The sequence below is a fragment of the Methanospirillum stamsii genome, from assembly GCF_003173335.1.
Classification (GTDB): Archaea; Halobacteriota; Methanomicrobia; order Methanomicrobiales; family Methanospirillaceae; genus Methanospirillum; species Methanospirillum stamsii.
In genome coordinates this window covers 1-57,671 of record NZ_QGMZ01000005.1, presented here as the reverse complement: position 1 = coordinate 57,671, position 57,671 = coordinate 1, and the positions used below count along the sequence as shown (strand labels likewise).

Sequence of the window (57,671 nt, the reverse complement as noted above, 5' to 3'; positions counted from 1 at the left end):
ATACCAATAAGAAGACCAGCTGCAGTGCCCTGGTGAAAATCAATGCACCGGTCAAACCAGTCAATAAGTGTTGTATCACTACCTTTCTTTTTCAAAAGAGAGAGAATTTCTTCCTTTGAATATTCGTCTCCGAGTTTAGGCATACAAATTACATTTGACTTCATGACATATACAAATTGATATATTTACCTTTCAAATGAAACAGGGGTTCAAAATTTTTTCCGGAATTAAAAATATACAACCATCATTGCAAACCACAAGGAATTATTAACTAAAAGTATTGAATAATCCTCCCCCACATTCACCAATATTCTTCATGAAATGCGGCACCAGAAATCAAGTAAGCCTGCTAAACAACTATTGTCAACAAAATTTTGTTTATTCATATCAACAATTAACACACATGATTGCCATATCACGCATGACACACTATCAATTAAAAAAATTCAATATTAAAATTTATTAACTATTTTTAGTTGATTTGATCTAATTTTTATCACTCATTTTCTCCAACAATCAGAGATGAACCGATACCGTTAAACCATACAAATTTCCACCATGTATTGTCCGGCATATTACCACCGGGCACATGTTTAACGTGATAGAGGCAGAATCAACCCGAATTCGTGAAGGATTTTCCCGAGTTCTTCCTTCATGAATGATCCTGTCTCATAATAATATGAGAGGGGTGCAATAATTATTTGAGATTAACCCCACCATCAATAGAATGATTATCATTAACACAAGGCAGTAATTCTATTTTTATAAAATTTGATGGAATCTTTCACCGATAATCATCAATATGCGCGAGAACAAACAAAAGTCTTTTAATAAGGTTCAGACCTGTTAAATAAATAATATTTACAACCATTAAAAATCCCTGATATGAGATGTACATTAATAAGCGGATCGTAAAGATCAATAATAATTAACATACTCATTTTTTAGTCAATATATATTGATAAAATTACCCCTCTCCCCGATAAATAATCAATTTATTTCACCCAATACGATAAATTAATATATTGAAAGATGAAGATTTCTGTTATCACGGGACTCACTGGATACATCATGTCCTCTTGTTCCGGGACAGACACCCTGTGACCGGTAATTGTCCGGTCACATCCCAGTTCATCGGCGATATTCTTCGTTTCGAGGAGCACTATGAGCACAATAACTATCAATCTGATTTCCGGACGCACTATTCAACAGGGCGTCTCTATGGAAGGCGGAAAAGAAACCGACAAGTACATGAAAGCTTGTGGGATCATCGAGATCGATGAGTCTGATTTTAAGCGTCTTGGCATTATGAAAAACACCAATGTCAAGGTAAAAAGCCAACATGGCGAGGTTATAGTAAAAGCAATAGAAGCTACCCAGGGACCACACCCAGGGGTGGCCTTTATACCAATGGGACCCTGGGCAAATAGTGTCACCAGTCCTGAAACCTACAGCACAGGTATGCCCACTTTTAAGGGGGTTCCAATTACCATCGAACCGGCAGACAGAGAAAAAGTTTTAAATTCAATCGAACTTGTCCGGTCTAAATGCTGGGGTGATGAATAATGTCAAAAACAGTAACCGATGTAATCTGTCCGTTTTGTGGAACACTCTGTGATGATCTCGTTGTTGTCACAGATGATGAAGGTAAAAAAATCCTCAGCGTAGAAAACGCCTGTGCAATCGGTGCAGAAAAATTCCTCCACTCTTCTGACCATTCCCACCGGGTAACCCGTCCCCGGAAACTCCAGGAAGACGGATCATTTAAAGAGATAACCTACGAGGAAGCAATTGAATATACCGCACAAATGCTGGTCAATGCAAAGAAGCCCTCAATGTACGGGTGGTCTTCTACCAACTGTGAATCCCAGAGTGTCGGGCATGAAATTGCTGAACTCTGTGGTGCACTTGTTGACAACACCGCAGCAGTCTGTCACGGAACCACACTTGTTGCCGTTCAGAATGTGGGGATTCCAAGCTGTACTCTTGGAGAAGTCAAGAACCGTGCAGATCGTATTATCTTCTGGGGATCTAACCCGGCACATGGACATCCCCGGCACATGTCCCGATATTCAATCTTCCCCCGTGGATACTTTACCGGAAAGGGCCAGAAACAGAGAAAGATCATTGTAGTAGACCCCCGGTGCACTGACACATCAAGTCTTGCTGATGTTCATCTCCAGGTCGAACAGGGATATGACTATGAATTGCTCCAGGCCCTTCGTGCAGCTGTCCGTGGACAGGAACTAACCGGAGATATCATCGCAGGTGTTCCAAAAGAGAAAGTATATGAAGCTGCAGAAATGCTCAAATCCGGGCGTTTCGGAGTTATCTTCTTCGGAATGGGTGTAACCCAGTCTCTTGGAAAAGATCATAACATCGATGCGGCCATCATGCTGACCAAAGACCTTAACGACTATACCAAGTTCTCCATCATAGCAATGCGGGGACATTATAATGTGACAGGTTCAGGTCAGGTTCTCGGCTGGCAGTTTGGATTCCCTTATTCTGTCGATCTTTCAAGAGGATTTGCCCGGTACAACCCTGGTGAGACCGGTACCATTGAAGTCCTGAAAAGAAAGGAGATTGATGCCATGTTTGTCCTTGGCAGCGATCCGGGAGCACATTTCCCAATGCAGTGTGTCAAGGAGATCTCAAAACTCCCGTCAGTAGCAATTGACCCGCATATCACACCGACTACCTCCATTTGTAAAGTCCACGTTCCGGTAGCCTTTGTTGGTGTAGAAGTCGGAGGAAACTGTTATCGTATGGACAACGTCCCGATTGAGTCAAGAAAGGTTGTCGAACCTCCGGAAGGAATGCTCACCGATCAGCAGTTCCTCGAGGGAGTTTTAAAGAGGGTCAGAGAACTGAAGGCAAACTAAGGAGTTGAAAATTATGAGCGAATATATCATAAAAAACGGAAAAGTCTACGACCCGAAGACCGGAATAAAGGGAGATGTCGCCGATGTCTGTATCAAGGATGGTAAGATTGCAGACAAGGTCTCCTCTAAGGCAAAGGTAATTGATGCAAAGGGTAAGACCGTCATGGCCGGTGCAGTGGATATTCATGCACACGTTGCCGGTCCGAAAGTCAATGAAGGAAGAAACTACCGTCCGGAGGACAAACTTTTCACCTATAAACCAACCGGAAAGAACACACGGATGTCTGGGGGTTTCTCAATCCCGACTACCTTTAAGACCGGATACGAATATGCCCGGATGGGATACACCACCGTCATGGAAGCAGCAATGCCTCCCCTTTATGCACGACACGTCCATGAAGAGATAAAGGATACACCAATTATTGACGAGGGTGCATTACCAGTCTTTGGAAATAACTGGTTCGTTTTTGAGTACCTGAAAAACAACGAGATGGATAATGTCTGTGCATATATTGCCTGGCTCCTGAAGACAACCAAGGGGTATGGAATCAAGATTGTAAACCCCGGCGGTTCAGAGGCATGGGGTTGGGGAGAAAACTGTACAACCGTGGATGATCCGGTTCCGTACTTTGATATTACTCCGGCAGAGATTGTAAAAGGACTCCTTACCGCCAACGAACAACTGGGTCTTCCGCATTCCATTCATATCCATTCAAACAATCTTGGAAACCCTGGCAACTACGAAACAACCCTTGCAACCTTAAAAATTGCTGAGGGAGTGAAGGCAAAGAACAAGTTCGGTCGTGAGCAGGTTCTTCACCACACCCATGTCCAGTTCCATTCATATGGTGGAGACAGCTGGGTAAATTTTGAATCAAAAGCAAAGGAAGTTGCAGAATATTTCAACAAGAACAAAAACATGACCATGGATTTAGGTTGTGTCACACTTGATGAAACCACCACGATGACCGCAGACGGTCCGTTCGAACACCACCTCACTTCACTCAACCACCTCAAGTGGGCAAATGTGGATGTTGAACTTGAGACCAGTTCTGGTATCGTTCCCTATGTCTACGACCCGAACATCAAGGTTTGTGCCATCCAGTGGGCAATTGGTCTTGAATTAGGTCTCTACGCAAAGGATCCATTGAGAACGTTCATCACAACTGACCACCCGAATGCAGGACCATTCACCCGTTACCCCCGTGTCATCAAGTGGCTTATGTCTGACAAGTCACGCCAGGAGATGCTCAAGGGCTTTAAACATTCAGAAAAGGTTATTGCAGCAACGAACCTTGCATCCCTAGACCGTGAACTGAGCATGTTCGAGATCGTTCAGATGACAAGGGCCGGACCTGCAAAAGCATTAGGTCTTGAAAATGTCTTTGGTGGTCTTGCTCCGGGTATGGATGCAGATGTTGTTGTATACAACCTGAACGAAGATAAAATCAAAAATCCGGAAGAGATTGAAACAGCATTTAGTGCTGCAGATTGCGTCTTCAAGAGCGGTACAATGGTTGTTGAGAACCGTGAAGTTATCAGCAATGGAAACAAGCGGACGCTCTGGGTAGATGCAAAGGTACCGGAGAACAAGCAGGTAGAACGCGATGTCCAGATGAAGTTCCTCAAGTTCTACAGTATGACCATAAACAACTACGAGGTTTCGAACCACTACGTACCAAATCCCTACGTGATTGAGGTAGATTCCAATTAAGGAGTGAAAAGGAATGGATATTGTAAAACTTACCCTTACAAAGGTACCGGATCTCTATCTGGAAGCAGAGAATGTCACTCCTGACCATTTTGCAGGAAAAACAGCCCAGCAAATAGGAGAACTTCATGTTCATCTTGGAAACCAGACTGCAAAAATAAGCGATTACTTCTCTGTTGAAGGAAAAGGAGGAGAAACTGCTGCAGACACGAAGATAGTCATTGCCGGTCCGACTGACAAGGTCAAGTACATCGGAATGAAAATGACCGCCGGGGAGATCGAGGTTCAGGGAAACACCGACATGTACACTGCAGCGTGGATGGCAGGTGGAAAGATCCATGTCAAAGGCAATGTTGACTCGTTTTGTGCCATCGGGATGACCGGTGGAGAATTCATTGTTGATGGGAACGCAAAGAACTACCTTGCTGCATCCTACCGGGGAGACTGGCGGGGCATGCAGGGAGGTAAAGTTACCGTGAAGGGCAATGCCGGATCAGACACTGCAACCTTCATGATTGGCGGAACCATCGATATCGGAGGCAATGTCGATGTTCATCTTGGTACCCATGCAGAAGGTGGAAAGATAATCATCCGTGGCAATGCAAAAGGCCGGGTTGGAGGCCAGATGGTCAAGGGAGATATCTTTGTCCTTGGACAGGTTGAGCGGATGATGCCATCCTACATCCTGAAAGGCGAGGAAGAGGTCGAACTGGACGGAAAGAAACAGATGTTTCAGGTCTGGATCGGTGACATGGGCGAGCGTCATGCAAAGCGGAAAGGCGAGGTTATCTATGGAAAAATATACGTCCCGACCGGTGCAGGAGAAACAGCAGCTCCGGCAATCCATACAGAAAAGAGAAAAAAGCTGACCGATAAGCAAATTGAGCACCTGAAAGAAGCATTTAAAGATCAAGAGCCAACTGTTCAGCAGGTCAGAACATATATATATGATACCTTTGATGTTGATATGAAACCAATGCAGGTCTCACGTCTTATTGATGGAATCAAGAGATAATTCCTTTTTTTCCCGTACCATTTTCATCAGGGAATACCGTTACTGCAGATGCTTTAAAGGTAATATACACCACATCGCCATCATCAATCTCTAATTCAAACAGGCTTTGAACGGTAAGCACCCCGGTCAGGCAGATACCACAATCCACCATTACCCAGGCCAGGGAGCCCATAATCCGAATCTTTGTTACAGTTGCTTTTAGGACATTTCTCGCACTGGATTTCAGGATTTCTCGTGAAAATATCAGATCTTCAGACCTGATACCAAAAAAAACCGGACCGGTGAGAGGAGTGATAGCATGGATCCTGACAGTTCCAACCCTGATTATCTTCCCTTCGTGACTTTCCCTGGCAATACCGGAGAACAGGTTCTCCATTCCGGTAAAGGCGGCAACGAAAGGAGTCTGAGGATTTTGGAATATTTCATCCGGATTTCCTACCTGTATAACGGATCCTTCATCCATAACCGCAGACCGGTGTCCAAGTGATATCAGATCTTCTGCATGATGAGTAATATGAATAACAGATACTCCGGTGAGGGATGGAAGACGGGATAATTCAGTTCTCATCTTTCTCCGGGTGATTGCATCAAGAGCAGAAAGGGGTTCATCCAGAAGAAGTACCCGTGGCCGGATGATCAGTGCCCGGGCGATGGCAACACGCTGCTGCTCCCCACCGGAGAGTGTCTCCGGGTTTCTCTCCAAAAGATGTTTTATCCCAAGAAGAGCGGATATTTCTTCTACTGCATTCCTGATTATTTCTCCAGGTTCACCTAATTGTTTCAGACCAAAACCGATGTTTTTTTCCACATTAAGATGAGGAAATAGCATGTAATCCTGGTAAACCATACCAATATGACGGTGCCGAGCAGGGGTATCGGTAATATCGGTTCCGTCAAGGAAAATTCTCCCAGTATCCGGACGATGAATACCGGCGATTGTTTCAAGCAGGATCGTCTTACCTGCTCCGGATTGTCCAAGGATTATAAAATATTCACTGTCCTTGATGGTCAGGCTTACATTCCGGAGTTGAAAATCACCTAATGTTTTTGATAAAGACCGGATTTCAAGTGGCATCAGAGTATCCTCCGTGAACCAAAGAAGTATTCAAAAATCACCAGTGTTCCAACAGATATTGCAAGGAGAATGGTGGCAGATGCAATTGCCATGTCAAGATCTCCGGTGGAGATATTCAGATAGAGAGCAATAGGCAATGTCTCAGTTTTCATCTTTGTTGCCCCTGCCAGCATTAAAACTGCACCAAATTCTCCCATTGCTTTTGACCATGTAATTGTAAGACCTGCAAGAAGAGCCTGCTTTGACATGGGAAGACTCACCTGGAAGAATACTCCCGGCTCACTTGCTCCAAGTGTCCGGGCAACATATTCATACCTTGGATTTACCGAGTCAAACGCAGATCGCATCACCCGGATGAGGTATGGAACATTCACAAAAAACTGTGCGATTATAATGGCTGAAGTGGTGTAGACGATATCAATTCCGGTTGCTTGGATTAACTGGCCGAATACTGACGGGCCAAAGAAGATCAGGAGGGCGATACCTGCCACAAGGGGAGGAAGAGATAATGGGAGGCTTATTATCAGACCCATCAGACGGGATGACACAAACTGATACCGGGAGAGAGCATATGCAACAGGAAGGGCGATCGCGGCACAGAGCATGGTTGAGATGAGTGAAGTAATCAGTGAGAGTTCAATTGCGAATCGTATCTCTTCAGATGCCAATGCTTCGAATAATGCCCGGGGCTCTGGCCAGAGTATCAATCCGGCAAATACCAGACAGAAAAAGAATATTAACGCTCCGGAGAGAAAAATCAGAGAGCCCTTAAACCAGGAGAAAGAAAGAACCCTGAATATCCGTTTCATGTGTACTGAACAAAGAATGTTGATTTCATTATGTTCTGGCGGAATGATACCGGAAAAACACATCCGGGTGAAACATCAGGAATAAGACCTGGTGCCCGGAGAAGAAAACACCGCTTGGCATATATCAAACACAGTTTTTGAAACAAAATCCTTAAAAAGCCAAAAAAAGGAGTTGTGAGAACCCTTGGGGGTTCGATTCTTAGAGGTGAGGTACTCATAGTTTCACATCAGCATAGGCCGGATCCGGATAAATAGGATGCCCATGCTTTTTGAATATTGCTTTTCCTTCATCTGATGATACAAAGTCCACAAATTGTTGTGCAGAATCCTTCTGCGTTGTAAAGGTAGTCAGTCCGATTGGAACAACAAGTGCTATGCTTTCATCACCAACAAGGGGTACTGCCTCTATTTCATCTCCTTTTATCTGATCAATGGTGATAAGGCTTGCATCAACCTGCTTCAGTTTTAACGCTGTTACCACTTCATTAATAGTCGGTGCACGCAGAACGACATTCTTTTCAATCTCATCTGCAATGCCGAGTTTATCAAAGAGTTTCTGGCCCTGTCTTCCAATGGCTGTTGCATTCACATCACCAAGGGCAAGTTTGAGTCCCTCTTTGGTAAAGTCCTGAACAGATTCAATCCCCTGTGGGTTTCCAGGCAGAACACCAATTACCGGAACATGGTATGCAACATACACCGGATCGGTTACAAGACTCTTATTTTGTGCAATTGCATAGTCAGGAGTACCACCAGGAATAAAAGCATCCCCTTTTTTTGAGATTTCCATCTGACTAATGAGAGTTCCGGATCCGGCAAAATTAAATTCCACAGGTATTCCGGTTTTTTCTTCGAACGCTTCTCCGATTTCAGTCATCGGCCCCTTAAGACCGGCACCGGAATAAACAAAGAGTGACTCCGGGGCATTATCTGCAGCACATACCTGCGCAGGTAAGAAAACAACTAACAGGCAGATGAAAAAACATGCCAGAGAACTTAACGAGTAGTTCATAATTAGTAGTTAGACGAGGGATGAAATAAAATATTTTCGATATACGTCTGAAATAAAAACATGCAGGAACAGTGTTATGGATAATGACCAAAAACGAAAATACACACAAATTTTTTAATTTCATTTCTTTTCCGTGGAAAATTATTTTGTAACTTCAGAATGAAATGACAGTGAGTTTATTTTACATGCAGGTTCACTATTTAATATTACCCATATGGGCCTCAAAACTCGTAAAGCATATTTTATAGAGAGAATCATATGTATTCTCCAGCAACCAAAACAATGAACATTCATTATCAAACACATCCTGTGATTCATCCAGAACCTTCAATAATGCCAGGCTCATTACCTTCAGATATTCAGGATAAAGATAAATCCCCTATTTATTCGGCTTCAGTAAAAGATGCAATTACTCTTATCAGATCTATTGCTCCGGAGACCTTAGTTGAGACCAGGTTTATTGATGATGCTGACGGGTACACCCTTGCAGCGCCGGTTATTTGCCGTGAGGATATGCCCGGATATGATAGATCATGGAAAGACGGGTTTGCAGTAAACTCCCGGGATGTCAAAGGAGCCAAACCTGAAAATCCTGCAATTCTTACATATACTGGTGAAATCAGGTCAGGCTATTCAGAGAAGAAACAAATAAAAAATGGAGAATGTGCAGCGATTATCACCGGAGGCCCCCTTCCGGAGGGTGCTGACGCTGTTGTTATGCATGAATATGCAATTCTCAAAGGACACTCTGTCGAAATAACCTGCCCGGTTATCCTGGGTGAGAATGTCATCAGAAAAGATGAGGATGCAAAAGCAGGAGAGGTAATTTATCAGGAAGGATGGGTTTTAAGACCCCAGGATATCGGAGTTCTTGCAGGATTTGGGATCTGCACCGTCCAGGTCCGGGCCATGCCGGTTATTGGAATCCTCTCTACCGGACCTGAACTTGTTCCGGCTGATGGGCGTCCTGCAAGAGGTGAAATCCGTGAGACAAATTCATATCTCATATCTGCGTTATGCCGGAAGTTAGGCGCCATTCCAAAGCGGTATGGAATTGCATGGGAAGGTTCTGCAGATCTTTCTCATTTATTAAAGACTGCCGTAAAAGAATGTGACGCTGTAATTATCAGTGGCGGGAGTGCTCATGATGAACGGGACCGTACTGCGGAAGTGATATCCGGCCAGGGTAAATTGTTACTATCAGGTCTCTCGATATCTCCACGAAAAAAAATGGTTATTGGAGAAATTGGAGGAAAGCCCATAATAGGGCTTCCCGGACACCCGGCATCAGTATACCTCCTGTTACTGCTTGTGGTAACAAACCTGATTCAGGCCATGAAAGGGGCTGATGCCCATGGGCTATTAAAAGAACAGGTTATTGCAGGCGTTGATATTAAATCTCATCCGGACAGGGAGTATCATATTCCCATTCGTATTTCCGGGGACAGGGCATATCCGCTGGGAAGAAAGGCCGGCATGGTGAGTATTCTTTCTCAATGTGACGGTATCATCCATATTCCCCAAGGTAGTACCGGGATTAAAAAAGGAGATGTTGTTGAGATTATGGATCTTACATGCATTCGATCACCAGTCTCCTTTCCGGGTATCCAATAAAAGCCCATATTCAGTAAAAAATTCGTAACCAATTGCTAACCAGAAAAAGCTAATTTTTTCCGAAAATTTAAAAAATCAGCAGACTTAAATATTTACGTCTTTCACTATTATATGCTGACAATAGTCAGCAAAACTCGGTACGGTCATCAGGACTACTTGAGATCCAGTAATACCGATCGTGCTATTTAGCACCTGATCCGGTTCCTGATGACCATTTATAACATGCACTCTGCCTCTATCACAACTCTTTTTATTTTCTTCAATACGGAATTGTAATTGTTAATTATTCGAAAGAATAAGTACCTAATGATGAACACACTCGGGAAGATCACCTCCACTCATACCCGGATGACTGATCGGGTTCAGTCAGATTCCGGATTTCCAAAAGAAGAGGACTCAGGTGGTTTTAAAAAAACAGGGTCAGACACCTTTTCATCAGATACTCCTGAGCCCTTTTTTGAAGTTGTCACCATTGACGAAGCAGTGAGAACAGTCAGAAGTATTGCAAAGCAGACCGGCACTGAAACTATTGCCATTGATGAGGCAGATGGTCGTGTCCTTGCCGAATCAATCATAACATATGAAGATATTCCTGGATTTGACCGATCATGGAAGGACGGATTCGCAGTTCTGGCTTCTGATACCTATACAGCATCAGAGAATAATCCGGTAATACTCTCTCTCAATGGCTCAATAGCCATGGGAAAAACTGAGTTGGGACAAATTCAACCGGGAGAATGCATGTATATCCCAACCGGAGGTCAGATGCCCCGCGGAGCGGATGCTGTGGTCATGATTGAATACGCACAGCAGGCAGGGTCAAAAGTACTCATTCGTCAGCCGGTGGTTGTCCGTGAAAATGTAATTGCCAAAGATGAGGACTTTGGTGCTGGAAAGATCATTTATCCGGCAGGGTTCACCCTCAGACCACAGGATATTGGTGTTCTCGCTGCAATCGGGAAGACACGGATATCTGTCAGAAAAAACCCCAGAATTGGGATTATCTCAACCGGTGTTGAACTTGTTCCTGCTGAAGCGATTCCCCGGGTCGGAGAGGTAAGAGAAGTTAATTCTCACCTCATATCAGTCTTCCTTAAAAGGCAGGGAGCATTTACGGTCAGGTATGGCATTATACGCGATAATTTGCAGGAACTTGTAAAAACCATTGAGACGGCATCAAGGGAATGTGATGCCATTATTGTCAGTGGAGGGAGCTCAAAAGATCGCAATGATATCACATTCCGGGCAATTGCATCTGTGGGCAAGGTATTTATCCATGGCATTTCCATTGCGCCAGGAAAACCAACAATAATTGGCAAATGTGAGGACGTTCCGGTAATCGGTCTCCCGGGTCATCCGGTTTCAACCTTCATGGTTCTGACTCTGGTAGTGGTGCATTTAATCCAGGCCATGAAAGGAGCACCATGTCAGCATATTTACAAAAAGACCATAAAAATGGCGACCGATCTTCGTTCAGAGGGAGGCAGAGAACAATATATCCGGGTGAAAATTGAAAACGAAACCGCCACTCCGGTCCTTGGTAAATCCGGACTACTCAATACCCTGCTCCACAGTGATGGTATCATTCATATTCCCTCCGGTAAAGAGGGACTTTTAAAAGGTGAAGAGATAGAGGTGAGACTCTGGTGAGCCGGTACCTGACTCTCATTCCTTACCTGGCTGCACAAAAAATTCTCAAAAATTCTGCAAAACCCAAATATCAGGTAAAAACTATTTTAGTAACTGAAAGTTCAGGGCTTGTGACTTATGAACCAGTATTTTCCCGATTAACGGTTCCTCCGGGCGCTATCTCACAGCGGGACGGGTATGCTGCGAATTGTTCAGAAACACTTGAGGCAACCGACAAAAACCCAGTGCGTCTTGAAAAATATTCCTGGGTTCATACGGGTTCCCCTCTCCCAGACGGCTATGACTGCGTGATTATGCAGGAGGATACAAGAACAGATAATTCCGGAGTCATTTCCATTATTAAACCTGCACGACCAGGTCAGCACATTCAGAAAAAGGGATCTGAAATTCATACCGGGAAGATGATACTCCCGGCCGGACACCGTATTAACCCTGAAGATATCGGGGCGATGGTAGGATATGGCATAACGTCAGTTCAGGTTAAAAGCATGGTTGCAGGCCTGATTCCTACCGGTGATGAATTAAAAGAACCATGTATTGCTCCCGGTCCCGGAGAGGTAATCGCAAGTAACAGCCCGATGATGGCGGCATACTTAAAAGAACTCGGTATTACATCCATTTCATACCCGATTGTGCCGGATGATCCGGAAAAGATCCGGGAGGCTATTGAAGTCGCTGTTCGCGAATGCTCTTTTGTCATTATTTCAGGGGGTTCATCAACCGGAATCCGGGATCATACATCACGTGTTCTTGGAGAGATTGGAGGGATCCTGTACCACGGGGTTGCAATCAAACCAGGAAAAAGTACCCTTGCAGCAATTGTTGATGAAATTCCTGTTTTCGGACTTCCCGGAACTCCAGGGGGAGCACTTGCTGTTCTTCGTGAACTAATCCTTCCATGGCTTTCAGATTCCGGTCATCCTGTCCCTATACCCCATTCCATTGAAGTGACACTTGCCGAATCAGTCCCAAGTGAACTCGGAACCGATGATTTTGTCCAGATGGTTGTTGGCAGGGTTCATGACCGGTATTGTGCTGCACTGGTTCCCCGGGGTGGGGGACAGATGGCATCAGTAAAATCAAACGGAATTCTGCACATACCAAGAAACTGTGAAGGATGGAAAGAGGATAAAACCGGCATTATAGAGCTTACCCGTTTATTTCCTCATCCGGACAACATCCTCCTCTTTACAGGAGAGACAGATCCAATTCTGGACTTTCTGGACCAGTTTCTCAGGTCATTTCAGATGGAACTATTTGCCAGAAAAACTTCCTGGGAAACCACCCTAATTTCCATGAAAAACAGGAAGTTTCACGGGGGTGTTGTCGCAAGACCACGTGTGAAGGGAAGGTATCTCTCCGTTGACCATTCATTGCTTTCAGAAGAGGTCAAAACGATAACCCTGGCAGAACGTGAATACATACTTGCATCAAGAGAATTATTTCATCCTGAAACAATGAAAGGAAAGAGTTGTCCGACCCTTTTGGAGAATTCATTCCTTTCAGCATTTATGCAGGAATATTTTCTGGCACACGATATCGACATAACACAGGTTTCCTCTATTACACCCGTTTGTGTCAATGAACAGGATATTGTATATAAAATCCGGAGTGGAGAGATAGAATTTGGTCCCTGCCCGGCATTTCAGGCATCAGAATATGATCTTGTTGGTCCGGTTATCGGTTGTATCAGTATTGACCTTATGATTAGAGAGGAGGATATCGCATCTGATCAAATGAAAAGGATCATAGATCTCCTCTCTTCAGATGAATGGAAAGATACTGTTTGTTTAATTCCGGGTTATTCATCTAAAAGAAGTGGACAGATAAGTTCATTTCCTTAAAAAAAGACATACAAAACAGATAGACAGAGCAGGAGAAGGAGAACTGAGGCACCATGGGAATTGGAGAAGATTTCATAACCAACACACGGTATACCGGACCTGTTGAAACGGACCAGACCAGGGGATTAAACCAGCCTCCGATGGAGGATGATTTTTCCGGAACAATAATTCCCTTACCTGACCCTGACGCAGGAACCATCGAATCACTGGACATTTCTGTTGCGATAGAGTCAAGAGAGAGTATCAGGAAGTATCTTGATACCCCCCTTACCATTGAGGAATTATCATACCTTCTCTGGTGCACTCAGGGCGTAAAATGGATACTGGAGGACTGCTCATTCAGAACTGTTCCTTCTGCAGGTGCCCGGCATGCAATTGATACATATCTCCTCATAAACAAGATAAATACCATTAAACCCGGATTATATCGGTTTCTTGCCTTTGAACACAGCCTTGGCATGATCTCCGAAGATAAGGGGATTACAGATCTGGTCTTCAGGGCCGGGATGAGCCAGCAGTGTATTCAGGAATCAGCATTGTGCTTTATCTGGGTGGCGGATTCATACCGGATGACCTGGCGGTATGGAGAACGGGGATTCAGAGATATTTTCCTTGAGGCAGGCCATATATGTCAGAACCTCTACCTCTCTGCCCAGGCAGTCGGGTGCGGGGTTTGTGCAATAGGTGCATTCATGGATAATGACCTCAATCACCTCCTGAATATCGATGGAAAGAAAAAATTTGCCCTGTACATGGCATCAGTAGGGAAAGTCCCCGGTTGTGACGAGAGATAAAAAAAAGTTAATAGCCGGTTACCATCTCTTCTTCATCTAGACCAGCAACAAGTTCCTTTTTGAATGACTCGAAATCAAGTATGTCAAGCTGATCAGGGAGAAGAGAATCACTCCATGCTTTCCGGTAAACCCACTTAACAACCAGTTCAACAACTTTTACTACCGTTTCAGGGGTTTTTACGGTGACTACATGGTATCCAACACGTGGATGTCTGCCCCGTTTACCTCCAATGGTAATATGATAGGCAGCAGGTTCTGACTTTATAATATGGAAGGGGCATGACTGAATACACATCCCACAATGGACACATTTACCTTCATCAAGAACGATTTGACCATTTTTTATGACAATAGCCTTTTCCTTACAATATTGAACACATGTCCCACACCCGGTACAGGTTCCGGGAACCCGGTACGGCCTTACAACACCAGTTATACCAATTTCATTAAGACGCTCACTAACACAGGAATTCGGACAGGAAGAGACAGCAATCCTGAACTTGACCGGCATTTCCTTACCAAAAAACTTTTCATCAAGCGTTTTTGCAAGGGATATTGAATCTACCATGGCATACCGACAACGTTCTGTTCCCGGACACGCAGTAATATTTACAATTTCTGCTTTTTCTGCCCCGATTGGAGTCCCGTTCTCTGCCAGGTCTGAAACCAGACTCTCAAGTTTTACCGGATCAACGTGAACCAGTTCCATAGTCTGCCTGGTGGTAAGATGCACGTCAGCCTGATATTTTCGTGCAATCGTTACTACACCTTCCATCTGATCAAGGGTTATCAGGCCAGCCGGGATCCGAAGCCTGACGGTGCAATATTCAGCCCCGAGTTCGCTGATTACACCACCTTTCTCATATATTGGAACCTTTCGCATACCTATATGTCAACCGGATCGGATTAATACCTATGAGTCTGATAAAATGTGAATACTAACAGGCTCATTCTATTACTTATGAGCAGTGCATGAGGCTCTATCGTGCGTTTTTTTTATAATTACCTGCAACTTATCTTCAGAAAAGAATGGCTCAACTCCTTTTTCAGACCCTGTACAGCACCACTTGAAACCCCATTTCATGCACGAGGAGTTCCTGAAATCACCGGAAGGGCATGTACCCACTGTTATCTCTGTCAGATGGTATGCCCGGCTCCTGGAGCAATTGAGGTGATAAAAACAGGAATGCCCGCAGTATGGAACCCGAAAATTTATCCGGGACATTGTATCAGATGCGGTATGTGCGTAGAAGTATGTCCGGAAGTGGTTCTTGCTTCAGGGAGGATTTTTCAGAAAACCGTTAAATCAGAGACGTGGATGCAGTTTTCCTTCCATATCCAGGTAAATCCGGTTACATGCCTTGGATGTGGAAATTGTGCTGTCGCCTGTCCGATTAACAGGCAGGTAGACAAGGTGCTGACTTCAAAGGGAACACTCACTTCAGATGAAGTTATTTTAGCAGTCGATAAGGGACTTGCAAAGGTGTTCCATGAGGAAAAATGCACTGGCTGCAGGACATGTGAGGAACATTGCCCAACTAGATCAATTCAGGTAAGCCGGACCCTGGCGATGAACCAGGGTTATATCTATGATGATGATGATGATTTCACGGAATCTTAACATAAAAACCGTGAAAATTACCCTGTTTTTTCATAACGTGAACAATATAACTTCAAATTTTTTCCAAGTTACAGACAACTAATTAGTCTCAGGCTGTCTATTATTTCGTATGACACCGGATGGACATATCTGGCATCTGCTGACGGGAATTATACTGATGGCAATGACTATCTGTGTTTTCCAGGTATTTGCAGCAGAAACCAGTGAATCAGAAATGGTGAAGATAACCTCTACTGAAGATTTGGAGGAATATCTGAAGAATGTAACACCGCAGATTCGATATGGGTACTCGAACTTTGCAGACTTTGATGCTGCCCTGACAACCGGAGGAGTAACCGAATCAGCACAAAAGGTTTATTCTGAATCAAAAGCATCTGCACCTGCTTCGATAACCTCCGGAGCAGAAGGAGCCGGAGCATCTGATTATTCCACAACCAACGTTCAGGTTGAGGGAGTTGATGAGGCAGATTTTGTAAAAAATGATGGAAAATACATCTATGTGGTGAGTGGAGATACCCTGACCATCGTTGATGCATTTCCGGCAGAACAGGGAAAAATTATAACCGAACTGCCGGTATCAGGATCGGTATCAGAATTATTCCTCTCCAAAGACCGACTGGTTGTTTTTACAGATACACAGGAAGAACACTGGTATACTCCTAAAGGAACTTCCGTTCCGGTACCGGATTATACCATGCAGACTCATGCAGTCATTTATGATATCAGCGACCGGGCACATCCAAAAGAAGTCAGGGATATTGCTGCTCCGGGAACCTATGAAAATGCCAGAATGATAGGAGATTATGTGTATTTCCTCACGTCTGGTACACCGGACTACAATAGTCCCAGGATGCCGGTTATTTATGATGGCGATGTTGCAATCGAATCATTATCTGTCTGGTGTCCCCCATTTCCGATGAATGAATACCAGATGCATACCCTAACCTCGCTTCCGGTAACCGGATCCGGAGATCCACAAGCTGAATCATTCCTGCTTGGGTACTCAAATACTCTCTATGTTTCACCGGAAAATGTCTATATTGCCTATGAAAAACAAGAGCCCTGGAGAGGATGGGATTATCTGGAAGAAAAATCTTCAGAACAAAAAGAACCTGACCAGAAATCTGTAGTTCACAGATTTGCGATTAAAAATGGAGATATAACATATAAAGCAACGGGAACCGTGCCCGGCTATCTATTGAACCAGTTCTCCCTTGATGAGAACCGGGGAAATCTCAGGGTTGCAACGACGGTATCAGACTGGAGCAGTGATGAAAAGCAGTATAGCAATGTCTATGTTCTTGATCCTGACCTGAAGACCATCGGCAGGCTAGAACACCTGGCCCCGGAAGAAAAAATTTATTCTGCCAGGTTCATAGGAGATCTCCTCTATCTGGTGACCTTTAAACAGACCGATCCACTCTTTGTGATAGATCTCTCAAATCCATATCAGCCGGGAATTCTTGGAGAACTGAAGATCCCCGGATATTCAGATTACCTTCACCCCTACGACGAAACTCACCTGATAGGTATTGGAAAAGACACCGAGGAAAATGAATGGGGAGGAATTATCCCGACCGGTGTAAAAATCGCACTCTTTGACGTGAGTGATGTTAATAACCCGAAACTTGTTGAAAGCGTGGTCATCGGTGAAAAAGGATCAGATTCAGCGGTTCTTTCAGATCACCGGGCATTCCTGCTTGATAAGGAACGAAACATCATGGCAATTCCGATAAGGGAAGTAATACATGTCCCGGTTGAGGGTAGTAAGTACGAAGGATCACACACCGAGGAGACATGGCAGGGTACCTATGTCTTCGGAGTCGATCCAGAGAGCGGATTTACCGAAAAAGGGAGGATAAAACAGGGAACCGGAACTAAAGACGATGACTGGTGGTACGGATCAACGGTACTCAGGGAAATCTTCATGGATGATGTGCTGTATACCATATCCCGTGACCGTATTGTTGGATCTGACCTTGGGGATCTTACAAAGAGGCTGATGGATATTGGAATAAAGCATGATGATCGTCCGATGTGGTACTATTAAAAAAATTCCCTCCTTTTTATAATCCTGTTTTTATAATTCAAGCAAATCAGGACATGTTTTCCATCAGGCATACCATTATCAATATGCATGATAATTTCCATTCATGACTCCGGACTTTCGGGTGACGATATTCACCCTGGTGTGTATATTGCTAATAATGGGCATCGGATCTGCTGAAAACGAAGAACTGAATAGATCTGAAGAGTCCTTTGAAAAAAACATGAGTGTTAAGGCAGGGGATATCACGATTCAGGATATGATGATGATGGCAACTGGCCCTGTTTTAACAACTGAAGCGAATGGTGAATTAGAAGGAAACTGGTTGTTCTTTTGTGATGAGAGTGGATATGACGATTATGGAGGGTATGATCCTTATGGAGATTATGATCCCTATGGATTCGGGTCCGATCCATTCGATGGCTATGATCCCTTTGATTCCGGATATGGGTCATTTGATCCTTATAATGTCGGAATTTACACGGGAAGCCCTTCCTCAATTGGATCATCCGGAGGGTCGTTTCCAGTAGGAGTGGGATCATCATCTGGTTCATATGGTGGTTCAACGGGAAGTTATACAGATATCATTGATGCTTTGGAACAACTGATAAATCAATATGGTACCACGGTGAAGACTCCTCCAGGAGCTACTCATACCTCCCCAACAAGTCAGACCTCACAACCGTCCCCAGAACTTTGTGATTGTTCTGGATGGGGTGCAGAAAAATGTGGGGGATATGTATGCTATCACCCGACACGGGGACGCATCACCTATGGAAAAACTGTAGGAACTTGTTTTGCACAGTGTTGTGGATCGTTTTCATGGAATCCGGTATACATAGAGGCACAGGCAGATTATGGCGGGGGATGTTGTCCGGGTTTTGATTGTTAGGAGGGGAAAATTTATGCATACAATATCTAAAAAAGCTGGTCAGACTCTTTGTATAATCCTGGTAATTACCATATGTCTGGTAAGTGCACAGTCAGTGATTCCTGATGAACTTCATTCGGTAATACTGAGCGCCCTCAGCCAGGCAGATAGTATCGGGATGAACCCAGATCCTGAACTCTCCCGGGAACTTATTCAGTCAGTGATTGATGATTTAAAAACGGCTGATGCATTAACCGTGAATTATACCTCTTCAGGTGAGATATCTCAGGAGATCTCTGATGTCATGCTCTCTTATATTGACAGTTGGAAAGAACTCATGGTGGTATATGGATATTTGATAGATGGAGGAGAGCAGAAAAATGAAGCATATACCGCTCTTTTGAGTAATTCATCTGACCGGTATGATATTGCTCTTGCCAAATTTACCCTTGCAAAGGATTACTATTCTAAAGCATACGAGGCTCTGGAGGGAACAGAGGAATTGCTCAAAAAGACAGATGCTGATGCTTTATCTGATATCCTTCCGGATGCATCCATACCAGATAATGAAGCCATTAACAAAATGCTCTTCAGATTAAGAGATAACACGATGATCTGCCAGGCATACATTGATTTATGTTCTGCAGGAATAGCAAAAGCATCTTCAGGTGATGCGAATTCATCAGAGGTACAGGAGCCTCTTCTCTCTGCGACCACCCTTATGAAAAAACTCATTCCTTCACCATTTGTTGGTGAGGAAGCAGCGTTATTTGTAAATATCACCTTCTCCTGATCTTTTTTCCATGACCATAGCCTGAAGTGATTCATAGTGTTTTTGCAGACCATCCCGGTACAGAGTTACAGATTGTGCTTTTGCTTCATGATTACAAAGCCTTACTATCCGGTCTGCCTGAGCTACCAGTAGTTCCATTCCTGAACCTGCAATGATAAGTGTTGAACCGAAAAGCCATTCCCGATCTTCCCTGATGAGAGTTGCAAGTGACCGGACTTTCGACGAACTCATGTAACAGGGGACCATCAGGTTCTGTGCAGCCCTATCTTCATCAATTATAATATAAGGAGAACGTTTCCGGAGAGCATCAGATATCCGTGAGGCCATTGATGCTGATCCGCTTCCCTGTCCAAATGCTGAAGAGGGATTTCCAGACATACCAGGGGGTAAATACGAAAAGAATGGTTTGAGGTCAGAACCTTTTAATTCCACCCCGGTTGCATCAGGAGCTACGCCGCCCGGAATAGTAACCAGTTCCTCTCTCCCGTCGCCAGGAGCATGATCATCTTCACCTGCCTGGATGGCCTGAAGCAGAGTGGATTTTCCTTCTGCATTTGATCCGGTTATCGCCAATATTTCCCCTTTCCTGATACCAAGACCAGTGATTGTCCGGTTAGATCCTTGTAGACAGACTTCAACCGGATCCAGTTCTTTCGGACAGGAAAACGGGATATGAACACCTTCTTTCGGCCCTGCAACCCGGAACCAGCTCCGGTGACGGGTATAGGAACGGGCAGGTCTTGTCCCGTCACCAATAAAACAGATAAGTCCCCTATTATGGAGGTCTGATCGGAGGTGCTGTTGATCTGTTGTCGCTTCCCAGTCTTTTCGTATCCGGACGGGAGGAACATGACAAACAAAATCAGCCATACTCTCAATATATGCTGAAAGAGTTGAAGAGACACTATTGATATTCTGTGTTGTAAGCGGAAGATAAGGGATTGCTCCACGGATACTTAGTCGTATTCCTTCTGGTATCACCATATTCTGATCATCTGGTCGCCAGAGGTTAGAACCAATCATGGAAGGTGAATGGGCAATCGTACAGGGTTCAATGTTGACAGAATATCTGGACATGTTGCCTGTTTCTCTACCGTAGAGATGTCCAATATTTGGAGAATTTATCGATGCTTTTTTAATGTATTCAATTATTGCATGAAGAGCACCAGGTGAAGAAGAAAGAGGGAGGGAAATTCCATCAAGTATTCCAGTCCGGATAACCAGAGGGAGGTGAAAGAGGAGATCCTGTTTGTCAGATGAGGGAACCAGATAGGTATCTGTTCCGGGCCTGTATTTATCGAATATCCGGTATTCCTTAGTGTTTAAAGAAGGTATGATTTCCAAAAGAGCTGATGTCCAAGTCTGCATGAAATAATCGCTCTGATAATTTTTAACCTTTAAGAAGAAATGGACAGTGGTTCTAACCATAAGGTTTTTATGACTAAAAAACCTCACTTTTCTAGTCATAATCATGCGGTACGAGAATTTATCTAATAATCCGGCATGAGAGAGACTTCAGGTCAGAATATGAGTTGATGATATGACAACGGTTCTTTTGGTTGATGATAATCAGGCAGATCTTGATCAGATGGATGGAATACTAACAGGTGCAGGGTATTCCACCCTGACACAGCCCGACGGAATCCATATTTTGGATTATATCGGTGAACATAAGCCTGATGTCATCATGCTTGACCTTGTTATGCCAACATATAATGGAATTGAGATATTGCGCGAAGTAAAACGTGAATATCCCGATATTCCTGTTATCATGTGCTCCGGGGCAGGACTTGAACAGGTGGTGGCACTTGCCATGAGGGTTGGTGCAGCGGGATACATCGTAAAACCATACCAGAAAGAAGAATTAATCAGCAGCATCAAAAAAGTTGAGACCTGAAATAACTCCACCAGTGCCATCTCATTTTTTCCAGATTTACAAGAATTGAAAACCGGATACTGATTTTCCACACTCTTTTACATCCCTGGTACCAAGAGAAGAAGAACTTTCTTGGATTCAGGACAAAGGTATGTTAATCATATAAAGGAGTCCCGGAATCTATGAAATACTGGCAAATTTTTTCTTGTGCTTTTCTGATTTTTTTGATTGGCTTATTTCCCCTTTCATTTGCAGATGAGATAAAAATTCATGTGATTGATGTTGGGTCCGGGGATGCAGTTCTCCTGCAGACCGACAACTCAGATATTCTCATTGATGCAGGGTCAGACAGGAATAGTACAGCATTATATTTAACCGACCAGAATGTAACCGATATAGATCTTTTTCTGGTTACTGGTTATTCCTATGATAAAACCGGAGGTATCCTTGAAGTAATGAACCGGACATCTGTTCATGAATACCGTGACTATGGTCAGAATCCATCACTTCCGGCATACCAGAGAGTGCAAAGCAGATTACTTAACGAATCAATCTTAAATTCAAAACTTGTTCCGGGAGAAAAAATAACAGCTGGTGAGAATATATTCATTGAAGTAGTTCCCGTAAATCAGACTGATGAAGATTAATACGATGAAGCATTGCTCAAAATTACCGCAGGCAATATCTCCACACTTCTCCTCAACAAAGATGCTGCACCAGAAATTCCCTCTGACGAACCAATTCAAATCCTCCGGATGGCTGACCACGGCTCTCGAAACGGATATAACGCAAAATTTATCCATGATATTCATCCGGAAGTTGCAATCATTAGTACAGGAAACACAAATGGGCCGGATCAGGCAACGGTAATGGGCCTTGAGGCAGCCGGGGCTGAAGTATTCAGGACAGATATCAGAGGAACAATCCTCATTTTAACGGATGGAGAAAAATATGACATTGCCACCAATCGAACCCTACCATCTGGAGGAAAATTGTCACTCGTGAGTGTCATTGAAACACGGCCACCAGGTTAACCATCCGGGTGTCAGAAAACCCAAGAATTACAAAAGAGAAATGAATTTTATAATAATAAAAAACAGCATGAAACCCACATTTAGAGAAAAAAAGTAATTATTTCCGTTTTTTAAGAGAAGGAGTCTTCTTTTTTATATAATTGAAACGGGGTCAGGATAACGACAGACAGGCGTCTGACCCGATTCAAACGTAATATTAAAAGACGATAATTTATCTTTCTTTAATGAAAAAACGAGTATTAAATCAATTTTATATCTATAGAAATATATGGAAATCCGGTCCTGACCTATAAGGTTTTTCTATATTTTCAAAATAATATTCCCTGCTTGTCTGACAATTTCAGGTGAACGGTCAATGCTTACTCAACAGGGAAATGGTTCTTATAGGTGTTCTATACAGAAGAAAAATTACATCAAATTAAGAGCATATTATGAATCAGAAGACGCAATGGGGGGTTTACACCAAAACCGAGATTCATGTTTTTTACCATACATCAGAGATGAAATTCCTATTCACTCAGGAACTGCATCGCCTGGTGAAATACGCCATTTACCAGGCGGCATATAAATTTCAAACCTCGTTCCAAACCCGGGTCTTCCTGTTTCAGTAATTAAAATCCCGGTCAGGGATAATATCTCCCTTGTCAGGAACAGACCAAGACCAGTATTTTTCCCAAATCCACGATCAAAAATCTTTTCTTTATCAGAAGAAGAAATCCCGATACCATCATCAGAAACTATCAGGATGCATTTATCCCCGGACATTGATACATCAAATGATATTTGATTAACTTTTCCACCATGGCGAAGGACATTTTCAATCAGATTAAAAATAACCCGGTCAAACATCGGATCAGCAAGTATCTCCAGATTTCCGGTGTTGTCTATTACTTTGCAGGAACCAGTATTCAGGGATTTTTTGGTTTCAATTATTATTTTAGAGAGATTTTGCCAGGCAGGTTTGTATACTCCTACCTCCTCGTAAATTCTTGAAAAAAGGATCATCTCATGAATATTACTGATGGCATCACGAATTAGTGAAAAATAGTGGGGCGTTTCTTCATTACGGGGAACATCATCTTCAAGGATGTCAAGACCAGATGAGACAACTGATATCTGGTTTAAAATATCATGTCTTGTAATACTGCTTAACAGGGATAACTTATAGTTGGCTGCTTTTAATGATTCTTCAGCGGATAAACGTTGATTGAGTTCCTTATCAAGCTCATTACTTTTCTGTTTTATCGAAATGATGTCTTCTTTAAGTCTTAATACCAACTTCTGAATACTGGATTCAAGTCTTCGGAATTCAAAACCCTTTGTCCGGCGAATCTGGTGATCATAATTTCCATCTGCAATCTTTTCAATATCTTCAACTATCTGATAGACGGGCCTAGTAATATACCTGGTAATAGCGACAACAATCATCAGAAATACTAAAATTACAATAACAGCAAGGAGAATGATCTTACCAAGTAATGAATTTTCTCTCTCTCTTATCTGGGTAGTGGTGTAAGTTATCTCTGCAACTTTGTCAAAAAGACCTGATGATACTGAAGAACTACTCAATTGAGGGATATAGAGATACTTGGTAATTGTCTCCGAAGAAGGATCTTCAATTAATAGGTTCTCTTTAGTATGAAAAACCTGCTTCAGATGTTCCTTACGACCCTCGACCTCGCTGAACACAGCAGGATAGACTTCAATTCCCTGAATAGATGTCCGGATATCTGGTGCAGAAAGAACAGTCCGGTCAAATATCCAGAGAGATTTTACATCATTCCTGGTTTTACTATACCACATTGCAAGCCTTGGATACTTTGAAATACCTTCTTTCCGGAAAAATTCATCCAGATTAATTCCAATCTCCAGGATATACCTATGATCCGGTGTTGGAATATATGCGTATTTACGTTCTTCACCAAGCTTTGTTCCGGTGACAATTGCATCATATGCAATGGTGTCTCCGTCCCTGATTTTTCTCAGTTTTTCACTGAACTTTGGATAAGAACTGAAATTCAGACCAATATCCGTATCAAAGGTTGAATATTCAATTGCTCCTGATGCATTTATGATATATATATCAATTGGAAGATCGAAAAAAGTGCCGATATCGTTTCTTATCTTAAAAAGATCCATCTTTTCAGCTTGCTGATGACTCTGATTATAATACTCCCTGAACCGGAGTAAGGCAAGTCGTAAGGGCTGATTATAGACATTATCGTAAAATGAAAAACTCTGATCTGCCAGTTGCACTGCATTGATAAGCGATTCTTCCCCATATTGTTGAGACAGGAGGTAATCAGACTGAATTGCATGTTTTTCCTGATAATAGAGGATGAAAAAAACCATGCTTATAAAAATCATCCCGATAACTAAAAGCACGATCATTATATGATAGGAAAGGGAATACTGACCTAAATGCAACTTTTTCCCATCAATCCCGCTCATATTATCCCCCTATTATCTAATGAGATTATTAAAAATGAACCACCAATATTAGGCACCAATCAGTATAAAGTTCACCCAGTGACAATAATGTAGTAATCCTCTTAAAAACCTAATTTACGAAAATTCTTTTTATTTAAATACCGCCTTGAATTTCATGTAAATAGAAAAATATAAACCAGAAAGAGAATAGGGCTCAATTTCATCGACAATAAATCTTAAGATTTAGGTGTCTTATATAGAAACCTGGGAATACGGTAGACCAGAGAGATAACTGCAGGCATAATGAATATTGCCCCAGCCAGTGAAAAGCCGACAGTTATGACCGTAGTAACTCCAAAGTTTGAGATGATATTAAATTCTGACAACATCAGAGCAGCAAATCCGAACACGGTTGTCAGACCTGAAACAGTAATTGCAGTCCCGATTTTTTGAACGCTTACCTGAATTGCTTCATAAAGGTCAAGTCCCCGTGACAATTCCTCATCACATCGTTCCATGATTAGAATGGTATATTCAGATGCAACCCCGATGGTCATTGAACCAAGAACCGCAGTTAACGGAGTATAATCAAGTCCGCTTATGTACATAATTGCTCCATTCCATCCGACTATTGCAATAATCGGGATGAGCGGAGTTACCGATCTGATTCGCCGGTAAACCAAAAGTAAAAAAACAAAAATTAAAGAGAAGCCCAAAAGGGTCATTGTTGTTTTGGAGCGGGAAATATCATCCATTAGAGTACTGAACATCTCAAGGGATCCGGTTATGCGGATGAAAATACCGGGAGGTGAATGAAACCAGTCCAGATCTTTTCGAATTATTTTAATAAGGTCACGTGCCTGTGAGAGTTCCAGATCTATAGTTGAAAACTCAAGTACTGCTTCGTTATTGCCATTGAGATATCGTTTTTTGTATTGTTCCGGAATTTTTTGTACTATTTCTTTTATTTCAGGGCCGGTTGAAGGGATGGTTCCATTATAATAATCCGCAATAAGGGTGGCGATGCTTGTAACCTCTGTGATTTTATCATTTTTCGTGACAACATAGTTACCAAAATCAAGAACCCACTTAATATTCGACGTCTGGAGAATATTATCTCCGGTAACCACGACAGGTATAGTGTTTGTGGATCCCATTGTCCGGGTGATTTTATTCATGTCCAGTAGTGCAGGCATATCTGACGGAACAAAGGTCTTTTCATCGGCACTTATTGGTACCTCGTTATCCAGGTTAAACCCGACTGCAGCTATTAAAAATACAAACAGGATCACGGGAATTGGATTTTTAGCGGTTTTTAATGCAATCCGACCAAGAAGATTATCATATTGTTCTATCCAGGATTCATGGCATTTATTATCTCCAGGATTTCTTTTGACAATAATTTCCTGAATTGCATCCCGCTCATTTATTTCCGTCACGTTTTTAGCCCGGTACCGGACCAGCATGGCAAAGGTTGGAACAATGATTATTGCTGCAACATAGCAGGAAATCACCCCATACGTACAGGTGATACCAAAATCACCGACCATGGGAATCGGACCAAATAGCATAGCAATAAATCCGGTTGATGTCGCCAGCATGGCAATCAGAACTGAGGGACAGGTTTTGGTAATCGTAATTGTAACCGCCCGGGACAGAGATGTTTTTTTTATCTCTTCATCAAGCCGGGAATGAATCTGAATGGCATAGTCAATTCCAATTCCAATGAGAACAGGAAATGCCCCGATTACAACCATACTGATAGGAGTTCCTGAAAGACCCATCATCCCAAATGTCAGGACCAATCCTGATGCAACCACGGCAACCGGAAGAAGGGCATACCTGACATGAGAAAAGAGAGCGAGAACTGCAAAGACCATAAGGCACATTGCGGCCATAATGAGTGATCCCATGGAGGAACTCATCTCATTCTCCATCTCATCATTAAACGCCTGTTCTCCGGAAACCGTCACCGAAACTCCGGGTGGAGGTCGTGATGTTTTAACAATTGATTTGATGATCTGCAATACCTGATTCTGACGGTCATCAGAAAGACCAGGTGTGAGGGTAATGATGCAGATCGTCATCAGATTGGAAGGCAGATTTTTTTTAATTACTTCAGGTGGAGCCGCATTGATGATTTTTTTAATATCCGCAGATGAACGTGGTAGTTCTCCTCCATTACTCCCTTTCAATAATGAGACTATTCCACTTGCCCCATCTACAAATTGCTGGTTTTGAATATGGTCAAGAAGTTCATCCATGTATTGAAGGGTATCAACCTTCGTAACATCATCCGATTCGACAATGAGAATAATGGAGTTAGATCCATAGGTATCAATGTAATGAGAAAGTAAAGCACCCCGGGGAGTATTTTTATCAAGATATGCATCATTCCCCGTTTCCATAGTGATGAGAGTTGTCCCATACAATGCAACCAGAAAAACAAAAAGAGTAACAACTGCAATTTTCCAGGGGTGGGTGGTTACCTGTTTTGCCAACCAGTTAAAAAAATATGCCATAGCAGGATGCCTGTTTTTTAAATCTCATACATGTAATCAGGTAATACATCACCAGATACCATAGAAAGGACCGGATAGGTTGTTTGACCGATTGATTCTCACTTCAATAAATATCAATCATAAACACAGTTATATGAATATTTCCATATGTCAGATTTTCTTTTCAAAAACAGAATATAATAATATAGAGACGGATAGAAACCGATGAGCAATAATGAAATATTTCAACTCATGCAATCCATCCGTCAGATTAATCCGCCGATTCTCACATCAATTCACTGCAGGCGGGTTACAATTCTTCTTAAGATATTATACCTTAAATAACTACCGGTGTTGAATGAGGACACATAGGTTTTTCACAATTTTTTTTTTATAATTCTGCCAGATACAAACGAAAAGATAAATCCCTCATATGCGAGATATTATCTTACATTTTGTGATCTGTATGACATATCCGATAATGCCAGTAGATAAGGTATCCATTACCGTCCTTGTGGATAATTTCACCGATCTTCTTCTTGTTGAAAATAACTCCCTGATTCACCGCCCGCTTCTTTCATATGGCAGGACTCTTTTTGCAGAACACGGACTATCACTTCTAATACAGGTGACATCCGCAGAAAAGGTGCATACCATACTGATGGATGCCGGTGCTTCTGAATCTGCACTAGTATCTAATGCAGAAATCCTTAAGGTAAACCTGGACGATATAGAAGAGATCGTGATCAGTCACGGACATTTTGACCACATCGGTGCATTAAAACAGGTACTTCGTTCATCATCATGCCGTCTGCCAGTACACCTTCATCCAGCAGCTTTTAACGAGCGACGAAAAAAGCGGCCTGATGGATCATATACTGAGCTGCCCGTATTACATAAAGATGAATTAACCCACACCGGAGCAATTCTCAATCTTTCAGCCGGACCATCATTCATCTGTAATCAGCAAATACTTATTACTGGAGAGGTTGAACGAACTACTTCGTTTGAAAAGGGATCCCCGGTTCTGGAGGCAAAAGAAGGAGGGAACTTTATTGTCGATCCATTCAGGGATGATCAGTCTCTTGTTTTAAACCTTAAGCATCACGGACTTATTGTGATTTCAGGATGCGCTCATGCAGGAATTATTAACTCTGTCCGGTTCGCACAAAAAATTTCAGGGATTGACAAAGTGCATGCAGTGATTGGAGGGTTCCACCTTTCAGGCCCTTACTTCAGAAATATCATAGAACCAACCATAACTGACATGCAAAAGATAGCACCAGACCATATCATCCCATTACATTGCACAGGATGGGAAGCGCAGACTCAGTTTGCAAAAGCAATGCCTGACCGGTTTGTGCTTAGTTCAGTAGGAACCAGGTTTGATTTCACGTAAATGAGAATCATCTGAAATAAAATCCTGATTTAATCATTAAATTTTATGCGGACAATCCGATGGAAAGACCATGAATTATGCTTTGAATCAATCCTTCAGGGAATGATTGCCAGTGACTCCACTATCCCTTTTGATTTTTCGTCTGCCCTTAAAAAATGCACAAAACATGACCCTCTTGCTGACCAGGAAATTCTCGGGGTTTCATCAGCTTCCATAGCATTTCTGGAATTTCTTTTTCACAAAGCAGAGGGACCATATTCTTCGGATTTTGAACAGATTGCAGCAATAATCTGTATCTTTTTTCATAAAAATCCACATCTTCAGAACCTCATTGATCTGAATTCTGCAGATGCCCTTGCAAATATGGTTTTAAATAAGCGAGGAAGACTGAAATTTCTTATATCAGATCAATTGGAACTACAGATCATTCTAAAATGGTGGAAAAAATTTGGTCTTGCTGCTGTAAGCCCTGAATTGGTATTTGACGCCATCATGTCAAAACCCACCATAAGGGATCGCCTGGATGCAGGTGATCCACTACTCATGATAAGGCTTTCAGATGTTTTTCCTGAACACACTGATGCCGTGAATCCGGATAAAATAAGCAGAGAATTACTGATTGAAATGGCTGGGGCAATCAGAGGACCTCCCTCTGAACGAAGATACCATCAGTTATATCAGAAATATGTAAAGGAAGATAAAAACATCTGGTCAGTTATCGAAGCAGAACAAAAAAGAATCCTTCCGATGCAGATGAAAAGAAACAAGTTTCTTGCATACCTGGTAAAAAAAGTTCACGGGAGTAAATGTCAAATCTGTGCCCTGACTGGAGAAGAAAGGGAAGGTCCGGTAGAAGTTCACCACATCATCCCATTATCTATGAACGGTAAAGATTTAGCCGATAATATGTTGGTTACCTGTCTTTTTCATCATAAAGCTATCCATTCAGGAAGAATATTAGTCAGCTGCGAAAATGAACTGATTACAATTATCGATTCAGACAAAAAATGGACAATCCCGGTTAATCGACCAAAAAAGATTGAATAATTCCGAACTTTTTTTAGTGAGAATCATCAGACAAGTCATCTGATTATGGTAAACAGTGATTTTTTAACTCATCACACCCATATTACCATTCTGGTGAAACATGGAAATTACCATAAACGGGTTCTGGACAACCAAAGCAGGAGATGTCGATCCACAACAGTCTATTACTACTCCGGTGAGTGATTTCAGGTTTTTTTATCAGATTCGACATGATTCAAAAAGCCGACAGAAAGTAATAACCAAGATATTTCTTGATGAGAAAGAAATTTCCCTTGTCCATGAATGGTTGAGTAATGATGGAAAAGAAACAAATTTCTTTGAAATTGAATCCAAATATAGAAAACCCGGAACCCACTCACTGAAATTTCAGATATTTGAACCAGTTTCTGCTGCTGTTGATGCAGGACCAGGAAAGATGATTTATGAAACTGATGTGTTCAACCTTATTTATACGGAGTAAGAGCCTGAAAATCTGCCAGCCCATTTATGATCAGTACGACATCATACCATACCAAAGAGAAGTTCCAAATAATCTGTTAATCAATCATATTCTATGAAGAATGTCGAGATGATTGTTGAAGGTTCAACCCTGACCATTAAGGTTGATATTTCAAAAGATTATGGAGAATCCAAATCAGGAAAATCCATAGCAATTGCATCAACAGAAGGGAATATTTCCATTCCGGACCATGAAGAGATAAAAATTGGTCTGAATATCTACCGGAAAAAATAATTATTTTTTCGTTATCAGGTAGATCTCTTTTATGCAAAAAATATTGTTTTTTTGTTAGTGATTTTGATTATTGCAACTTTCTAGATTACTGTAGCCCTTTATCATTTGAATTTTGTCCGATACAATAAAGATGATTACAGAACACAATATTATATCGGGGCATTTCATATTGAAATTCAGGATAGAGCATATGATGGGGGTCCATGATTCGTGTCCTGTTCATAGAAAGTAATCAGGAAATTTTTGAGGTTGACAGAACATTCTTTAATAATTTACCAGGTTATGAACCGGAATTTGAGACGGATGGCATTAAAGCAATAGAAAGGATTATTGACGAATCATTTGATGCCATTATTACAGATTGTGAGATATCTGGTATAGATATAATCACTTTAATCACAAAAATCCGGCAAAGAGATCCAGATATACCGATAGGTATATTCTCCGGGACGAATCAGAAGGACCTAATCATTCAGGCAATAAATGAGGGAGCCGATTTTTTCGTTTGGAAGGAAAGTAAAGAAAAAAACGGATTAGAGGAACTCTTCTTCAGGATTCGTCATGCAACAGAGAAGTATCAAAAACTGAAAACGGAAAGGCAGGACTTAGAACGCTACAGGGAATTGACGGATGAATCACCTGACATGATCCTGCAACTTGATGTTAACCAGTGTATACATTACGCAAACAAAACGTTTGCAAAGAACACCGGAAATGAACCCATTTCAATAATCGGCAAAAATTTCAGGGAGCTTCAGGATTCACCTGTTAATACCCGTATATGGGAAAAACAGGTTGGAAAGGTTCTGAAAACCGGAAAACCTTCCAGATTGGAGTACCAAAGAGCAGATGGAAAATGGTATGATCGTATTCTGGTTCCTGGATTTGATAAGGATAATAATATCCAGGTTTTAACAATTGCATCAAGAGAAATTACCGAAAAGAAGAAAATAGAAAAGGATAAAGAGAATTTTCTCCAGGAACTGGTGCGACAAAAAAGGTTCACTGATGCATTGCTGGATGCAATCCCAATTCCTGTTCACTGGAAAAATAACGTTAAACAATATGCGGGTTGTAATAAGGCTTTCGTGGATCTTACCGGAATTCCATCTAAAAAACTCATTGGAAGAACATATTTTGAAATCTGGAGTGATAAAGAAGCAGAGATATGCCATTACTATGATCAGAAACTCATAAATGACGGGTATCTCTCACCTTACCAGAGTGTGCTCATCGATACAGCAGGCAAAGCACATGAAATAATCCATTCAAAAAACCTTTTTTATGATCATCAGGGAGAGATCGCAGGAATTGTTGGTTCTTTTCAAGATATGACCGAACAGAACCAGTTATTACATGACCTGAAAAACAATGAAGAGTTATTCAGGATGATAATAACACAAAGTTCAGATATTTTTATTATTATCACCAAATCTCTCGAAATATCGTATATTAGTCCCAGAATTGAACCCACATCAGGCTTCCTTTGTGAAGAGATTCTGGGTCCCGTCAAACGGTTCTTGCACCCGGAGGATTATGACCCGGTACTAACGAAAATTATTCGACTCATAGAAAACCCAAGTTTCATCGAAGAGGCTGAATTCAGGACCAGAAAACGGGACGGAACGTTCATGAATCTGGAAGCAACTGCTATCAATTGCCTTGAAAATCCGGCAATACAGGGAATTCTGGTCACCGCGAGGGATATTACCAGCCATAAAAAGATTGAAAAACAGTTAACCAGAATAAATACGCTATTTCAAAGTATACTTGATTATTCTCCGGTAATTTTTGCCCTGCTCAATGATAATGGGACTGTTTTACTGACTAATGAGACTTTTGTTGAGAACAACATAATATTTGGAAGTGACAGTGTAGGAAAACCCATCTGGAACTTTCTACCACCTCAGCTGCGGGCTGAATGTGAAAAAATTCTTGATAACATCCGAATATTAAAAAAATCAATATTTCGTGAATTTACGTTTCAACTTGAGGACAAGGAAGTATCTCTTTCCACAATTTTTTATCCTGTTCAGGACGAAGAAGAAGAACTTATCGGATTTCTTGGAATCGATATTACAGAAAAAAGGGAACTTGTCACGAGACTGGATAAAAGTCTTTTCCAGCAGGAATTACTGGATCATATTGTAAAAGAACGAACGGAAGAGATTACATTCCTTTTGGAACTAAAAAATAACCTTATTACCGGAATTGCCCATGAACTCCGGACACCACTCACACCAATTATTGCTCTTATTCCAGTCCTGATAAATGATGAAGAGGATGAGAAAAACAAAAGATTACTAGAGATAGTGAGGGACAATGCGATGCAGATAACTTCCATCGTGGATAAAATTCTCCAGTTGGCACGGTCTGGATCGATGTATGAAATTGTCGACACATCCCCGATTAATGTCAATGTTTTTATTTCCAGGATCCTGGACATCTATGAACTTGCTGCTGCCAGAAAAAATATCACGATTACGAAAAAAATTCCACCATCACTGACATTCATTACATCACCTCCCCATATTGAATCGGTGATGGACAATATCATATCAAATGCAATAAAATATTCAAACCCCTTTGGAAACATCAGGATAACTGCTGTTGAAAACGATGACTCTATTGAAATCAGCGTCTGTGATGACGGTATCGGAATAAAAGAAGAAAATCTGATAAGAATATTCGAACCTTTTTACAAAGCAGATACATCACGCCATGACCGTTCATCACCAGGGCTTGGTCTTTCTGTTACCCGGCGGCTGGTTCAGGCTCTTGGAGGAAACATCACCATCTCAAGCAAAGGTCTTGGTATGGGGACCAGGGTTAACTGTATTTTTAAAAAGCGAGTGAGTTAACTAAATAATTGTACATAATCCCATAATCATTGCATCGTCAACAGTTGCACAAACAACGTTTTATTCCATGAAACATCATCTGTATAGGTGTCATCGCACGTTCCATCAAAACTTCCTCCCGGCCCTCTTATCTCAATCATTAACCGGGCCAGAATAATATATTTAAATGAAAAATTAAGGCAGTATAATCTATCTGCTGGACAGTTACCTGCTTTTTTATGCCTGCTCAATCATCCGGATATAACACAGGATTCAATGGCCAGGTATTTTCATCTCGACAAAGGAACCATTGCAAGAACTCTCAAAAAAATGGAAGATTCCGGATATATTACCCGGATTGTAGATCCTGAAAACCGTCGGGCATTCAGAATTTCCCTGACTGAAAAAGGATACCAGATTGCGCCAGAAATTTGCGCAATTGATCAAAAATGGGAAGAAATAGTATCGCATGGACTGACACAAGAGGAACGGACCCATTTACATTCATTTCTTCACAACGTTGCTGAAACCAGTATTTTAACCATAGAAAAGATTGAGGAAAATCTATGAAGCCCGATTACACCGGAGAAAAACAACCATCAGAACCAGTAAAACAGGAAACTGTCGGAGTATCATTGCTTCTTGGTGAGCCGGAAAAAGCAATAAGAAAACTATCCGGACCCCTCATCATCGCGATGATGCTGTACTCCACCTATAACATCGTTAATGCAATCTGGGTTGCGGGACTTGGATCAGATGCACTGGCAGCAGTAGGTTTCATATCACCTCTGTTTCTGGTTCTTATAGGTCTTGGTAATGGTCTTGGCGCCGGAACCACCTCTGCAATTGCAAGAAAAATTGGTGCTCATGACCATATTGGAGCAAATAATACTGCTGTACATGCCATCATCCTGACCGTAATAATTGCTGTGATTGCAACCATTCCACTGGTTATCTGGACAAAAGAGATAGCATTACTCTTTGGAGCAGGTGAAACTGCAACTCTTGCCACAGATTATGGGAGGATTGTATTTGCCAGCACCATTCTCCTGCTGCTTACGAGTGTGGGATCTGCAATTCTTCGGGCGGAGGGTGACACAAAACGGACGATGTATCTGATGGCTGCATCGGCAGTGATGAACATGATCCTCGATCCAATCCTGATATACCATGCAGGGATGGGTATAGCCGGAGCAGCCTGGGGTATGGTCATCTCACAGATCTTTGTTGCAATAGTGCTTCTTTATTGGTTTTTTGGTAAAAAAGACACATTTATTACTCTTTCCCGGAGAGTATTCAAATACCAGAGGAGGGATGTAATTGACATTCTGGGGGTTGGCATTCCGGCCAGTTTTGAATTTTTCCTGATGTCATTGCTTGCAATTATTATAAACATATTGCTTGTAAATACTGCAGGGACTGATGCTGTTGCGGTATATGCTGCAGGCTGGCGTGTAGTCATGTTTGCAATTATTCCTCTGGCGGCCATCGGAACTGCGGTAATATCCGTAGGAGGTGCAGCATTTGGAGGGAGAAGATACGAAAAACTACCCATAATTCTTCAATATTCAGTAAAAACCGGACTCTTAATTGCGATATTTACAAGCATTATTACCTGGCTCTTTGCAATGCCCATAGCCTCAATATTTACCTATTCGGTAGAGAGTGCTCACCTTGCACCGTCAATTGCAGCATTCCTCGGAACCATGTGTTTCTTTTATCCCTTTGTCTCACCAGGTATCATGTCATCCTCCCTGTTTCAGGGAGTGGGAAAAGGAATAACCTCACTTACTCTGAATTTATGCAGAAATCTCCTTTTTATTGCGGTTTTTGCATACTATATCGGTGTTGTGCTAGATTATGGAGAACATGGGATCTGGTGGGGCATTGTTGCAGGAGATATCCTTGGAGGGACTCTGGGATATGTCTGGGCTCGTTTATATCTCTCCCGGTTACTTAAGTATCAATAATCCCATACTCCATTCATAACTCCCTCACTTTTTCAGGGAAAATTGAGACATTTCATGATTCATTGATGAAACGGCACTATTTATCGCATCAATGACACTATTTATCTGGGCAACTACCGCAAGAGCCTCTTCACTGGTAGCAGACGAATGAGTCGCATCATCTGCAGTCTTCTTAACCAGGATACTCATCTCATTTGCACTGGCGGTAATTTCTTCAAAGGATGCAGCCTGTGATTCTATCGACTGGGCTACAAATGTCATTTTATCAGAAATTGTGCCCACCGATTGAGAGAGTTCCTTAAAAACATCAAGGGTAATTGCAAGAGCACGGTTTCCGTCTTCAACTGCTTTTACAGACATGTCAATAGCATTACCAGCTTTCTCAGATTTGGACTCCAGGGCCTGTATCATATCTGAAATTGATTCTGCCGAGGATCTGGACTCCTGGGCAAGAGCTTTCACCTCTGCAGCAACTACCGCAAAACCTCTTCCGGCTTCACCCGCTCGTGCAGCCTCAATTGCAGCATTTAATGCCAGAAGGTTTGTCTGATTTGCGATATCTGTAATGATGTTAACTATTTTTCGGATCTGGCTCATCTCATTCTGGATTTCAGAAACAATAACATCAACTTCATGAGAGGAGGATGTTATACTCTCCATTCCCTTTTCTGCATCTCCGGCTGATTCTATCCCTTTTTGTGCAAGATCGTTTGTTTCAACCGAGAGCTTTGAGGCTTCATCGGTACTTGCAGCAATTTCACTGACCATGGTTGTCAGGTCTGACATTCCCTGCAGAACCTGATCTATTCCCTCCAGAGCTTTGTCTGCATTTTGAGAGGTTTGCTCAGCATTTTTGGCAATCTCCTGAGCTCCACGGCTTACATCATCAACCCCGGTTTTTGCGTTTGATGCATTATGGGAGAGTGAATCTGCTTCTGATTTCAGATTATGAATTGCATCAGATATAGAAGTACCAATGGTATTGAGTGCATCTTTAAACCTCAAAAATTCTCCTTTTACAGGGATTTCAGGATTAAACTCTGCTGAAAAATGATATCGGGAATACTCTTCAGAAACCCGGTATGCCTCCCGGACAGGTTCCATGACACTATCAAGAACCCGGTTCATCCCCTCAACAATATGACTGAATTCTCCCTTGTGCCTCTGGATATCAGCCCGTACATCCAGTGTTCCCATGAGAGCAGAATCAGAGAGCAGATTTGCGTCCTCTATCATTATTCTGATGGAATCTATTGCATCTTTTAAACTTACATTGATTTTTTCAAAAAGTTCAAATGCATCATGAGTAAATTCATCCGGTTTTGATACCGTAAAATCCAGATCAAAAGAACCTTCAGAGAGAGATGAGAGATTTTTTGCAAGCCGGTTTACTTCTTTATGAAGAAAACCATTAAGTTGTTCCATCTCTTTTATCTGCCTTTTTTGAGTGGTAACATCAAAAATTGTTGTCTGAAGATATGTTTTATTGTCAATATTTACCCGGTTTAATCCAACATCGGCATCAAATAGAGTGCCATCTGGTCTTTTGTGTACCCACTCAAACCTTTGGGTGTTACCTTTCATCGCCTGCGAAATATAGAACATAGATTTCTGATCAGAAGGAGAACCATCGGACTGAAACTCAGGTGAAAAGAGACCTGGGGGTTTCCCAATCAAATCGGACTCTTTTGAAATTCCAAATATTTCGAACGCAGCCTTATTGCAGTAGGAAAAAACCCCCTCATGGATAAGAAGAATTGCTGCTGATGCACCGTTCAGAATATTGCGCAAATCTTCCGTCTGTCGTTTCTTATGTTCGATATCGATGATATTGGTCTGTAAAAAGACTCTCCCATTCATCATAATTCTGGCCAGTGTTACTTCAGCAAAAAAAGGCGTCCCATCCATCCGGGTATGAATCCATTCAAATTTCTGTGGATTACCATTCATTGCATCGGTAATAATTGCAATCGCTTTTTCATTTGATGACTGCCCATCTGATTGTACAGCAGGGGAGAGAATTCCTGGAGGTTTGCCAATAATCTGGTTCGGACTTGATGCTTTAAAAATCTGAACTGCCGCCTGATTACAATACACAAAGATCCCGTTCTCAATTAAAAGAACCGCAACAGGTACTTCATTGAGCATTTCAGGACACATCTGTCCAATAATTTCAATCTCACTATCAGTCATGCAAAACCCCGTATAGTGATAATAATTTACACATTATTTATAAATACCTGTGAAACCACCGATTTTAACCGGTTAGATTTTACAGATTTACCACTATATCCATCGTTATTTTCAAAAAAGGAGATAGGTATAAAATTCTGAAGGGCGTGAATGAATCGCACTTTACAAAAATAGAATTATTGGAAAACCATTTATTGCCAGGAAAGTCTGAACTAAATTTTTTACTATTTTTTAGAGATAGAAAATCGAGCAGATACCATAGAATGTCTCTTGGAATTATTCCCATCAGATCTGATAATAGTGAAACAGGGAAACGTATATAAAAAATACAGAAACAGCGATAAATCTGCACGCCTTCTTTTATAAGGCAAACAACGTCTCAAACACAGTAGTATAAAAATTTATCACCCCTTTCTTTCCACTGGAGATGCGCGATAGACAGTAAGACTCATCGTATCTCCTGAAGTCACAAAAGGTAAACACATCAAAATCAAAATCTTATGAATTATTTCTGAATTGTATGATCAATTTTTCACTTCGCCCTGATATCAGAACAATGCATTCATCGATTATTTCGAATGGAATAAATTATGAGTATCACGCATATTTCTCAAAAAAACAAACAGAGATAATAATTCGACGAGTGCATGAAGGAATTATAACGGTAGATGTTCCAATCGGAATGCAAAAACAAGAGATCGAAAATTCCATAATCAGATACCTTGAAAATATCCAAAAAGTCCAGGATGGATCTGCAAGGAATGAACCTGAAGTAGATAGGGGAGGAACAATTCATATCAGGGGATTTGATATCCCCTACACAGTTACAATCAATCGTCGAAGAAAATCTCCTTTTATATGTTCATGTGAGAATGGTGCATTCAGGATTGAATTACCCGAACCCGTATCAGAAGATAACATAAAAAGAATCCTTGAATCTGAAAAAGACTGGATATACCGTGAATACCATCGCTCACGACCAGAAAGCCCTCCGGAGGTGGAACACCATACAGTCTGGATAGAAGGAACTGATGTCCCGTATATCATCCGGAGAAATTCACGTCTGAAACGGATAACACTGAGGATACATAGAAATGGAACGATAGAGGTAGCAGCTCCCTTTGATGCAGAAACTGAACGGATAAAACAATTCGTACAGTCGCGGACTTCATGGATTGCACCAAAAATCAGCCTTAATCCACAAGCGCATCAAGAATCCGGATGCCCCCATGAAACAAAACCGGGTTTTGAGGCCGGGAGCAGTTCGGGTACAGTTGAAATCCAGGGGCATGTCATTCCATACCAGATAATTCGTAATAAACGTGCCAGAAGGGTAATTATAAAGATAGACCGGGAAAAAAATGTCCGTGTTGTCTGCCCGCTTCACGTTCGGATACCAGATATCGCAACATTCATGAACCAGAAAGCAGACTGGGTCTATGAAAATACCATTGGGAGTTCCCGTCCACTTCCTCCCAGGCGTGAATATCGGGACGGAGAAATATGGCCTTTTTTGGGCGACACCATCATAACAAGAATTTCAACCGGAGAAAAACCTTCATTTCATAAGAAAGAAAAGGAACTCTATCTCACAATTCCTTCAGATTTCACCGATTACCACAAAACAGAAGTAATAAAAGAGATGATGTCTGCTTTTTATGCAGAATCTCTCCACCAGTTTTCTCTTCCCCTTTTTCAGTCCTATGCACAGTTACTTGGCATAAAAGTCCCCCTGATTAAAATGCGTGACCAGAAAACCAAATGGGGGGCATGTACAGCACAAAGTATAACCTTAAATCTCAGGCTGTGTATGGCCCCCACGGGAATTATCGAATATGTCATTGTGCATGAATTATCACACAGGATACATCCGAACCATTCCCAATATTTTTGGAATACTGTTGAGCAGATCATGCCTGATTACCGGGATCGGAAGGATGCATTAAAAAAAGAAGGGTATTCCTGGGTTATCTGATACATATCCAAAATTTTTTTTGAAAATTTGTTACTCCGGAGATCTGACATCTCCCCTTACATATGACGTGACTATTCCTATCAGTCCGAGAACAATAAAAATCTCCAGGATTATGGTAGTACTTTTCATAAGTTCCTCATATACTGCCGGAGTTATCTCAACTGTTCCGATGATGATTGAAAAGACCATCATTGCAATGGCCAGACTGATAATCTGGCCGATATATCTCATCGTTGAAACCATCCCTGATGCCATGCCAAGGTCCCTGACATGGACTGAACTCATAATGGCATTTGTGTTGGGTGAAGAAAACAGACCATATCCAAGTCCGAGTACTGCAAGACCTGCGAGAACAAAGAGGACCGAAGATCCGGGAAGCATTATGAGTAGTATAAATAGTCCGATAGTTGTCATTCCCATACCAATGGTAGCGATGATTGCCGGTTCAACAGAATCTGATAACCGGCCGGCAAGGGGAGATACTACCATCTGAACCAGAGGTTGTGCCAGTAGAATCAGACCGGTGGTTGCCGGGTCAAACCCACGATTATACTGGAGTGATAAACTGACCAGGAAACTGACAGCAAATACTACGGCATAATTAATCATTGCTGCAATGTTGGAAAAAAGAAATGTCCGGTTTCTTTGAAAAGTCTTTAGATTTATAAGGGGGGTTTTCTGATGTAATTCCCAGCGGGTAAAGAAAAAGCCAATCAAAAGCCCGCACCCTATCCAGATAAAACCTGTGGGCGATGGGAGCTGAGTCAGACCAAACATCAGTCCGGTAAGCATACACCCATAGAGTACTGCCCCAGCTGAATCAAAACTGACCGGACCCTCATCCACCCATTCATCTTTAAGATACCATACGGTAAGGAGAACTACGAGGATAGCAAGGGGAACGTTAAGTAAAAAAATTGAAGGCCACCCAAATAACTGGGTAAGAAAACCACCCAAAACCGGACCAGAGGAGAGACCAGCATATACCGTAGCGGTGATGATTCCAATTGCTTTTCCCCGTTCCCCCGGAGGAAAAACTACCGTTACAATAGCCATGGATGTTGAAAAGACCATTGCTCCACCCAGGCCCTGGATTATCCTGGCAAGAATGATGACTGTCCCGGACCATGAAACGGCTGCGAGAAGAGATCCGATGGCAAACAGAACATTGCCAAGAATAAAAACACGTTTTCTTCCATATATGTCTGCAAATCGTCCGAACGGGAGCATGCAGACTGCAGCAACAAGAAGATAGGCAGTAGTAACCCAACCGAGAGTTACCGCATCAAGAGAAAATTCAGAACCAATTGCCGGCAGAGCGATATTTATTGAGGATACCGTATATGGAACAAGAAATGATGCCAGAGACGATATAAACAGGAGGACTCTTTTTCCGGCCTGACTATACATGGGTTAAAGAATGAGACATGAAATAGTATCAAGATGTTTATCTTAATACCGGAAATCGGTTTTTTCTTATGTGCCTTCACAGTCCAAACTTCTTATGTGCTCCCAAAATAGATAGATGAGTATGGTAATAGGTCACAACTTTACTTTTTCCAGCCAGGAAGATGCAAACCAGTTACTGAAGTTTTTTAGAAAAGAAGGGATTTCAGCTCGAATTGAACCAATCCCACAGACATCCTATTCTTTCATAATCAAAGGCAGGTATGAAAGTCTCCGCAGTTATCTTTCCGATTGCATGGAGACCATCTGTAACACCGGAGAAACAACTGATAATACGAGCAATCAGGAAGCATCAGATGAAAACGGTTCAGATGTTCATGATGAAATGGACCTCTCAGCTGAAGAGAGAAAAGAATTTTCGGAAGAAATTCAGGCGATTCTGGAATTTTTACTGAAACAAAAGGATCAGGCAACACGGATACTAGAGGGAAAAAATACCGGAGATGTTGCATTTGAGCCTGCATTTTCAGAAAATGGGCAAAATGAAGAGGATATTAAAGCATATATGAGATTTCTCTTCGAAAACAAAATCCTGATGGATAATGGCTTATTTGACTTTACTGATAATCTGCTTCGGTTTAAAGAAATTAAACCGGTGGATGAACTAGAATATACCGTCGGCATCTCTCCAGGTTTATTTCCCGATGATGAGCAACTTGACAAATATGAGATTACCCGGATAAAGAAAATTAACGCTGAAATTGATTACACTGTCAGGGCAGGCCCGGAGATTATTGGAAACCTCGATTTTGAGAAATTGAAGAAAGAACTTGAGTTAATTGGAGAGGAAGAGGATTATTACATCCATGCTGCCCACTCCATTGCATTAAAAAGAGATATTGTGAATTATGTCCTTTCTGTGATGGATGATAGCGGCGCAGAAACGATTGATGATCTAGCTGAGGAACTGGATATGTGTCCAGGTGAATATGAAACCAACGAACGGTCGATCATTACCTATGATATTTCGTATGACTTTGTATCAGAGATAATCGAAGATCTGAAAAAACTTGAGATCATCAGGATTAAAGGAAATAAAATTAAATTCAGCAAAAAATAAGAGTATTATCTCTTCTCTATTTTACCCGGAGAATGGTGTATTCTCCTTTATGTAAATCCATGAGCCCTCTTTTACATGTAACATTGTAGAATCGACCGATGGGGAGCCTTCAACCAATGGAGCCGTATACTGCTGGACTGATGCATCATATCCAACAAGATATGACCAGAGTGAACCAAGCGGGCCAAGAACCGAACCTGCAGTCCGGTCGGGTGAGAGAATACCAATACAGTTCCAGCCTTTTTCCAGAGTTCGTGGAGTTATAGTCCCATTTCCTGATGTAAGGGGTATCTCCACTGGTGAGACAGAATAAATCCAGAATCCATGTAACGGATAGAAGAGATCATCGGCTTTCATGGTAACCCATGAAGAAGAACTGCCATTATAAGAAAGAACTGAGTGCCCTGAAGAATTAACACCTGAAAAGATTGCCATGGTATTATTTCCGTCAGCAAGGACATATGGGGCAGATATAAAATTCCATCCGGAAACAAGGTTTATTGAGGTAGTATTTCCAGGTGAACTGATAACAACCGGGACTGAACCGGATGATGCTTCACCGATATCTGTAAGATTCTTTGGCATGGAGGCAGCATAGAGAGTAAAAGTTCCATCACAAGGGACTGATTGTGGAACGACCCAGTTATATGCCCAGGTATCATTATCTGAAACCATAGCGGAATCAAATCCAGATGGAACATCTGATAGCACCGGAGTAAGTGGAGATCCAAGAGAACCACCGGATGCAGGGAGCCCAGTTCCCGTCATAAACAGGTAGGTTATATCAGATACACTGTTTTTTCCGGAAAGGGAGACTGAATTACCCCGGTGAAATGGCTGGGTTCCTGCTGCCATGATGTTTACCGGCATAGTTGAATCGACGGTAACTGTGCAGGTATCAGCAACATACCCGGCATCTGTTTTTCTTTCAATCGAAGGAGTGTATGAGGTACTCTTCGTTGCTGCAGAGGTATTCCAGAGTACACTCTTCTGACCGGTGCTGTCAAGTTTTACCATACCATAAAACTGAGTTCCATTATAGACTGAATCATGGGGAACATCATCACGGATGGTTTTTCCAGCCCCAGCAGAAAAGACATAATTACCAATAATAAATGGTCCGGGAGTGGCATCATGAGTGACATTCTCCTGTCCGGGAGTTATTACCGGTGGCTGATCACCAGGTTGTCCGGACATAAAGCTGGTCCCTTTCATCCAGAGATAGTACTCAGTATTGGGAGATCCGGTGATGGTAGTTACAAATGATTCTCCAGGGACAACCTGCTTCGGATTTGCATCAATTAAAACGGCATCATCAACAAGAGTAACCGTTTGAGCAATTGAGACCGTTTTATTCGTATAATCTGATCCATCCGGAGCTTTGTAATTGTCCTTCATATCATTGAGGTTGCATTCTGCACGGAATTTATACACCCCGGGTTTATAAATAAGGGTTTCATTCAGGTCTGTAGCAGAAGTATTCCATCCATCATTTATATCCGGGACAGAGTGATCATCGAGAAGACCTATCCAGTACCAAAGTGGTTTATCGACCTGTAACTGGTTCAGAGGATGAACTTTTCCGAATGATCCCACAAGAAAATCTTCTGAATCTCCGGCCGGGTCGGTCATTGTTATCTTAAACCTGCTGTCTGAAGGGAGGTAACCGGTTCTGTTTAGAGCAGGATACAGATTCGTTTCAATGACAAAAGTTCCGAAATCGTCCCTTTTGATATCTTTTCCAGTCACATCTTCATCGTTTGAGATATCCAGAATTTTAAGAGAGAGTGATGGATCATGGATTGTAAAGGCCAGAGCACCCTTCTGGTTACCAATCCACTGATACCACTCACCTGTTTTTAATACGAAAAATACTGGATCCACGAAAAACACCTGTGGAGATGATATTGGAAGAACAACATCCGGAGTAACATTTCCTTCATTACCACTCTGCCACCAGGCTATACTTCCTGCTGTTCCAAGGGCAGAACTGACATCCAGATGATTTTCTCCGATGAAAAGAGAATCCCCAGCGCTTATTTTGTTTGTTGCCCGGACTGCCGGATCAGAATTCTGTTCAGCAGTTATTGCTCCGGCATTTAGTTCATTGCTCTCCTCTCCTGCGGATGTAATCGAGAAAGAAGGGACAGAAACAAGCGGAACATTCGCATTTCCATCAGCGATTACACCAATGGAGAAAAGACACACCATCAGTATAAAAAGATAAACACTACCCCTCAGCATACAAATCATGGGGATGTTGGTTTTATAAACGTAAGAATTATTCGCACATCACAATAAAAATACCCTGACGAGGACATGCAATTTGGCTGATGATGTCTGATAGATAGGAGTCTTATCACCCATTATGGGAAAACAGAAAATAAAAAAATAAGAGATGTATTTTTAGATTACAGAGAGAAACCCGACTCATACCCGAAGGATTTCTGGAAGTTTTTGATACCTCCGGACACTGATGCCTTATCTGACCACTGATTTGTTGCGGATGGTTCATCAGAATCGCCCCTGGCTTCCATAATTGAGCCTGCAAACGAAGTTTTTACGGTTCCTTCTGCAAACCCGGATGATGATCCCGAAACCGGCGTTACCGCTATCTGATAGAATAATGCTGCCGGAACATCACTACTTGCTGCAACAGCTCTGATTCCACCTTTTGTTGAAACCTGACCACTGTTGAAGTTTATCAGTTCACTCTTCGCTTTCACCACATTACAAAACGCCGGAAGAACATCACTTTTTGCAGATGCGAATACACACCGGATGGAATCATCAGTATCGGCAAAGTTACCTGCAACATCAAGACTCCATTCTTCACTGCCAACAAGGAATGAACCGTCAATACTCTCATAAGTAAGCACTTTTTCAACCTCAAGGTTGGAGAGGCCATTCCCCTTATTCTGAGAATCAAATCCAAGATCCTTATTTAACATAAGATGACCCCCGTTGGTTCGAATAGAATCAGCGAAGGTTACAATCGCAATCGACTCTCCCGGAATCAACTTTCCATCATGTATACTACCAGTCAGAGTATCTTCACTTTCAGCATATGAAGATGAATCAAGTGAATCAAGGATGCCCCTCCAGGTCATTCCCCACCAGGGATCTGTTGACGCAATATCCGGAAGTGCAAGGTCATCCAGGAGATAATCAGGCACCGTAATAGAACTCAGGACTCCTGAATCAACCGAATAGGTAAGCCCGGAAGTTGATGATTTGGCACTGGCAAGAGCCGTCAATTGATTTGAAGTCAGATTATGTGCACCAGATAAACTACTCATTGTAGATGTTGTCACGGGTGTTTCAGAATAATCGATAGTCCACGACATGGATGAACTGTCAGATACAAATCCGACTACATCAATAATGGTTGAAATGGATATTTTCTGGTTTTCCGGTACCTGATATGGCAGTCGGTCTGCACTTACGATACCGGACAATAAAATAAAAAACAAAACCATTTCGAATACAATTTTTTTTATCAAAAATTCACTCCTTGTCTATGCCCTGGATGGTGACTGCTTTACCATGATCTTAGCACCAGATACAGGTCAGTTCATGAGTCAGGATCGGTTGAATACTATAAACAGATATCCCAAGGTCAATTCTCTCAGTACCTCATTGTCCAGTTTTTAAGTAGTTTCCTCTAGGGAAAACCAGGAGAATCACCTTTAAAATTAGGCAACCTCTGATTTTATCCTGTTAAAACTGGGTTTAAAAAAATCAGGGGGTTACTGCCCATGCAGGAAGATCAAACGATATACCAAGTGCCCACAGGACAATAGTGTACATAAACAGGGTTACCAGAAGAATACCTAGGATATTTAAACTAAACCCGGTTCGCATCAGATCCCGCATTGTCAGGTATCCGGTACTATATGCAACGGCATTTGGAGGTGTTGCAACCGGAAGCATGAATGCCAGGGATGCTGTGAGAGCAGCGGTAAGCATTAAAATCGCCGGATTTATCATGAGACTCACCGAGGTTACAGCCAGAATAGGCATCATAACAGAAGCTATTGCAGTATTGGATGTTACTTCAGTCAGGAATGAAACCAGAATGGCAACCAGAAGAACAATAAATAACACATCCAGTATGCTCAATGCAGTAAGGTGCTTTACCAGTTCATCGGCAAGTCCGGATTTTATAAAGGCCTTGGATAAACAGATACCTCCTCCAAAGAGAAGAAGAATACCCCATGGAATTTTTAAAGCGTTTTCCCAGTCCATTGTGTATTCATGGGTTCTGATATTTATTGGAAGCAGAAAGAGAAGGATTGCTCCAAACATCGCGATGGTTGAGTCATCAATGCCAGGAAACAAGATATCCAGACCTGGAATGGTGATTTCTCCGATTTTTTTGGTACTGGAGAAGATCCACATAAGAGCAGTCATCACAAAAACTATCAGGGTCCACCGCTCCCCCGTAGTAATCGGGCCGAGTTTTTTCTTCTCCTGCAAAATAATATCCCTACTCTGGGGGAGTTTAGAGGGAAGATGGCGGTATGGGCCGTAAATCAACCAGAGCCAGGTCAGAGGGATAAAAATTGCAACAAGAGGAATACCAAATAGCATCCAGTCTACAAACCCAATCGTCGGGGCATCAGGAAACAGCGTTTTAAGCTGGGCAAGAAAGATACCATTCGGGGGAGAGCCAATAATGGTGCCAAGACCACCGATGGAAGCTGCATATGCAATGGAAATGACCAGGGCTTTTGCAAAATCAAGACCCCCTTCTTCCCCACTCTCTTTTTTAAAGGCATCAACACCAATAGTCCCGATTATTGCAACGGCAATTGGAATCATCATCATTGCGGTTGCGGTATTTGAAATCCACAGGGAAAGAAAAGCAGTCGCAATCATGAATCCGAGAATAATCTGGCGCGGACTGGTCCCGGTCAGTAGTATAATGGAAAGTGCAATTCTCCTATGCAGGTTCCACTTCTGCATGGATGCTGCGATGATAAACCCACCCAGAAAAAGAAATATTGTTTTGTCAGCATAGGGTGCACAGGCTTCCGCTGGTGTAAGAACACTAAATAGGGGAAACCCCACCAGAGGAACAAGAGCAGTCACCGGGATTGGAACAGCTTCAGTTATCCACCAGATGATCATCAGTATGGTCACTGCAGCCGTAGCCTGAATTTCCCAGGATATGAAGATTGATTCGGGCATTATCATGATAAGGGCGGCTACTACCAGACCCAGAACCAGACAAAAAAAGTTCTTCATTTCCTATATGTTTGGATCATGGAGATTTAATCCGTCCGAATTATCTTTTCCGAACTGCAATATGTACATCAGTTATCAAATGAAGAAAAAATCCGATATAATAATTCAGTCAATCCATAGAAAACGTGGAAACGGGGATGATGAATACGCTAAACCTTTTTTAAAATGGGCAGGCGGAAAAAGTCAGCTGCTTTTGGAATTTGCAGAAAGACTACCTGCTGGACTTGAGCAGGGGAGCATAACCAGGTATGTTGAACCTTTTGTTGGCGGGGGAGCAATGTTCTTTTACATTGCCCAACTCTTTCCATTGAAAGAATCGGTTATTTGTGACATCAACCCTGAACTCATCCTGACCTGGCAGACGATAAAATATGATGTTGAATCTCTTATCCAATTGTTGACAGATCTCCAGATAACATATGATTCCCTGGACCAGAATAAGAGAATGGATCTTTTTTATCAGGTCCGTGACTCTTTGAATAAAGAACAGAAAAAATTTGACTACAATACATACCATAAAGAAACGATAAGAAGGGCATCTCAACTCATATTTCTCAACAGAACATGTTTTAACGGACTTTTCCGGTTAAATTCAAAGGGGGAATTCAACGTTCCTTTTGGGAAATATAAAAATCCAACCATCGTGAATGAAAAAAACCTGCGAAAAGTGTCAGCATTACTCAGCAACACCACTATTATCCAGGGAGACTTTAACCAGTGTCTTCAGTATGCAGGTCCGGGTGCATTTATATATATAGATCCCCCCTACCGGCCTCTGAATCAAACCTCAAAATTTACCGGATATTCCCAGGAAGGCTTTTTTGAAAAAGATCAGATAAGGTTGTCTGACTTTTTCACTGATGCCCATAAAACCGGGGCACAAATAATGCTGAGTAACTCAGACCCAAAAAATGAAGATCCATCTGATCATTTTTTTGACGATATATACAGGGATTATACAATTGAACGGGTCCAGGCAAAACGGATGATTAATAGTGATGCAGAAAAACGAGGATCAATAAACGAACTTATTATCCGGAATTACCAATAAAAATAAGAGATTTATCCGACAATACTCCCACTTCCTGAACTATAAAGCCAGTACCCCTGCATCGGTTTTACCATCCGGTCATCATCCTGATCACCTGATCCTCCATTGAGAATGGGTGTTTCATACTGCTGGATGGTTGAATCAAACCCGACAAGATATTTCCAGATATCCTGAATAGGGGAGAGTGCCTGTTTTGCACTGACTGATTCTTTAGAGGGAAGGCCAAAAGTATTCCACCCTGATTTCACTTCTTTTATAACCTGAACCGGTGATTTTATGTAACTCAGGGATATCGTATCTTCTTTAGTCGAATATACCCAGTATCCGGTCATGATGGAAAGGAGATCTGTTGCCTTAAGAGTAATCCAGCCATCCGGGTTTTTATACGCAAGAACGGAATGACCCCCGGAACTTACCTTTTCAAAAATAGAGGCAGTATCACTTCCTGAAGCAAGAGGTCGTGGAACTGACACAAAATTCCAGCCCTTGTGGAGTGATATTACATCTTCAACCGAGAGGGATTGTAATGCAGAAGTCAGGTTTACACGTCCGTTTGCTGCAACCCTGCCCGAAAGTGATGACACCGGATCTGAATGACTCATAAGAAGGTTTCTCACTTCCAGGGGTGATAATTTGTTATCGGTCTCAAAGATCAGGGCAGCCATTCCCGCTACCATAGCAGTTGCCTGTGAGGTCCCGTTTAAATAAGTATATCGATCACCACTACTCTGCATAAGGGAAGTACTGTAGATTTGGATACCTGGTGCAGCCAGATGGACACTGCTTCCATAGTTTGATGTCGATGAGAGGGTATCATCGGCATTGGTTCCAGCTACTCCGATAATATTGTCCAGATTGTATGAAGAGGGATAATGTGGTGTTATATCATTACTCTGCCCATTATTACCTGCAGCACATACAAAAAGTGCGGGAGATGCGGTTATCGTATCTGATAATGCCTGTGAGTATTCCGTTCCTCCAAAAGAGCAACTTACAATATCTGCCCCTACCTGTGTGGAATACTCAATTCCTTTAATAATATCTGAGGTGTATGCAGTCCCCTGTGCATCTATTGCTTTTACTGCAACAATTTTTGTTTTCCAGGAAACTCCGGAGGTTCCAATTCCATTATTGCCGACTGCACCGATTAGTCCGGCACAATGAGTTCCATGTCCGAAATCATCCATTGGATCATAATCCTGGTTGATAACATCATATCCATGTTCTCCATTTGGACCGGTCCACATATTGGAGACAAGGTCAGGATGTGTATAATCCACCCCGGTATCCAGAACTGCAACGAGTACTGTTCCGGAACCGGTCGTAATATCCCAGCCATTGACCACTCTTCCATCTGAACCGGCTTTACCCGGAATAACTCCTTCCCGGTATACCTGACCGGTATTCTCCAAACCCCACTGTCTCCAGAACTGTGGATCATCCGGCACCTTTGCAATAGTCCAGAGGTAGTCCGGTTCGGCATACAATACACCGGGTGTTTCAGATATTTTTTCTACTGCTTCATCCCTTGATATTCCGGATGTATTACACAGAGCAAGCCCGGGCATTAACGTAGATCCTAAATCTTCAACTACCTGTATACCCTCGATGGAGATATCAGAAAGGGTTGAGACATCTGAAACGTTGTACCTGACCAGTATCCGGCCTGAATTATCCTCACCAGAATAAGAAATAGCAGCTGATTCTGATGAAAGAGCGGAAGGACTATCATTCGTACCAAGAGACTGATTTGTTTGTGTTTTAACAAAAGGAACAATAGGAACCTGTGTTTCATTAATAATCTGGTTGTAATCCGGGGTATCAAAAAAAACACGTGCTGAAGGATGCCAACTTGAAACTGGTTCTGAAACTACAGAATTCATAAAAAGCAGAGCAATAATCGTCAGAAATAACCATCCTATCGGTCTTCCCATCTCACTCACTGTTGAATGATTACCGGGAGAGTAGATAAGGTTTCATACTTTACCACCGATTAAATGTTAGGGATCGAGGGAATATGAGCTACTCACTTCTTTTTGTAGATGATGATAAGGAGATCTGTACGATTGCAAAATCTTTTCTTGAAAAAACTGATTCCTTCAAAGTTGCCACCGCTGACTCCGTTAAAGAATCATTTCACCTGTTAAAGAAAAATCATTATGATGCAATCATCTCCGATTTTAATATGCCTGAAGAGGATGGAATTTCCTTTCTTCGGGAGGTAAGAAGTGAGGGCAATAAGATCCCCTTTGTCATACTCACCGGCATGGGGAAAGAAGAAGTAATAATTAATGCCCTCAACAGTGGAGCTGACCTTTACTTTGTAAAGGATGAAAGCCCGAAAGAACTGTTCGGGTTGTTATCCGAAAAACTACTCCAGGTAATTAAATCCAAGCAGGCAGAGATTGTTTTTCATGAAATATTTAACCAGTCACCGATAGCAATTTTGCTCTACAATTCTGAAGGCAAATTAGTTCAGGCAAATCCAGCCTGTATGAAGATGTTTAATGTATCAGATAAAAGCGAGATAGATCTTTTTGGGAATTCTACCGATCAGACAATACCAATGGATATGTTAACGGAGCTTAAAACCGGAGAACAGATTGATTACACCATTCCCATTACGATAAACCGGAGGGATATAAAAAATGATAGTGAGAAGTATACTTTGGAAAAACGTTTTATCAATATTCTCATCACACCAATTTCCCTGTCATATCCGGATATAACCGGCGAATTTCTGATACAACTGCAGGATCTGACCGAACAAAAACTCTCAGAATTTACCCTGAAAACCAGTGAAGAGCGATACAGGAGCTTTTTTGTAAATAGTCATTCGATTATGCTGATTATTCATCCGGAATCAGGGAAAATTATGGATGCAAATGCAGCTGCCTGTTCATATTATGGATATACCCATGATGAACTTCTCAACATGAATTTTTCCGTCCTCCATACCCATGAGATGGATGAATTTAATCATAATATGCAGCAGGCAATACAAAAAGAAAAATCAATTTTTTACCTTGAACATCGTCTTTCTTCAGGAGAAATCCGGGATGTTGAGATCCATAGCGGCTTTATCACAATTGAAAATCAGAAGGTACTCTATGTAATCATTCACGATATTACCGAAAAAAAACGTTCTGAAGAAGCCCTCATAATAGCGAATAAAAAACTGAATATGCTATCTTCCATAACCAGGCACGATATTCTCAATGTTCTTACCGCTCTTATCGGGTACCTTGAATTTGCAGGAACTGAAACTTCAATTGAAGAGACCAGAGGATTCATTTTAAAAGCACAAATGGCGTCAAGATCCATCCGTCACCATATTGAGTTTACCCGTGACTATCAGGACCTTGGAACAAAGGAACCGGTATGGCATGACATAAGGGCAATTTTAAAAAGTTCTGCAAATCTTGTCAATGCAAAACACGTTAATATTCTGTTTGATGATTCCACTCATCTGGTTGTCCTTGCAGATCCTCTTCTTCTGAAGGTAATTTATAATCTCCTGGAAAATGCAGTACGACATGGTAAAAAAGTGACAAAAATCACCAGCTCATGGCATAAGGGAGAAGATGGAACCCTCAAATGGATCATTGAAGATGACGGAATAGGGATCCCTCATTCACAAAAAACCCGGATTTTCGCCAGAGAGGTCGGGTCTAATACAGGTCTTGGTTTATTTCTTGCTCGTGAAATCCTCGCCATCACAGGGATTGCAATTGAAGAAAATGGTGATGAAGAAAAAGGAGCACGATTCACCATGACCATTCCGGATGGAAAATACCGGATTGAATAACTATTAAAATATAACCCCGTTAACGGGGACTACATAGTGAAAATGGGTGACTATCGGGAGGACTTTGCAGTCCAGTTATTCCCATCGACAGCGATTACAATGGTCCCATTTACATCGGTCCTGAATATTTGTGATCCTTGTTTTTCTATTGCATTCATGGTACCGGACCTTGGATAATCATAAGGATTGCCTGAACCAACAGAGATCACCACCGCCTCAGGTCTGACATTCGATATTGATGATATTGCATCATCAGAACCATGATCCGGAACCTTCAATATTGTAGCAGGAGTTTTCACATCCGATGCATCACCAGGCATGAGTACAGTTACATTTTGAACGGTTATCCTCAGCACAAGTGAATCTTCATCAGGATGGCCAGTCAGGGTGTATGGACTGATGATATCGATACCAGCCATCGATGTGAATGGAATCTTCATCCCTGCTTTTACAATGGAACGAACCGCCTGATCAGATATCACCAGCTCAATTACCTTTCTATATAAATCTGAATTATACGGCTCACCATTATCAATGTATGTCTTCACCTCAAATGTCTGTAGGACATCTATCATTCCTCCGATATGGTCATCGAACGGGTGAGATGCAATAACCATATCAAGGGTTGAAATATTTTGTTTTTTCAGGTAATCAACAAGTCGTGGTCCTGATGTTGAAGGCCCTGCATCGATGAGAACATTTTTTCCATCACTCTGGATAAGGGTTGCATCTCCCTGGCTGACATCAATGAAATGAAATAAAACCTCAGGCTTTTGTGTTGGAACGGGTATTGGGGTCGCGATTGGAGATGGAATTGTAACCTGAGGAATTGGGGTCTCGGTAACCAGAGGGGTTACTTCAACCACAGGAGTATTAGGAACACCAGATATTCCCTGAATCATACCATCCTGAATCGAAAAGCCTGGCACAAACCCGGACAACAATGCAAATGCAAGTAATCCTACGGTGACCAGACAGGTCAGACTTATGAGTAGTGCCCGGATTATCCGGCCGGGTCTTTTTTGTTCGGTCAGTTCCATCATTTTTGGATTTTTTCTGATGGTGGGGGGAGATTTTGCACGAATTAAATTCCGCTTATAAACTGTATTTTCAGGGTCGAGTGAGAGAGCATTTTCAAAGCAATGTATGGCACTATCTTTATGAGCAGTTTGGGAAAGTGCAACACCAAACGCATTCCAGGCTTTATGGTTTTTATCATCCTTTTCAACAAGTTCCGAAAAAATATCAATAGCTTCTTCTGTTTTTTCGTTTTTCAGGAAAGATATCCCTTTATTAAAAAGTTCCTCATCCGGATCCACAGCCATTTCCTGGTGGATATTTCGCAGATAACAACATAAACCCTCTCATCAGCGAGGGTCCGACCAGGTGATGAATTGTGAATCGATAAATCGGAATCTATTATTACTTCTTGACACCATACTGCTTGTTTTAAGATACACAATTAATCGTATGCGAGATAACTGGTGGCCGGCATGAACGAAAAGATGACAATAATCGCAGGGATTATCATATTATGTCTCATTGCTCTAATATTTGTGATGATCCAAATCAAACCGGATACATCAGAAAAAATTACACTGGAAGATAAACTGGACAGAATCAACAGCAGGGGAACACTGATAATCGCCACGGATCCGGCATCCTCGCCATTTTCAGAATTAATACCCGGGTCAGAGAGAACTGCAGATTCTAAATGTGAACCGGCAGCATATACCTCAGATGAACTTAAAGGCTTTGATGTTGCTGTAGGGAGTGAAATTGCAAAGAGAATTGGAGTGGAGCCATGTTTTGTAACTCCCATCTGGACCAGAATCGTTAATGGTGACTGGGCAGACTCATGGGACATCAGTGTTGGATCGATGTCTATTTCCAATGAACGGATGGAAAAACTTTTATTTACAAAACCATACAACTCTGCCCCCGCCCTGGTTTTTGTCCGCCAGAGTGACCAGCAATATCAGGATATAGAAGATTTGGCAGGAAAAAGAATAGGAGTTTGTGCTGGCTGTGTTCAGGAAAAGTACCTTGAAGGTAATCTGACCCTGCCAGGTGAAACAATCAGATGCAAAATACAGAATGCTGTTCCGGTGGCATATAACTATGAAACCCTTGCCTTTGCTGATCTTTCATCTAATTCCCTCCCGAAGATAGATGCAGTTATATCTGATGCCCCTATTGGAATGGCATCGATTCGTCAGGGTATGCCTCTGCGTCCATTATCTGAACCGGCATACTACAGTTTTTTCGCTGCTGCCATTGATAAAAAAAGTTCTACCAACCAATGGATCTTTTTAGAGACGGTAGATAAAATCATCCAGGAGATGCATGATGACGGAACTCTCGGAATGCTGGCTGGAAAATATCTTATAGATGATTATACCAAAGAAGCAGGACGTTTTAACATCAGTTCCCTGAAAAAGTTTGAGTAAGGATGGGAAATGACCCTGGAAAAACCCTGGGAAAAGAGTCTTGTTACAAGACTTGTCATGTCTTTTCTAATAATTTCCCTCATTGTCATCAGCCTTCTTGGTTTAACATCATACATTCAGGTAACCAATCAACTGACAGAGTCGGTATTTGATCAGCTCAATACCGTTGCAGCCCAGAAAACACAATATCTGAATACCTGGATTAACGACCAGATTCAGAATATTGTTATGATTGCCTGGTTCCCTGACTTTAGAGAACAGATATCCTGCGTTACGACAAAAAAGGCATCTGACCCTGATTGGAAATCAGCATATCAAAAACTTTCTGAAACATTACAACTGGTATTAACCCAGACCGGTGATTATGAGGAATTATTCATTGCCGGAGATGATGGAGTAGTGCTTGTATCAACCAACAAGGAACATGAAGGAATAAAAAGATTAAATGAATCTTTTTTTACCGAAGGACTCTCAAAAACCTCTCTGTTTCATATATCACCAGCAGACACTACTAAAAAACCTACTCTGATGGTCATTACTCCTGTTTTTGATTCCACAGGTTTTCGTGCGGGAATACTTGCATCACAGATTTCTCTTGCAAAAATTGAACGAATTATCCGGGAAAATGAATACCAGGGTCAAAACCGGGAAACATACCTCATTGATCCATCTCACAATGCAATCACTCTGACTCAGCCAATGAGGGATTATCAATTGATGGGTCCCTTCTTTTCAGAGGGGATCAATGCAAGCATTTCCGGGTATGATGGAAGTGGTATGTATACAAATTACCGTGGTATCCCGGTAATTGGAGTTTATCGCTGGCTGGATGATAAAAAAATCGCACTTATTACTGAAATGAATCAGGAGGAGGCATTTTTGCCTGCAAAAAAGATGGCATGGATGCTTGTTTTTATTGGTCTGCTCCTCTCTTTCATTCTGCTCCTCTGTATTTATCTCATTGCATTCCGGATAGCGCAACCAGTCCTTGCCATTACTGATGCTGCCATACGAGTATCAGGTGGAGAATTAACCGCCACTGCACCGGTTATTACCAAGGATGAAGTTGGAGTTCTGGCCGCTTCATTTAACGAAATGACAAAAAAACTGAGAGTAACAATGGAGGGACTCAGGCAATCCAGAGAAGGGCTTGAGAATCTTGTTAAAGAACGAACCAAAGAACTTGAAAATGCAAAAGAAACTGCTGAAAAAGCAAATAGATCAAAGACCCTCTTTCTTGCGAGTATGTCTCATGAGATTAAGACCCCCCTCAATGCCATTATCGGGTTTAGTTCTCTTCTGGCTGATGAAGTGACCGACATTCATGAGAAGCGGTACATCAGGTCAATTCATACCTCAGGGAAAACATTACTCATGCTTTTAAATGATCTTCTGGATCTCTCCAGAATAGAAGAAAATAAGATGATATTTCTTCTTGAACCTACTGATCTTACCAGATTATGCGAGGAGACCATACTCATTCTTGGATACCGGGCTCAGGAAAAAGGGCTTGACCTGAAATTAGAGGTAACCGAAAAATTACCAGTTGTCCTTCTTGACACTACCCGGATTCGGCAGGTAATGCTCAACCTTATCGGAAATGCAATAAAATTTACTCAATCGGGATTTGTAAAACTCTCCGTTTCAGCAAATCCCGGTGGTGACGAGAAGTATAACATCATCTTTGAAATATCAGATTCAGGTATCGGAATTCCAGAAGATGATCAGGAAAGGATATTCCATGCTTTCGAACAACAAAGTCCATTCACCGCTCGTGAATTCGGGGGAACCGGGCTTGGTCTTGCTATATGTAACACTCTTATTGAGAGAATGGGGGGAAAAATCACCGTTGAAAGTGAGCCGGAAAAGGGAAGCAGATTTATTGTCACTATTCCTTCAGTGCAGGAATATAAACATACATTTCGACAGGAAGAATCAGAATCCACACCAAATGTGTTTTTTTATCCGGCCCGGGTAATGGTATTAAATGATAATGAACCTGAAAGATCCTTACTCTGTAACATATTAAGAAAAATATTCCTTGCACCTATACCTTTTACATCTGCAAGTGAAGCGGTGGCTTTTCTGGTCCACGAACGACCTGATCTTATTATTGCTGAAATGGACAATTCAGGAATGTCAGGTGTTCAATTGTTCCATGAAATTAACAAATTATACCCGGAACAAGGTATTCCCATGATTGTAATCCGAAGTGATGAAAATATAATAGAACCGACAGAGATGTTTGATGGAATCATCACAAGACCGGTAAAATTTGAAAACCTTATCACATTACTGAAGAATTTTCTGCCATACGAGTTAGAATCATCAAAAATGCAGCTTAATGAGTCGATGCAGATGTACAATCCTGATACGAACAGGAATAATGTCAGACAAGATATCTCCGATGAAGTCAGGGATCTTTTTCTTGAGAGAATTGAGAGACTAATTACAATATTTACCGGTGAATCAGCCCGTCAGCTTGCATCTGATATGAAATCATACGGAGAAGAACATAATTTACCTGAATTATTAATTCTGGCTCATGGATTGTCTGATGCAACTGATGCCTATGACATTGGAGAAATTGAAGAAATATTAAAAATTTTTAAAAACTCTTTTTTCTGAAAACTGATACATTTAACACCTGAAATTCTACAGGTTTAAAAATCCAGATAAGAAACAACGCAATGCTTTTTTCTCACTAAGTCATATTCAGAATTTACATAAGAATTATGGTTTTGAGACAAAAGATCCATACACATCAGAGTGATCTTAAGGTATAATTGACAAAAAATTGATTACGAATTGGTGATGAAGTAACACATTTTCTGTTTTTACATAAT

At 41.8% G+C, this 57,671-nt stretch carries 43 protein-coding genes (1 of these 43 running past the window's edge); 28 read left to right on the top strand and 15 right to left on the bottom strand.

The window, feature by feature from the left end:
• Positions 1-164 carry the beginning of an FmdE family protein gene (locus DLD82_RS01755; protein ID WP_245920333.1) on the bottom strand. 496 nt of this gene lie to the left of the window's left edge, so 164 of the gene's 660 nt are visible here — the first part of the coding sequence; its start codon is at positions 162-164; the stop codon falls past the left edge of the window.
• Positions 165-1,164: 1,000 nt separating this feature from the next.
• Between DLD82_RS01755 and DLD82_RS01750 the strand changes: the two genes are divergently transcribed.
• The 4 genes from DLD82_RS01750 to DLD82_RS01735 are packed head-to-tail and all read left to right on the top strand — an operon-like array spanning position 1,165 to position 5,611.
• The gene (locus DLD82_RS01750; RefSeq protein ID WP_109939392.1) at positions 1,165-1,566 is read left to right on the top strand and encodes a molybdopterin dinucleotide binding domain-containing protein; all 402 of its coding nucleotides are present in this window, start codon (positions 1,165-1,167) and stop codon (positions 1,564-1,566) included.
• Positions 1,566-2,885: a formylmethanofuran dehydrogenase subunit B gene (locus DLD82_RS01745; protein ID WP_109939391.1), complete on the top strand. Its 1,320-nt coding sequence runs from the start codon at positions 1,566-1,568 to the stop codon at positions 2,883-2,885. The genes DLD82_RS01750 and DLD82_RS01745 overlap by 1 nt, the downstream gene beginning before the upstream one ends.
• A gap of 13 nt (positions 2,886-2,898) precedes the next feature.
• Positions 2,899-4,599: a formylmethanofuran dehydrogenase subunit A gene (locus tag DLD82_RS01740; RefSeq protein WP_109939390.1), complete on the top strand. Its 1,701-nt coding sequence runs from the start codon at positions 2,899-2,901 to the stop codon at positions 4,597-4,599.
• Between the two features lie 13 nt (positions 4,600-4,612).
• On the top strand, positions 4,613-5,611 hold the full coding sequence (locus DLD82_RS01735) for a formylmethanofuran dehydrogenase subunit C (protein WP_109939389.1): 999 nt from the start codon (positions 4,613-4,615) through the stop codon (positions 5,609-5,611).
• Here DLD82_RS01735 and DLD82_RS01730 read toward each other — a convergent pair.
• From DLD82_RS01730 to modA, 3 genes are all read right to left on the bottom strand, one after another.
• On the bottom strand, positions 5,601-6,686 hold the full coding sequence (locus DLD82_RS01730; protein WP_109939388.1) for an ATP-binding cassette domain-containing protein: 1,086 nt from the start codon (positions 6,684-6,686) through the stop codon (positions 5,601-5,603). The two genes, DLD82_RS01735 and DLD82_RS01730, sit on opposite strands and share 11 nt — an antisense overlap.
• Positions 6,686-7,495 (bottom strand): ABC transporter permease, encoded by an 810-nt coding sequence (locus tag DLD82_RS01725; protein ID WP_109939387.1) that lies wholly within the window; start codon positions 7,493-7,495, stop codon positions 6,686-6,688. The genes DLD82_RS01730 and DLD82_RS01725 overlap by 1 nt, the downstream gene beginning before the upstream one ends.
• 214 nt (positions 7,496-7,709) lie before the next feature.
• Complete coding sequence (gene modA, locus DLD82_RS01715) at positions 7,710-8,507, bottom strand: molybdate ABC transporter substrate-binding protein (protein WP_109939385.1); 798 nt, start codon at positions 8,505-8,507, stop codon at positions 7,710-7,712.
• Positions 8,508-8,840: 333 nt separating this feature from the next.
• Between modA and DLD82_RS01710 the strand changes: the two genes are divergently transcribed.
• The 4 genes from DLD82_RS01710 to DLD82_RS01695 all read left to right on the top strand — a co-directional run bounded on the left by DLD82_RS01710 (position 8,841) and on the right by DLD82_RS01695 (position 14,409).
• Positions 8,841-10,121 (top strand): molybdopterin molybdotransferase MoeA, encoded by a 1,281-nt coding sequence (locus tag DLD82_RS01710; RefSeq protein ID WP_219968287.1) that lies wholly within the window; start codon positions 8,841-8,843, stop codon positions 10,119-10,121.
• A 306-nt stretch (positions 10,122-10,427) separates the two neighbouring features.
• Complete coding sequence (locus tag DLD82_RS01705) at positions 10,428-11,771, top strand: molybdopterin molybdotransferase MoeA (protein WP_109939383.1); 1,344 nt, start codon at positions 10,428-10,430, stop codon at positions 11,769-11,771.
• Positions 11,768-13,615 carry a molybdopterin-binding protein gene (locus DLD82_RS01700; protein WP_109939382.1) on the top strand — a complete coding sequence of 616 codons (1,848 nt, stop codon included), beginning with the start codon at positions 11,768-11,770 and terminating at the stop codon, positions 13,613-13,615. Before DLD82_RS01705 ends, DLD82_RS01700 begins: the two co-directional genes overlap by 4 nt.
• 53 nt (positions 13,616-13,668) lie before the next feature.
• Positions 13,669-14,409, top strand: a complete 741-nt coding sequence (locus DLD82_RS01695; RefSeq protein WP_109939381.1) for a SagB/ThcOx family dehydrogenase — start codon at positions 13,669-13,671, stop codon at positions 14,407-14,409.
• Between the two features lie 7 nt (positions 14,410-14,416).
• Here the strand turns inward: DLD82_RS01695 and DLD82_RS01690 are convergent, their stop codons facing one another.
• Entirely contained in the window at positions 14,417-15,292 is an 876-nt protein-coding gene (locus DLD82_RS01690) for a 4Fe-4S dicluster domain-containing protein (RefSeq protein ID WP_109939380.1), read from the bottom strand.
• A 102-nt stretch (positions 15,293-15,394) separates the two neighbouring features.
• On the opposite strand from DLD82_RS01690, the gene DLD82_RS01685 reads away from it, so the two are divergent.
• The 4 genes from DLD82_RS01685 (at position 15,395) to DLD82_RS01670 (ending at position 19,741) form a co-directional block, all read left to right on the top strand.
• Positions 15,395-16,030 (top strand): 4Fe-4S binding protein, encoded by a 636-nt coding sequence (locus DLD82_RS01685; RefSeq protein WP_109939379.1) that lies wholly within the window; start codon positions 15,395-15,397, stop codon positions 16,028-16,030.
• 109 nt (positions 16,031-16,139) lie between these two features.
• A complete protein-coding gene (locus tag DLD82_RS01680) occupies positions 16,140-18,080 on the top strand; it encodes a beta-propeller domain-containing protein (protein ID WP_109939378.1) in 1,941 nt (646 codons plus the stop codon).
• Positions 18,081-18,183: 103 nt separating this feature from the next.
• Complete coding sequence (locus DLD82_RS01675; RefSeq protein WP_146199656.1) at positions 18,184-18,969, top strand: hypothetical protein; 786 nt, start codon at positions 18,184-18,186, stop codon at positions 18,967-18,969.
• 13 nt (positions 18,970-18,982) lie between these two features.
• Positions 18,983-19,741, top strand: coding sequence for a hypothetical protein (locus DLD82_RS01670; RefSeq protein WP_146199655.1), 759 nt, complete (start codon positions 18,983-18,985; stop codon positions 19,739-19,741).
• Here DLD82_RS01670 and DLD82_RS01665 read toward each other — a convergent pair.
• Complete coding sequence (locus DLD82_RS01665) at positions 19,715-21,109, bottom strand: P-loop domain-containing protein (RefSeq protein ID WP_181391196.1); 1,395 nt, start codon at positions 21,107-21,109, stop codon at positions 19,715-19,717. The genes DLD82_RS01670 and DLD82_RS01665 overlap by 27 nt on opposite strands.
• Positions 21,110-21,281: 172 nt before the next feature.
• On the opposite strand from DLD82_RS01665, the gene DLD82_RS01660 reads away from it, so the two are divergent.
• From DLD82_RS01660 to DLD82_RS01650, 3 genes are all read left to right on the top strand, one after another.
• Positions 21,282-21,638, top strand: coding sequence for a response regulator (locus tag DLD82_RS01660; protein ID WP_109939374.1), 357 nt, complete (start codon positions 21,282-21,284; stop codon positions 21,636-21,638).
• 161 nt (positions 21,639-21,799) lie between these two features.
• A complete protein-coding gene (locus DLD82_RS01655; protein WP_109939373.1) occupies positions 21,800-22,264 on the top strand; it encodes an MBL fold metallo-hydrolase in 465 nt (154 codons plus the stop codon).
• Positions 22,265-22,276: 12 nt separating this feature from the next.
• On the top strand, positions 22,277-22,651 hold the full coding sequence (locus tag DLD82_RS01650; RefSeq protein WP_109939372.1) for a ComEC/Rec2 family competence protein: 375 nt from the start codon (positions 22,277-22,279) through the stop codon (positions 22,649-22,651).
• Positions 22,652-23,164: 513 nt separating this feature from the next.
• Here DLD82_RS01650 and DLD82_RS01645 read toward each other — a convergent pair.
• Together DLD82_RS01645 and DLD82_RS01640 are read right to left on the bottom strand one after the other, a co-directional pair.
• Entirely contained in the window at positions 23,165-25,102 is a 1,938-nt protein-coding gene (locus tag DLD82_RS01645) for a sensor histidine kinase (RefSeq protein ID WP_109939371.1), read from the bottom strand.
• A gap of 215 nt (positions 25,103-25,317) precedes the next feature.
• Positions 25,318-27,603, bottom strand: coding sequence for an efflux RND transporter permease subunit (locus DLD82_RS01640; RefSeq protein WP_109939370.1), 2,286 nt, complete (start codon positions 27,601-27,603; stop codon positions 25,318-25,320).
• Positions 27,604-28,048: 445 nt separating this feature from the next.
• Between DLD82_RS01640 and DLD82_RS01635 the strand changes: the two genes are divergently transcribed.
• The 7 genes from DLD82_RS01635 (at position 28,049) to DLD82_RS01605 (ending at position 35,571) form a co-directional block, all read left to right on the top strand.
• On the top strand, positions 28,049-28,981 hold the full coding sequence (locus tag DLD82_RS01635) for an MBL fold metallo-hydrolase (RefSeq protein WP_109939403.1): 933 nt from the start codon (positions 28,049-28,051) through the stop codon (positions 28,979-28,981).
• A gap of 45 nt (positions 28,982-29,026) precedes the next feature.
• Positions 29,027-30,028, top strand: coding sequence for an HNH endonuclease signature motif containing protein (locus DLD82_RS01630; RefSeq protein WP_109939369.1), 1,002 nt, complete (start codon positions 29,027-29,029; stop codon positions 30,026-30,028).
• Between the two features lie 100 nt (positions 30,029-30,128).
• Positions 30,129-30,488, top strand: coding sequence for a hypothetical protein (locus tag DLD82_RS01625; RefSeq protein ID WP_109939368.1), 360 nt, complete (start codon positions 30,129-30,131; stop codon positions 30,486-30,488).
• 93 nt (positions 30,489-30,581) lie between these two features.
• Positions 30,582-30,761: a hypothetical protein gene (locus DLD82_RS01620; protein WP_109939367.1), complete on the top strand. Its 180-nt coding sequence runs from the start codon at positions 30,582-30,584 to the stop codon at positions 30,759-30,761.
• A 203-nt stretch (positions 30,762-30,964) separates the two neighbouring features.
• Positions 30,965-33,622: a hybrid sensor histidine kinase/response regulator gene (locus DLD82_RS01615; protein ID WP_109939366.1), complete on the top strand. Its 2,658-nt coding sequence runs from the start codon at positions 30,965-30,967 to the stop codon at positions 33,620-33,622.
• 87 nt (positions 33,623-33,709) lie between these two features.
• Positions 33,710-34,171 (top strand): MarR family winged helix-turn-helix transcriptional regulator, encoded by a 462-nt coding sequence (locus DLD82_RS01610; RefSeq protein WP_109939365.1) that lies wholly within the window; start codon positions 33,710-33,712, stop codon positions 34,169-34,171.
• Positions 34,168-35,571: an MATE family efflux transporter gene (locus tag DLD82_RS01605; protein WP_109939364.1), complete on the top strand. Its 1,404-nt coding sequence runs from the start codon at positions 34,168-34,170 to the stop codon at positions 35,569-35,571. Before DLD82_RS01610 ends, DLD82_RS01605 begins: the two co-directional genes overlap by 4 nt.
• A 24-nt stretch (positions 35,572-35,595) precedes the next feature.
• Here the strand turns inward: DLD82_RS01605 and DLD82_RS01600 are convergent, their stop codons facing one another.
• On the bottom strand, positions 35,596-37,764 hold the full coding sequence (locus tag DLD82_RS01600; protein WP_109939363.1) for a methyl-accepting chemotaxis protein: 2,169 nt from the start codon (positions 37,762-37,764) through the stop codon (positions 35,596-35,598).
• Between the two features lie 520 nt (positions 37,765-38,284).
• On the opposite strand from DLD82_RS01600, the gene DLD82_RS01595 reads away from it, so the two are divergent.
• Positions 38,285-39,739 carry a M48 family metallopeptidase gene (locus DLD82_RS01595; protein WP_109939362.1) on the top strand — a complete coding sequence of 485 codons (1,455 nt, stop codon included), beginning with the start codon at positions 38,285-38,287 and terminating at the stop codon, positions 39,737-39,739.
• Positions 39,740-39,769: 30 nt separating this feature from the next.
• Here DLD82_RS01595 and DLD82_RS01590 read toward each other — a convergent pair whose 3' ends face one another.
• Complete coding sequence (locus DLD82_RS01590) at positions 39,770-41,149, bottom strand: MFS transporter (protein WP_109939361.1); 1,380 nt, start codon at positions 41,147-41,149, stop codon at positions 39,770-39,772.
• 121 nt (positions 41,150-41,270) lie between these two features.
• Between DLD82_RS01590 and DLD82_RS01585 the strand changes: the two genes are divergently transcribed.
• Entirely contained in the window at positions 41,271-42,266 is a 996-nt protein-coding gene (locus tag DLD82_RS01585) for a hypothetical protein (RefSeq protein ID WP_109939360.1), read from the top strand.
• 21 nt (positions 42,267-42,287) lie between these two features.
• Here DLD82_RS01585 and DLD82_RS01580 read toward each other — a convergent pair whose 3' ends face one another.
• From DLD82_RS01580 to DLD82_RS01570, 3 genes are all read right to left on the bottom strand, one after another.
• Positions 42,288-44,510: a DUF3821 domain-containing protein gene (locus DLD82_RS01580; RefSeq protein WP_181391195.1), complete on the bottom strand. Its 2,223-nt coding sequence runs from the start codon at positions 44,508-44,510 to the stop codon at positions 42,288-42,290.
• Positions 44,511-44,677: 167 nt separating this feature from the next.
• Complete coding sequence (locus DLD82_RS01575; protein WP_109939358.1) at positions 44,678-45,769, bottom strand: hypothetical protein; 1,092 nt, start codon at positions 45,767-45,769, stop codon at positions 44,678-44,680.
• 238 nt (positions 45,770-46,007) lie between these two features.
• The gene (locus DLD82_RS01570) at positions 46,008-47,516 is read right to left on the bottom strand and encodes an SLC13 family permease (RefSeq protein ID WP_109939357.1); all 1,509 of its coding nucleotides are present in this window, start codon (positions 47,514-47,516) and stop codon (positions 46,008-46,010) included.
• 79 nt (positions 47,517-47,595) lie between these two features.
• Between DLD82_RS01570 and DLD82_RS01565 the strand changes: the two genes are divergently transcribed.
• The gene (locus tag DLD82_RS01565; protein WP_109939402.1) at positions 47,596-48,567 is read left to right on the top strand and encodes a DNA adenine methylase; all 972 of its coding nucleotides are present in this window, start codon (positions 47,596-47,598) and stop codon (positions 48,565-48,567) included.
• Between the two features lie 11 nt (positions 48,568-48,578).
• Here the strand turns inward: DLD82_RS01565 and DLD82_RS01560 are convergent, their stop codons facing one another.
• Entirely contained in the window at positions 48,579-50,501 is a 1,923-nt protein-coding gene (locus DLD82_RS01560) for a S8 family peptidase (RefSeq protein ID WP_109939356.1), read from the bottom strand.
• An 83-nt stretch (positions 50,502-50,584) separates the two neighbouring features.
• Between DLD82_RS01560 and DLD82_RS01555 the strand changes: the two genes are divergently transcribed.
• Positions 50,585-52,375 carry a PAS domain S-box protein gene (locus DLD82_RS01555; protein WP_109939355.1) on the top strand — a complete coding sequence of 597 codons (1,791 nt, stop codon included), beginning with the start codon at positions 50,585-50,587 and terminating at the stop codon, positions 52,373-52,375.
• A 50-nt stretch (positions 52,376-52,425) separates the two neighbouring features.
• Here DLD82_RS01555 and DLD82_RS01550 read toward each other — a convergent pair whose 3' ends face one another.
• Positions 52,426-53,694 carry an MBL fold metallo-hydrolase gene (locus DLD82_RS01550; protein WP_181391193.1) on the bottom strand — a complete coding sequence of 423 codons (1,269 nt, stop codon included), beginning with the start codon at positions 53,692-53,694 and terminating at the stop codon, positions 52,426-52,428.
• Positions 53,695-53,868: 174 nt separating this feature from the next.
• On the opposite strand from DLD82_RS01550, the gene DLD82_RS01545 reads away from it, so the two are divergent.
• Both DLD82_RS01545 and DLD82_RS01540 read left to right on the top strand, forming a co-directional pair.
• On the top strand, positions 53,869-54,825 hold the full coding sequence (locus DLD82_RS01545; RefSeq protein ID WP_109939353.1) for a transporter substrate-binding domain-containing protein: 957 nt from the start codon (positions 53,869-53,871) through the stop codon (positions 54,823-54,825).
• Between the two features lie 9 nt (positions 54,826-54,834).
• Positions 54,835-57,453 carry a hybrid sensor histidine kinase/response regulator gene (locus DLD82_RS01540; RefSeq protein ID WP_109939352.1) on the top strand — a complete coding sequence of 873 codons (2,619 nt, stop codon included), beginning with the start codon at positions 54,835-54,837 and terminating at the stop codon, positions 57,451-57,453.
• Positions 57,454-57,671: the final 218 nt, after the last annotated feature.

Excerpts from the sequence above, each read along its gene's own strand:
- DLD82_RS01750 (WP_109939392.1), top strand. The coding sequence starts at position 1,165 with ATGAGCACAATAACTATCAATCTGATTTCCGGACGCACTATTCAACAG.
- DLD82_RS01745 (WP_109939391.1), top strand. The coding sequence starts at position 1,566 with ATGTCAAAAACAGTAACCGATGTAATCTGTCCGTTTTGTGGAACACTC.
- DLD82_RS01740 (WP_109939390.1), top strand. The coding sequence starts at position 2,899 with ATGAGCGAATATATCATAAAAAACGGAAAAGTCTACGACCCGAAGACC.
- DLD82_RS01735 (WP_109939389.1), top strand. The coding sequence starts at position 4,613 with ATGGATATTGTAAAACTTACCCTTACAAAGGTACCGGATCTCTATCTG.
- DLD82_RS01730 (WP_109939388.1), bottom strand. The coding sequence starts at position 6,686 with ATGCCACTTGAAATCCGGTCTTTATCAAAAACATTAGGTGATTTTCAA.
- DLD82_RS01725 (WP_109939387.1), bottom strand. The coding sequence starts at position 7,495 with ATGAAACGGATATTCAGGGTTCTTTCTTTCTCCTGGTTTAAGGGCTCT.
- modA (WP_109939385.1), bottom strand. The coding sequence starts at position 8,507 with ATGAACTACTCGTTAAGTTCTCTGGCATGTTTTTTCATCTGCCTGTTA.
- DLD82_RS01710 (WP_219968287.1), top strand. The coding sequence starts at position 8,841 with ATGCCAGGCTCATTACCTTCAGATATTCAGGATAAAGATAAATCCCCT.
- DLD82_RS01705 (WP_109939383.1), top strand. The coding sequence starts at position 10,428 with ATGATGAACACACTCGGGAAGATCACCTCCACTCATACCCGGATGACT.
- DLD82_RS01695 (WP_109939381.1), top strand. The coding sequence starts at position 13,669 with ATGGGAATTGGAGAAGATTTCATAACCAACACACGGTATACCGGACCT.
- DLD82_RS01690 (WP_109939380.1), bottom strand. The coding sequence starts at position 15,292 with ATGCGAAAGGTTCCAATATATGAGAAAGGTGGTGTAATCAGCGAACTC.
- DLD82_RS01680 (WP_109939378.1), top strand. The coding sequence starts at position 16,140 with ATGACACCGGATGGACATATCTGGCATCTGCTGACGGGAATTATACTG.
- DLD82_RS01675 (WP_146199656.1), top strand. The coding sequence starts at position 18,184 with ATGACTCCGGACTTTCGGGTGACGATATTCACCCTGGTGTGTATATTG.
- DLD82_RS01670 (WP_146199655.1), top strand. The coding sequence starts at position 18,983 with ATGCATACAATATCTAAAAAAGCTGGTCAGACTCTTTGTATAATCCTG.
- DLD82_RS01665 (WP_181391196.1), bottom strand. The coding sequence starts at position 21,109 with ATGCAGACTTGGACATCAGCTCTTTTGGAAATCATACCTTCTTTAAAC.
- DLD82_RS01660 (WP_109939374.1), top strand. The coding sequence starts at position 21,282 with ATGACAACGGTTCTTTTGGTTGATGATAATCAGGCAGATCTTGATCAG.
- DLD82_RS01655 (WP_109939373.1), top strand. The coding sequence starts at position 21,800 with ATGAAATACTGGCAAATTTTTTCTTGTGCTTTTCTGATTTTTTTGATT.
- DLD82_RS01645 (WP_109939371.1), bottom strand. The coding sequence starts at position 25,102 with ATGAGCGGGATTGATGGGAAAAAGTTGCATTTAGGTCAGTATTCCCTT.
- DLD82_RS01640 (WP_109939370.1), bottom strand. The coding sequence starts at position 27,603 with ATGGCATATTTTTTTAACTGGTTGGCAAAACAGGTAACCACCCACCCC.
- DLD82_RS01635 (WP_109939403.1), top strand. The coding sequence starts at position 28,049 with ATGACATATCCGATAATGCCAGTAGATAAGGTATCCATTACCGTCCTT.
- DLD82_RS01630 (WP_109939369.1), top strand. The coding sequence starts at position 29,027 with ATGCGGACAATCCGATGGAAAGACCATGAATTATGCTTTGAATCAATC.
- DLD82_RS01625 (WP_109939368.1), top strand. The coding sequence starts at position 30,129 with ATGGAAATTACCATAAACGGGTTCTGGACAACCAAAGCAGGAGATGTC.
- DLD82_RS01620 (WP_109939367.1), top strand. The coding sequence starts at position 30,582 with ATGAAGAATGTCGAGATGATTGTTGAAGGTTCAACCCTGACCATTAAG.
- DLD82_RS01615 (WP_109939366.1), top strand. The coding sequence starts at position 30,965 with ATGATTCGTGTCCTGTTCATAGAAAGTAATCAGGAAATTTTTGAGGTT.
- DLD82_RS01605 (WP_109939364.1), top strand. The coding sequence starts at position 34,168 with ATGAAGCCCGATTACACCGGAGAAAAACAACCATCAGAACCAGTAAAA.
- DLD82_RS01600 (WP_109939363.1), bottom strand. The coding sequence starts at position 37,764 with ATGACTGATAGTGAGATTGAAATTATTGGACAGATGTGTCCTGAAATG.
- DLD82_RS01595 (WP_109939362.1), top strand. The coding sequence starts at position 38,285 with ATGATCAATTTTTCACTTCGCCCTGATATCAGAACAATGCATTCATCG.
- DLD82_RS01590 (WP_109939361.1), bottom strand. The coding sequence starts at position 41,149 with ATGTATAGTCAGGCCGGAAAAAGAGTCCTCCTGTTTATATCGTCTCTG.
- DLD82_RS01585 (WP_109939360.1), top strand. The coding sequence starts at position 41,271 with ATGGTAATAGGTCACAACTTTACTTTTTCCAGCCAGGAAGATGCAAAC.
- DLD82_RS01580 (WP_181391195.1), bottom strand. The coding sequence starts at position 44,510 with ATGCTGAGGGGTAGTGTTTATCTTTTTATACTGATGGTGTGTCTTTTC.
- DLD82_RS01570 (WP_109939357.1), bottom strand. The coding sequence starts at position 47,516 with ATGAAGAACTTTTTTTGTCTGGTTCTGGGTCTGGTAGTAGCCGCCCTT.
- DLD82_RS01565 (WP_109939402.1), top strand. The coding sequence starts at position 47,596 with ATGAAGAAAAAATCCGATATAATAATTCAGTCAATCCATAGAAAACGT.
- DLD82_RS01560 (WP_109939356.1), bottom strand. The coding sequence starts at position 50,501 with ATGGGAAGACCGATAGGATGGTTATTTCTGACGATTATTGCTCTGCTT.
- DLD82_RS01555 (WP_109939355.1), top strand. The coding sequence starts at position 50,585 with ATGAGCTACTCACTTCTTTTTGTAGATGATGATAAGGAGATCTGTACG.
- DLD82_RS01545 (WP_109939353.1), top strand. The coding sequence starts at position 53,869 with ATGAACGAAAAGATGACAATAATCGCAGGGATTATCATATTATGTCTC.
- DLD82_RS01540 (WP_109939352.1), top strand. The coding sequence starts at position 54,835 with ATGACCCTGGAAAAACCCTGGGAAAAGAGTCTTGTTACAAGACTTGTC.